This window comes from Streptomyces sp. M41(2017) (assembly GCF_002078175.1).
In the GTDB taxonomy this organism is placed as follows: Bacteria; Actinomycetota; Actinomycetes; order Streptomycetales; family Streptomycetaceae; genus Streptomyces.
The window spans coordinates 1,200,367-1,258,037 of sequence record NZ_MWFK01000001.1; the positions used below are offsets into that span (position 1 = coordinate 1,200,367).

Annotated in this window: 38 protein-coding genes (2 of these 38 only partly in view); 20 read left to right on the forward strand and 18 right to left on the reverse strand. The window is 72.2% G+C overall.

From position 1 onward, the window contains the following. From prfB to B0675_RS05340, 3 genes are all read right to left on the reverse strand, one after another. Nucleotides 1-797, reverse strand: partial view of a peptide chain release factor 2 gene (prfB, locus tag B0675_RS05330; protein WP_081217594.1) — the 5' portion only. The gene continues 310 nt to the left of window position 1, outside the view; 797 of the gene's 1,107 nt are visible here — the first part of the coding sequence; the start codon lies at nucleotides 795-797; the stop codon falls past the left edge of the window. Nucleotides 798-990: 193 nt separating this feature from the next. Further along, nucleotides 991-2,244 carry a serine/threonine-protein kinase gene (locus tag B0675_RS05335; protein WP_081217597.1) on the reverse strand — a complete coding sequence of 418 codons (1,254 nt, stop codon included), beginning with the start codon at nucleotides 2,242-2,244 and terminating at the stop codon, nucleotides 991-993. Between the two features lie 105 nt (nucleotides 2,245-2,349). Then, on the reverse strand, nucleotides 2,350-4,053 hold the full coding sequence (locus B0675_RS05340; RefSeq protein WP_081217599.1) for a serine/threonine-protein kinase: 1,704 nt from the start codon (nucleotides 4,051-4,053) through the stop codon (nucleotides 2,350-2,352). A 465-nt stretch (nucleotides 4,054-4,518) separates the two neighbouring features. Between B0675_RS05340 and B0675_RS05345 the strand changes: the two genes are divergently transcribed. From B0675_RS05345 to B0675_RS05385, 9 genes are all read left to right on the forward strand, one after another. Then, nucleotides 4,519-8,337 (forward strand): FHA domain-containing protein, encoded by a 3,819-nt coding sequence (locus B0675_RS05345; protein WP_081217600.1) that lies wholly within the window; start codon nucleotides 4,519-4,521, stop codon nucleotides 8,335-8,337. A 256-nt stretch (nucleotides 8,338-8,593) separates the two neighbouring features. Beyond that, nucleotides 8,594-10,003, forward strand: a complete 1,410-nt coding sequence (locus B0675_RS05350; protein WP_081217601.1) for an ABC transporter substrate-binding protein — start codon at nucleotides 8,594-8,596, stop codon at nucleotides 10,001-10,003. 7 nt (nucleotides 10,004-10,010) lie between these two features. Next, complete coding sequence (locus B0675_RS05355; protein ID WP_081217602.1) at nucleotides 10,011-11,351, forward strand: sugar ABC transporter permease; 1,341 nt, start codon at nucleotides 10,011-10,013, stop codon at nucleotides 11,349-11,351. Next, nucleotides 11,348-12,259, forward strand: coding sequence for a carbohydrate ABC transporter permease (locus B0675_RS05360; RefSeq protein WP_081217603.1), 912 nt, complete (start codon nucleotides 11,348-11,350; stop codon nucleotides 12,257-12,259). The genes B0675_RS05355 and B0675_RS05360 overlap by 4 nt, the downstream gene beginning before the upstream one ends. A 151-nt stretch (nucleotides 12,260-12,410) precedes the next feature. Next, nucleotides 12,411-14,714, forward strand: a complete 2,304-nt coding sequence (locus B0675_RS05365) for a bifunctional glycosyltransferase family 2 protein/CDP-glycerol:glycerophosphate glycerophosphotransferase (protein WP_081217604.1) — start codon at nucleotides 12,411-12,413, stop codon at nucleotides 14,712-14,714. 123 nt (nucleotides 14,715-14,837) lie between these two features. After that, nucleotides 14,838-16,997 carry a bifunctional glycosyltransferase/CDP-glycerol:glycerophosphate glycerophosphotransferase gene (locus B0675_RS05370; protein ID WP_081217605.1) on the forward strand — a complete coding sequence of 720 codons (2,160 nt, stop codon included), beginning with the start codon at nucleotides 14,838-14,840 and terminating at the stop codon, nucleotides 16,995-16,997. Between the two features lies 1 nt (nucleotide 16,998). Further along, the gene (locus B0675_RS05375) at nucleotides 16,999-19,215 is read left to right on the forward strand and encodes a bifunctional glycosyltransferase/CDP-glycerol:glycerophosphate glycerophosphotransferase (protein ID WP_081217606.1); all 2,217 of its coding nucleotides are present in this window, start codon (nucleotides 16,999-17,001) and stop codon (nucleotides 19,213-19,215) included. A gap of 74 nt (nucleotides 19,216-19,289) precedes the next feature. Next, nucleotides 19,290-20,546, forward strand: a complete 1,257-nt coding sequence (locus tag B0675_RS05380; RefSeq protein WP_107482756.1) for a hypothetical protein — start codon at nucleotides 19,290-19,292, stop codon at nucleotides 20,544-20,546. A gap of 84 nt (nucleotides 20,547-20,630) precedes the next feature. Beyond that, nucleotides 20,631-22,283 (forward strand): hypothetical protein, encoded by a 1,653-nt coding sequence (locus B0675_RS05385; RefSeq protein WP_241539703.1) that lies wholly within the window; start codon nucleotides 20,631-20,633, stop codon nucleotides 22,281-22,283. Between the two features lie 17 nt (nucleotides 22,284-22,300). Here B0675_RS05385 and B0675_RS05390 read toward each other — a convergent pair whose 3' ends face one another. After that, nucleotides 22,301-22,714 (reverse strand): organic hydroperoxide resistance protein, encoded by a 414-nt coding sequence (locus B0675_RS05390; RefSeq protein WP_081221601.1) that lies wholly within the window; start codon nucleotides 22,712-22,714, stop codon nucleotides 22,301-22,303. Nucleotides 22,715-22,837: 123 nt separating this feature from the next. On the opposite strand from B0675_RS05390, the gene B0675_RS05395 reads away from it, so the two are divergent. Further along, a complete protein-coding gene (locus tag B0675_RS05395) occupies nucleotides 22,838-23,335 on the forward strand; it encodes a MarR family transcriptional regulator (RefSeq protein WP_081217607.1) in 498 nt (165 codons plus the stop codon). Here B0675_RS05395 and B0675_RS05400 read toward each other — a convergent pair. Beyond that, nucleotides 23,229-24,758 carry a glycosyltransferase family 39 protein gene (locus B0675_RS05400; protein WP_347108085.1) on the reverse strand — a complete coding sequence of 510 codons (1,530 nt, stop codon included), beginning with the start codon at nucleotides 24,756-24,758 and terminating at the stop codon, nucleotides 23,229-23,231. The two genes, B0675_RS05395 and B0675_RS05400, sit on opposite strands and share 107 nt — an antisense overlap. A 153-nt stretch (nucleotides 24,759-24,911) precedes the next feature. Here B0675_RS05400 and B0675_RS05405 point away from each other — a divergent pair, with 153 nt between their 5' ends. From B0675_RS05405 to B0675_RS05420, 4 genes are all read left to right on the forward strand, one after another. Next, the gene (locus B0675_RS05405; RefSeq protein ID WP_179165251.1) at nucleotides 24,912-26,180 is read left to right on the forward strand and encodes a glycosyltransferase 87 family protein; all 1,269 of its coding nucleotides are present in this window, start codon (nucleotides 24,912-24,914) and stop codon (nucleotides 26,178-26,180) included. Nucleotides 26,181-26,226: 46 nt separating this feature from the next. After that, the gene (locus B0675_RS05410; RefSeq protein WP_081217610.1) at nucleotides 26,227-27,843 is read left to right on the forward strand and encodes a glycosyltransferase family 2 protein; all 1,617 of its coding nucleotides are present in this window, start codon (nucleotides 26,227-26,229) and stop codon (nucleotides 27,841-27,843) included. Nucleotides 27,844-27,909: 66 nt separating this feature from the next. Beyond that, nucleotides 27,910-28,890 (forward strand): UDP-glucose 4-epimerase GalE, encoded by a 981-nt coding sequence (gene galE, locus B0675_RS05415; protein WP_081217611.1) that lies wholly within the window; start codon nucleotides 27,910-27,912, stop codon nucleotides 28,888-28,890. Nucleotides 28,891-29,012: 122 nt separating this feature from the next. Further along, nucleotides 29,013-29,966, forward strand: coding sequence for an ADP-ribosylglycohydrolase family protein (locus B0675_RS05420; RefSeq protein ID WP_081217612.1), 954 nt, complete (start codon nucleotides 29,013-29,015; stop codon nucleotides 29,964-29,966). Here the strand turns inward: B0675_RS05420 and B0675_RS05425 are convergent. Continuing rightward, nucleotides 29,953-30,621: a TetR/AcrR family transcriptional regulator gene (locus tag B0675_RS05425; protein ID WP_081217613.1), complete on the reverse strand. Its 669-nt coding sequence runs from the start codon at nucleotides 30,619-30,621 to the stop codon at nucleotides 29,953-29,955. The two genes, B0675_RS05420 and B0675_RS05425, sit on opposite strands and share 14 nt — an antisense overlap. Before the next feature lie 156 nt (nucleotides 30,622-30,777). On the opposite strand from B0675_RS05425, the gene B0675_RS05430 reads away from it, so the two are divergent. Continuing rightward, entirely contained in the window at nucleotides 30,778-31,698 is a 921-nt protein-coding gene (locus tag B0675_RS05430; protein ID WP_081217614.1) for an ABC transporter permease, read from the forward strand. 22 nt (nucleotides 31,699-31,720) lie between these two features. After that, a complete protein-coding gene (locus B0675_RS05435; RefSeq protein WP_081221602.1) occupies nucleotides 31,721-32,545 on the forward strand; it encodes an ABC transporter ATP-binding protein in 825 nt (274 codons plus the stop codon). 140 nt (nucleotides 32,546-32,685) lie between these two features. Here B0675_RS05435 and B0675_RS05440 read toward each other — a convergent pair whose 3' ends face one another. The 4 genes from B0675_RS05440 to B0675_RS05455 form a co-directional block, all read right to left on the reverse strand. Next, nucleotides 32,686-33,837, reverse strand: coding sequence for a glycosyltransferase (locus tag B0675_RS05440; RefSeq protein WP_081217615.1), 1,152 nt, complete (start codon nucleotides 33,835-33,837; stop codon nucleotides 32,686-32,688). Beyond that, nucleotides 33,834-36,800: a CDP-glycerol glycerophosphotransferase family protein gene (locus B0675_RS05445; RefSeq protein WP_081217616.1), complete on the reverse strand. Its 2,967-nt coding sequence runs from the start codon at nucleotides 36,798-36,800 to the stop codon at nucleotides 33,834-33,836. The genes B0675_RS05440 and B0675_RS05445 overlap by 4 nt, the downstream gene beginning before the upstream one ends. 37 nt (nucleotides 36,801-36,837) lie before the next feature. Next, a complete protein-coding gene (locus B0675_RS05450; protein WP_241539704.1) occupies nucleotides 36,838-37,341 on the reverse strand; it encodes a GtrA family protein in 504 nt (167 codons plus the stop codon). A gap of 284 nt (nucleotides 37,342-37,625) precedes the next feature. Continuing rightward, nucleotides 37,626-42,566 (reverse strand): NAD-glutamate dehydrogenase, encoded by a 4,941-nt coding sequence (locus B0675_RS05455; protein WP_081217618.1) that lies wholly within the window; start codon nucleotides 42,564-42,566, stop codon nucleotides 37,626-37,628. A gap of 668 nt (nucleotides 42,567-43,234) precedes the next feature. On the opposite strand from B0675_RS05455, the gene B0675_RS05460 reads away from it, so the two are divergent. After that, entirely contained in the window at nucleotides 43,235-43,801 is a 567-nt protein-coding gene (locus tag B0675_RS05460) for a DJ-1/PfpI family protein (protein ID WP_081217619.1), read from the forward strand. A 137-nt stretch (nucleotides 43,802-43,938) separates the two neighbouring features. On the opposite strand, the gene B0675_RS05465 is transcribed toward B0675_RS05460, so the two are convergent. Further along, nucleotides 43,939-44,604, reverse strand: coding sequence for an HAD family hydrolase (locus B0675_RS05465; RefSeq protein ID WP_081217620.1), 666 nt, complete (start codon nucleotides 44,602-44,604; stop codon nucleotides 43,939-43,941). 49 nt (nucleotides 44,605-44,653) lie between these two features. Then, complete coding sequence (locus B0675_RS05470; RefSeq protein WP_081217621.1) at nucleotides 44,654-45,169, reverse strand: hypothetical protein; 516 nt, start codon at nucleotides 45,167-45,169, stop codon at nucleotides 44,654-44,656. A 340-nt stretch (nucleotides 45,170-45,509) separates the two neighbouring features. Here B0675_RS05470 and B0675_RS05475 point away from each other — a divergent pair, with 340 nt between their 5' ends. Beyond that, nucleotides 45,510-46,070 (forward strand): Rv3235 family protein, encoded by a 561-nt coding sequence (locus B0675_RS05475; protein ID WP_081217622.1) that lies wholly within the window; start codon nucleotides 45,510-45,512, stop codon nucleotides 46,068-46,070. Between the two features lie 91 nt (nucleotides 46,071-46,161). On the opposite strand, the gene secA is transcribed toward B0675_RS05475, so the two are convergent. Then, the gene (secA, locus tag B0675_RS05480) at nucleotides 46,162-49,005 is read right to left on the reverse strand and encodes a preprotein translocase subunit SecA (protein ID WP_081217623.1); all 2,844 of its coding nucleotides are present in this window, start codon (nucleotides 49,003-49,005) and stop codon (nucleotides 46,162-46,164) included. A 244-nt stretch (nucleotides 49,006-49,249) separates the two neighbouring features. Between secA and B0675_RS05485 the strand changes: the two genes are divergently transcribed. Together B0675_RS05485 and B0675_RS05490 are read left to right on the forward strand one after the other, a co-directional pair. Next, a complete protein-coding gene (locus B0675_RS05485; RefSeq protein WP_081217624.1) occupies nucleotides 49,250-49,816 on the forward strand; it encodes a GNAT family N-acetyltransferase in 567 nt (188 codons plus the stop codon). 156 nt (nucleotides 49,817-49,972) lie between these two features. Continuing rightward, the gene (locus B0675_RS05490; protein WP_081217625.1) at nucleotides 49,973-51,226 is read left to right on the forward strand and encodes a crosslink repair DNA glycosylase YcaQ family protein; all 1,254 of its coding nucleotides are present in this window, start codon (nucleotides 49,973-49,975) and stop codon (nucleotides 51,224-51,226) included. Nucleotides 51,227-51,296: 70 nt separating this feature from the next. Here the strand turns inward: B0675_RS05490 and B0675_RS05495 are convergent, their stop codons facing one another. From B0675_RS05495 to mtrB, 5 genes are all read right to left on the reverse strand, one after another. Beyond that, complete coding sequence (locus tag B0675_RS05495) at nucleotides 51,297-52,043, reverse strand: response regulator transcription factor (protein WP_081217626.1); 747 nt, start codon at nucleotides 52,041-52,043, stop codon at nucleotides 51,297-51,299. Between the two features lie 214 nt (nucleotides 52,044-52,257). After that, nucleotides 52,258-52,983, reverse strand: a complete 726-nt coding sequence (gene raiA / locus B0675_RS05500; protein ID WP_081217627.1) for a ribosome-associated translation inhibitor RaiA — start codon at nucleotides 52,981-52,983, stop codon at nucleotides 52,258-52,260. Between the two features lie 282 nt (nucleotides 52,984-53,265). Beyond that, nucleotides 53,266-54,210 (reverse strand): ComF family protein, encoded by a 945-nt coding sequence (locus B0675_RS05510; RefSeq protein WP_081221603.1) that lies wholly within the window; start codon nucleotides 54,208-54,210, stop codon nucleotides 53,266-53,268. A 238-nt stretch (nucleotides 54,211-54,448) separates the two neighbouring features. After that, on the reverse strand, nucleotides 54,449-56,290 hold the full coding sequence (locus B0675_RS05515) for an LpqB family beta-propeller domain-containing protein (protein ID WP_081217629.1): 1,842 nt from the start codon (nucleotides 56,288-56,290) through the stop codon (nucleotides 54,449-54,451). After that, nucleotides 56,280-57,671: the 3' portion of an MtrAB system histidine kinase MtrB gene (gene mtrB, locus B0675_RS05520; RefSeq protein ID WP_081217630.1), read on the reverse strand. It continues 714 nt past the right edge of the window; only the last 1,392 of its 2,106 coding nucleotides appear in the window; the start codon falls outside the window, past its right edge — the gene reads right to left on this strand; its stop codon occupies nucleotides 56,280-56,282. Before mtrB ends, B0675_RS05515 begins: the two co-directional genes overlap by 11 nt.

The window sequence follows — 57,671 nt, forward strand, 5'->3', positions numbered from 1 at the left end:
GGCAGGTGGGTCAGGCGCACCGCGGAGTCCGTGGTGTTGACGCCCTGGCCGCCCGGACCGGACGAGCGGTACACGTCGATGCGCAGTTCCGACTCGTCGATCTCGATGTGGTCGGTCTGCTCGACGACGGGCAGGATCTCGACACCGGCGAACGAGGTCTGGCGACGCCCCTGGTTGTCGAAGGGGGAGATGCGCACGAGACGGTGCGTGCCCTGCTCCACGGAGAGGGTGCCGTAGGCGTACGGGACGTGGACGGCGAAGGTGGTGGACTTGATGCCCGCCTCTTCCGCGTACGAGGTCTCGTACAGCTCCGTCTTGTAGCCGTGGCGCTCCGCCCAGCGCAGGTACATGCGCTGGAGCTTCTCGGCGAAGTCGGAGGCGTCGACGCCGCCGGCCTCGGCGCGGATGGTGACGACGGCCTCACGGGAGTCGTACTCGCCGGACAGGAGGGTGCGGACCTCCATCTCGTCCAGCGCCTTCTTGACGGCCGTGAGCTCGGTCTCGGCCTCGGCGCGGGTGTCCGGGTCGTCCTCCTCCTCGGCCATCTCGAAGAGCACACTCAGATCGTCGATGCGTCCGCGGAGCGCCTCGGCCTTCCTGACCTCCGCCTGGAGGTGGCTCAGCTTGCTGGTGATCTTCTGCGCCTCGTCGGGGTCGTCCCACAGGGACGGCGCGGCCGCCTGCTCCTCGAGCACGGCGACATCTGCCCTCAGCTTGTCGAGGTCCAGGACGGCCTCGATCGACTCCATGGTCGAGGAGAGGGACTTGAGCTCTTCGGATACATCGACGACTGCCACGCCTCCAGCGTAACGGCTACGACAACCGGGACCGCCCTCGTCCCCCGGGGGTCGGCCCGTCCGGCGATCGAGGACGAGGCCGTCCAGGCCGCGGCGGGGGTCCGGGGGCGCAGCCCTCAGGGACGGGACGGGTGGGGGCGGAGGGGGTGAAAGGCTCCGGCCAGGGGCCTCGCACCGGGGCCCCACCCCGGGGTCACGGGGACGACGGGGCCGAGTTCTTGGTGTCCTGGGGGTTCGCTCCGGCGTCGTCGCCTGAGGTGGCGAGCCAGGTGCCGACCCCCACCGCGGCGACGAGCGCGACCGCCGCGGCCCCCAGGGTGATCCGCCGCCGCCGGGCGGAGGCACGGTGCCGTGCGGACCCGGGCCGGGGGGCACCGGCGGCCCGGGGTGCCCGGGCGGTGCCGCGGGCGCCGCCGGCCAGTTCGTCGGGCGCCGGCACCCGCATCGAGGTGTGGGTGTCGCGGTTCGAGTCGGGCGCGGCCCCCGGAACCAGCGGCACGGCTCCGCGCCGCACCCGCTCCGCGGCGGGCTCCGCCGGTTCCGCGCTCTCGTCGTTCTCCTGGCGCTCCTCGTCGGCCTCCTCGCCCTCCGCGTCCGGCGAGTCCACGTCCAGCGGCGGCATCCCGGCCAGCAGCGGCAGCTGCTCCCGGAGCCGGGCTCCCAGCTCGGAGGCGCGCAGCCGGGAGGCGGGCGCCTTGGCGAGGCACTGCACGATGAGCTGCCACAGCTCGTCCGGGATGCCGGGGAGCGGGACGACGGTCTCCGTGACGTGGCGGCGCAGGACGGCGCCGGGATGGCCGCCGCCGAAGGGCGTGAACCCGGCGAGCAGCTCGTAGAGCACGGTGGCCAGGGCGTAGATGTCGACGGCGGCGCGCGGCGGCAGTCCCTCGATGATCTCCGGGGCCAGGTAGTCCGGGGTGCCGATGATCTTCGTGGCCCGGGTGCGGCGCGGGGAGTCGATGAGCTTGGCCACACCGAAGTCGGTGAGGAGGGCGGGGTGGGATCCGCCCGGGCCGAGCGGACCCTGCATGTCGAGCAGGACGTTCTCGGGCTTCACGTCACGGTGGACGACACCGGCGGCGTGCGCGGCGGCCAGCCCGTCGGCGACGTCGGCGACGATCGCGACGGCCGACTCGGGGGCGAGCCTGCGCTCCCGGTCGAGCCGGGTGCGCAGATCGGTGCCGCGGACGAGGTCCATGACGAGGGCGAGGTCGTTGCCGTCGACGACCAGGTCACGGACCGCCACCACGTGGGGGTGGTCGAGACCGAGCAGGGCGGTGCGCTCCTGCACGAAGCGCCCCACGAGCTCCTGGTCGGACGCGAGGTCCTCGCGCAGCAGCTTGATGGCGACGGGACCCTCGGGTCCCTCGCCCAGCCACACCGTGCCGGCGCTCCCCCGCCCCAGGATCTGGTTCGCGGTGTACCGGCTGCCGATCTTGCGTGCCAAGACTGCTCCTACAGACGCGTGTTGTCGCTAAAAGTACGCGTCCGAGGAGCCAACCTTCACTCCCGAGGCGGAAATCACCCGTCAGATATCGACAAATCCACAGGGTCAGTTGCCCGAGGAGCCGCTTCCGCCGAGGTCGCCGACCCACCCGCTGACCGTGTCGAACCAGTCGCTGAGCTGCGCCCAGTAGCCCTTCGTGCTGCCGATCCAGTCCTGGAGGGGGCTGAACTCCCACACCAGCCAGCCGGCCACGAAGAGGATGACGAGGGTGAACAGACAGCCCTTCAGGCAGCCGAGCCCCGGGATCTTCATGGGGTTGGCGCTGCGCTGACGGGGTTCACGCGCGGGACGCGGCGCGGGCTGCTGCGGCTCGGCGTAACGCTGCGGCCGGGGCTGCTGCTGGGGAGCCGGGGCGTAGCGCTGCTGCTGCTGCTGCTGGTGACGCGGCGCGTACTGCTGCGGGTCCTGCTGCTGCGGGTAGCCGTAACCCTGCTGCTGCTGCTGCTGCCGGCCGCGCTGCGGTCGCTGCTGCTGGGGTTGCTGGGGCTGCTGCTGCGGCCGGGCCACCTGCCGCTGGGGACGGCGGCGCAGCGGGTCCTCGTTCGGGTCGAGGTACTGGACCTGCGTCTGGTCGTTGCGGTCGCGGGCCGCGCGGAGCTGGTTCTGCCAGGGGTGCGGGTCCTCTCCCTGGCCGCCGCCCGGCTGGTTCGGGGGCACGGGCGGCAGGACCGCGGTCGGATCGGCCGCGCCGCGGGTCGGCAGGACGGAGGTGGGGTCGGCGTCGCCGGAGGTGTGCGGCAGCACGCTGGTGGCGCCGTACGGGTCGTAGGAGCCCGCGTTGTGCGGGAGCACCTGGGTGGGGTCGGCGGCGCCCGGCATGTTCGGGACGGTCGCCGGGGACGGGTCGGGCGCGAGGAGGGCGCCCACGCCGTCGGCCGCGGCGATCTGCGCGGGGGTCGCGTGCACGCCGACGCCCGCGGCGACGGCCCGCAGTCCGCGCGCGAGGTTCTCGGCGCTGGGCCGCTCGTCCGGGTTCTTGCGCAGGCAGCGCTCTATGACGGTCCACAGCGGGTCCGGGACGGTCGAGGGGCGGCGCGGTTCGGCGCTGAGGTGCTGGTGCAGCACTTCGAGGGCGGACCCGCCGGAGAACGGCGGGCGGCCGGTGACCAGCTCGTACAGCAGGATGCCCGCGCCGTAGATGTCGACGGCGGACGTCTGCGGGCGTCCTTCGGCGGACTCCGGCGCGACGTACGCGGGCGTGCCGACGAACTCGTGGGTGCGGGTCAGTCCCGGGGAGTCGGCGAGGCGGGCGATGCCGAAGTCGGTGAGCATCGGGTGCATCCCGCCGGCGTCCTGCTTGAGGAGGACGTTCGCCGGCTTCAGGTCGCGGTGCACGACGCCGTCGGCATGGCTGGCGGCGAGCGCGTCGGCGACCTGGGCCGTCAGCAGGGAGGCGGCGACGGGCGAGAACGGCCCGTTCTCGCGGAGGTAGCGGTGCAGGTCGGGTCCGTCGACCAGGTCCATGACGAGCGCGAGCAGGTCGCCCTCGACGACGAGGTCCCGTACGCGCACGATGTTGGGGTGGGTGAGGCGCAGCAGCACCGAACGCTCGCGCAGGAACCGCATCACGATGTCGGCGTCGCTGGCGAGCTCCTCCTTCAGGACCTTGATCGCCACGGTCTCGCCGGGCTGGCCCGCGACGGCGGCCTCGGCGCCCGCGGTCTCCCGCTGGCTGGCGCGCCAGACCGTGCCTGTGGCGCCGCGCCCCAGCGGCTCCTCAAGGAGGTACTTGCTCCCTACCGGCCGCACGTCATGCGCTCCCTGTTGCTTGCTTGCCTGGTCCGTCCACCGTGGTCACCGTGGTACAGGTTTCCGACCCACTGTAGTGCCGCCTTCCCGGGCACCGGGCTGGTCTCGTCGTGTGCTTGCCCATAGGTCCCCCGCGCGCCTGTGGTCTGCATAAGCGCATACGTGCGGCTACCCGTGCATGTTCGATGGAAAGACGCTCGGTCCGGTCGCTTGGTTGCCGGAAGCCGGACGTGACCGATCTCAAGCGGACACCCGCCGGCTACCGGTCAGGCACTTTTACGGGCAGAGCCGACCAATCAAGATCACTTACGGGTGGGGGGCGGGCGTGTTGTCAGTGGCAGGTGCGAGGATGCCTCCAGTACTGGCCGACGTGCCCGTGTGCGGTGGGGGATTTCTGCGGTGGGGGACCGCAGCACAGCCTCGTCCTCGTCGCGGACACCTGCGCGGAAGGGACCCCTGACGGCGATGCAGATCCGGCTGACCGTCGTAGACCCGTTGGGCCCGCCCTCGGAGCCGCGGGGGCGCGCCGCGGCCTGCGATGTGCTGGTGACCGCGCCCGCCGGGACGGCGCTGGCCGCGGTCGCGTCGGGGCTGGCCTCGGCGGTCGGGGGGAGCGGGGGCACCGGCCAGGGCGAGCGGGGCCGAGAGCCCGGGGGCGGCCAGATCGTGCTGTACGCGGGCGCGGAGCGGCTCGACGCCCAGCGCTGCACCCTCGGTGAGCCGCCCCTGACCGACGGCGCCGTGCTCTGTCTGGGCGCGCCCGCCGAACCGGGCCCCGACCTGGACGACGTCTCGGCCCAGCTCCATGTGGTCGCCGGTCCCGACGCGGGCGGGGTCCATCTGCTGCACGGCGGCCAGATCCACGTGGGCCGCTCCGCCCGGGCGGACGTCCCCCTGGACGACCCGGACGTCTCCCGCCTGCACTGCGCCGTCACGGTCACTCCGGACGGCCGGGTCTCGGTCGCCGACACCGGCTCCACGAACGGCACGACACTGGACGGCACCCGCGTGGGCGAGCGTCCCGTCCGCTTCACCGAGGGCGCGCTGCTGCGCGTCGGCGAGTCCGCCCTGCGCCTCGCCCCGCCCGGCGGCCCGGGCGCGTTGGCGACGGCACCGGACGGCGAAGGGCATGTCCGGGTGTCGGCGGGCGCCCCCCGCGACGCCCCGGACGGCGGCTCCGCCGGACCGCTCCCCTCGTCCGCCCCGTCGCCGAGCGCCTCCCCGGACGACCGGCAGCCGCACGGAGCGGTCCCCCACGCGCGCGGGGACAGCGCCTCCCTCTTCCAGGGAGGTTCCCTGCCTCCCGCGGACGCGACCCACCACGCCTACGGCACCTCCGAGTGGGGGGCCTCCGCTGACGGGGTCCCCGGAGCCGGGGAGTACGGGCGGTACGGGGGGTCGGAGCCGCCCGTCGTACCGGAGCAGGGCGGAGCACCGCGGATCGAAGGCGGCCCGCGCGGCGGGGCCTCCACGGGGGCGCGGGGACGCCCCGGTGGGAGCGGCGGTCACACGGGGACCACCGGGGAACGGCCCGGAGGAGAACCCGAGGACACCTTCGGCCCCGGACCGGGCATCCCGGGCGCCCGCAAGGGCACACCGATGCGCGGCACCGACGTTCCGGCGGGGATGCGCAGGCGCGGCGGTCTCGGCGCCTGGGCCCGCCGGCTGACCGGAAGCCGCGGCGGACCGGAAGGCGCGGTGCCCGAGGCGTACGACGACGGAGCGCTCGTGGTGCGGGACCTCCCGACCGCCGTGCACCGCTCGCCCGAGACCTGGCCCGACCCGGCGGCTCTGCTGCTCACCGCCCTGGGGCCGGGCCCCCGGCTCTGGGAGCGCGGCCCCGGTCACCCGGAGGCCCTGACCGTGCGGCTCGGCACGACCGACCGGACGACGCCGGGCGGCTCGGGCGCGCTGCCCGCCGTGCCGGTGACCACGGGACTCCGGGAGGTCGGTTCCCTGGGCCTCGCGGGACCGAGGGCCCGGCTGGCGGGGCTGGCCCGCGCGGTCGTCGCCCAGCTCGCCGCGCTGCACTCCCCCGACGCGCTGGAGATCGTCCTCATCAGCGCCGACCGGGCCCGGTCCGTGCAGGAGCGCAGCGCCGAGTGGTCCTGGCTCGGCTGGCTCCCCCATCTGCGTCCCACCCACGGGCAGGACTGCCGTCTCCTCCTCGCGTACGACCGTGAGCAGGCGGCGGCGCGCACCGACGAACTCCTGCGCCGCCTGGAGGACCACCTCGCGGAGACGGACGGCGGACCGGGCCGGCGGGGCACCCGCCCCGGCGGCGACGACGGCTCCGTCCCGGCCGCCCGGCGCGCGGAGCGGCACGGCAGCGGCGGCCACGACGGACCTGGCACCGGCGACCCCGCGCGCGGTGCGGCACACCGGCCCTCCTGGGCCCGCGACGGGAGCGGACCGGACACCGGCTCCGGGCCGGACGCCGGCTTCGACGGCCCGTACACGGTGGTCGTCGTGGACGGCGACCCCGGTGGCGCGGACGTCCGGGAGGCCGTCCTGCGCCTCACGCACGAGGGCCCGCGGGCCGGTATCCACGTGGTGTGTCTCGCCGAGACGGCGGCCGCGTCACCCGCGTCCCCGGTGACGGAGACGTACGAGGCGGCGTGCGCCGTCGTGCCCGCGTTCCGTGCCTGCGGAGCGGTGGCCCTGCTCAGCGGGGACGTGGCCACGGCACTGCGGCTGCTGCGGGTGGCGCCGGGCGGTACCGGCGGTCCCGTCCCCGACAGGGCTCCCCGGACCGGGGCACCGCACGGCGGCCCGTCCCACGACGGTGGAGCGGAGCGGACCGGGTCGCCGGTGCCGTCACCGCGTTCCGGCCCCGCGCACACCGGGCCGTCGGCCGCCTCGTCGCGCCACGACGGATCGACGCACCTGGGCATCCCGCATCCGGGAGCCGGACGAAAGTCCGGGTCCGGCGCAGAATCGTCCTCGTCGCACCCCGGCTCACCCGGCACCGGGGGCCGGCCGGCGCGCGGCCCGGTCGGTCACGGCACCGTCGCCGGGGTGGACGCCGTGTCGCTCGCCTGGGCCGAGCGGTTCGCGCGGGCGCTCGCACCGCTGCGGACGGACGGCGCACAGGGCGACCGGCACACACGCGTGTCCGCCCCCCTGCCCCAAGCGGCCCGCCTGCTCGACGAGTTGGGCCTCGCCCGCGCCACCCCCGCCTCCCTGATGGCGCGTTGGGCGGACGCCGCGGACGACACGGAGGCGCTCGGCGGACGGGCCCGGGCCGTCCTCGGCGCGGGCCCGCGCGGCCCCGTCGCCGTCGACCTCCACGTCGAGGGCCCGCACCTGCTGATCGAAGGCCCGCCGGGCAGCGGCCGTACGGAGCTGCTGCGCTCGGTCGCCGCGTCCCTCGCCGCCGCCGAGCGGCCCGACCGGCTCGGCATCGTCCTGATGGAGGGCCGGGACGGTACGGGCGGGCACGGGACGACAGCCGCCGGTGAGGGCCTCCAGGTCTGCACCGATCTGCCGCACGTCACCACTCATCTGACGGCCAACGACCCCGTTCGTATGCGGGAGTTCGCGCAGTCCCTGAGCGCGGAGCTGAAGCGGCGTTCGGAGCTGCTCGGCCGGCTCGGCTTCGGCGAGTGGCACACCGGGCAGGCGGTGTCCGGCCGGCTGGTCGCCCAGCGCGCGCCCGGCCCGTCCGCGGGCACCAGGCCGTCGGCCGGCGCCGCCGACCTCGACACGCCGTCCAGCTCGACGCTGCGGCTGCGGCCCGCCGCGGCCCGCCGGCAGACCGAGCCGGGTCCGCCGCTGGCCCGCCTGGTCGTGGTCGTCGACGACCTGGACGCCCTGCTGTCACCGCCGTTGGGGTCCCCGGGACGTCCGGCGGCCGGTTCGGTCGTGCGGGCGCTGGAGGCCGTGGCCCGCGAGGGCGACCGGCTCGGGGTGCACCTCGTGGCGGCGTCCGCGGTGGACGGCCGTACGGCGGGGTCGGAGCTGGCGCGGTCCGCCGCGCTGCACGTCGCCCTGGACACGCCGTCGCCGGGACCGGACGAGCCCTCCCCCGGGCGGGGCCGTCTGCTGCGCCGGGACGGGCGGGAGACGCCCTTCCAGGGCGGCCGGGTCACCGGACGCATCCCCCGCACGGCGACACTGCGCCCCACGGTCGTCCCCCTGGAGTGGCATCGGATGGGCGACCCGCCGGCCCGCCGCCCGGTCCGCGAGCTGGGAAACGGCCCGACGGACCTGGCCCTGCTCGCCAGCGCGCTGGAGCGCGCGGCACGTTCCGTCTCCGCCGCCGAGGTGCCGTCGCTGCTGTAGGGGAGCCGAGGGATCGGTCCGGCCGCGGGCCGATCCTGAGCGACGCCTCCGGAGCGGGAACCCGTCCTCAAGTGCCCTGTTCGCGAGGTCTGTTCGGGCCGCGCGCAGGTGTGCCCCACGTCACGACCCAATCACGATCGCTCACTTGACAGTACCGGCGCTCTTGCCGCCCTCGAGCGACCAGGCGTAGACCGGAGCGCACGGGACAGCTGTTCGGACGTTCAACGAGGAACGCAGAACGGAGAACGGGGCACTGATGCGCAGCACTCTTCGTACACGCAGGTCGACCGATCACACCACGCACCGCTCACGCAGGACCGCGCAGGCCGCCGCTGCCGCGCTCGTCGCGGGGGCGCTCACGCTCACCGCGTGCGGCGGCGACAACGACGGCAAGGACAAGGGAACCGACGGCGGCAAGCCCACCGCGAGCGGTGGCGCCGGCTCCGTGACCCTGCCCAAGCTCGACGGCGACACCCTGGAGGTCGCCGCCGTCTGGACCGGCGCCGAGCAGGCCAACTTCAAGAAGGTGCTGGCGGAGTTCGAGAAGCGGACGGGCGCGAAGGTCACGTTCGTACCCGCGCAGGACCCGATCATCAACTTCCTCGGCTCGAAGATCGCCGGTGGCGCTCCGCCGGACGTCGCGATGCTCCCCCAGGTCGGCGCCATCAAGCAGGCCGTCGACAAGAAGTGGGCCAAGCCCGTCGGACCCGAGGCCCAGGCGCAGTTGGCGAAGAACTACGCGCAGGGGTGGCAGGACCTCGGCAAGGTCGACGGCAAGCAGTACGGCGTCTACTACAAGGCCGCCAACAAGTCGCTGGTCTGGTACAACGCGAAGGTCTTCGAGAACGCGGGCGCCAAGGAGCCGAAGACCTGGAAGGACTTCCTGACCACCGCGCAGACCGTCTACGACTCCGGCGTCACCCCCGTGTCGGTGGGCGGCGCGGACGGCTGGACGCTCACCGACTGGTTCGAGAACATCTACCTCTCCCAGGCGGGCCCGGAGAAGTACGACCAGCTCGCCCAGCACAAGGTCAAGTGGACGGACCCGTCCGTGAAGGACGCGCTGACCACGCTCGCCCAGATCTGGGGCGACAAGAACCTCATCGCGGGCGGCCCGGACGGGGCGCTCCAGACGGAGTTCCCGGCGTCGGTGACGCAGACGTTCACGGGTGGCGACCAGCCGAAGGCGGGCATGGTCTTCGAGGGCGACTTCGTGGCCGTGAACATCGCGGAGACCAAGGCGAAGATCGGCACGGACGCGAAGGTGTTCCCCTTCCCGGCGGTCGGTGCCAAGCCGCCGGTGGTCAGCGGTGGCGACGCCGCGGTCGTCCTGAAGGACTCCAAGGCGGCCCAGGCGCTCGTCACCTTCCTGGCGTCGCCCGACGCGGCGACCATCCAGGCGAAGCTCGGCGGCTATCTGTCGCCGAACAAGAGCGTGGCACTGTCCGCCTACCCCAACGCGGTCCAGCAGAAGATGGCCAAGGCGCTGGTCGCGGCCGGTGACGACTTCCGCTTCGACATGTCCGACCAGGCCCCGCAGTCGTTCGGCGGTACGCCCGGCAAGGGCGAGTGGAAGGACCTCCAGGACTTCCTGAAGAATCCGAAGGACGTCGCGGGCGCCCAGAAGAAGCTCGAAGCCGACGCCGCAGCGGCCTACAAGGGCTGATCCGGCGATGACGTCGGCAACGGCCGGGGGCACCGCACCGGTGCCCCCGGCCCGTAAGCGCAAGAGCGTGACCGGCACCCGCAGGACGGTGGCAGCGCTCTTCCTGCTGCCCGCCCTGGTGCTGCTCGGCGCGCTCGTGGTCTACCCGATCGGGTACTCGGTCGTGCGCAGTTTCTACGACCAGTCGGGCGACGGTTTCGCCGGGATCGACAACTACAAGGCGCTGTTCAGCGACGACGGCATCCGCACCGCGCTGAAGAACAACATCATCTGGGTGGTGTTCGCCCCGACGGTCGCGACCGCGCTGGGCCTGATCTTCGCGGTGCTCACCGAACGGGTGAGCTGGGGAACGGCGTTCAAGCTGGTCGTCTTCATGCCGATGGCGATCTCGATGCTCGCCTCCGGCATCATCTTCCGGCTGGTGTACGACCAGGACCCGGAGAAGGGCATCGCGAACGCGGTGTGGGTGGGGGTGCACGACACCTTCGCCTCGTCGTCGGCGTTCCCGAAGGCCCACCTCGGCCGGGAGTCGCCCCTGAAGGCCGACGGGGGCGGCTTCGTCACCCGGGACGCCGTGCGGGCCGGACAGTCCGTGTCCCTGCCGCTGGTGGGCGTCGCCCCGGACCAGATGCCGGACAGCGCCAAGAAGGCCGTGCGGGCGAGTACGGACCCCGGCAAGGTCACCGGCACCGCCTGGCAGGACTTCACCCGCGGCAAGGGCGTGGGGAAGCTCGGCCAGGTCGACCCGAGCGAACTGGGCTACTCCGGGATGCGGATCGAGGCGGTCAAGGACGGCAAGGTCGTCGACTCGACGAAGGTCGGCGGCGACGGCACGTTCACCCTCTCGGACAAGGCCGACGGGGCCCTGCTGCGACTTCCGGCGGACAACTTCAAGGAGCCGTACAACGGCCTGGACTGGCTCGGCCCGTCACTGGTCACGCCCGCCATCATCGGCTCGTACATCTGGATGTGGGCGGGCTTCGCGATGGTGCTGATCGCTGCGGGGCTCGCGGGCATGCCGCGTGAGCTCCTGGAGGCGGCCCGGGTCGACGGGGCGAACGAGTGGCAGGTGTTCCGCCGGATCACGGTGCCGCTGCTCGCACCGGTCCTCTCGGTGGTCGCCGTGACGCTGATGATCAATGTGCTGAAGGTGTTCGACCTGGTCTTCATCATCGCTCCGGGCTCCTCCCAGGACGACGCGAACGTGCTGGCCCTGGAGCTGTACCGGAAGGGGTTCGCCGAGGGCCAGCCGGGGATCGCGAGCGCCATCGCGGTATTCCTGCTGCTGCTGGTGATCCCGGTGATGCTCTTCAATGTCCGCAGGCTCAGGCGGGAGGTGCGGCGATGACGGCCCATGCCGGAAGTCTCACGAAGACGGCGTCGGCACCCGAGGCGAAGACGGCCCGGCGGTCGCTCGGTTCACGGATCGCGGGCGCCGTCAGCGGCGGCGTCCTGCGCGTCTTCCTGCTCCTGGTCGGTCTGTTCTGGCTGGTGCCCACGCTCGGGCTGCTGCTCTCCTCGCTGCGCAAACCGGAGGACATGAGCGCGACCGGCTGGTGGAAGGTCTTCACCACCCCCTCGCAGCTCACCCTGGACAGCTACCAGAAGCTCCTGGAGAACAGCGACATCACCAACTCGCTGCTCAACACGGTGCTGATCACCGTGCCGGCGACGCTCCTCGTGGTGGTGATCGGCTCGCTGGCGGGCTACGCCTTCGCCTGGATGGAGTTCCCCGGCCGCGACTGGTGGTTCCTCGGCGTGGTCGGCCTGCTGGTGGTGCCGGTGCAGGTGGCGCTGCTCCCGATCGCCGAACTCTTCGGGAAGATCGGCATCTTCGGTTCCATCATCGGCGTGGTCCTCTTCCACGTCGGGTACGGGCTGCCGTTCGCGGTGTTCCTGCTGCGGAACTTCTTCGCGGAGATACCCCGGGAGCTGCTGGAGGCGGCCCGGCTGGACGGCGCGGGTGAACTGCGGCTGTTCGCCCGGGTCGTGATGCCGCTCGGCGGGCCCGCCATCGCCTCGCTGGGGATCTTCCAGTTCCTGTGGGTGTGGAACGACATGCTGGTCGCGCTGGTGTTCTCCGACTCGGGCAGCCAGCCGATCACGGTCGCGCTCCAGACGCAGGTACGCCAGTTCGGCAACAACATCGACGTGCTGGCGCCCGGCGCCTTCATCTCGATGGTGATCCCGCTCGCCGTGTTCTTCGCGTTCCAACGGCAGTTCGTGTCCGGCGTGATGGCCGGCGCGGTCAAATAGGCAGGTTGGCCGAGCACTTGAGGGGCGGGCCGGACACCGGCCCGCCCCTCGCCGTTCACCGGACATCCCCCGTATGCCACATCTGGCGTAACCAAGTCACCCCTTCGGCCGTTCCCGGGCAGGTATGCCCGCGCCGACCCATGGATGTCCCGTGCCCCGGTTCAGTGTCATCGTCCCCGCGTTCAAGGTTCAGGCGTACCTGCACGAGTGCCTCGAATCGGTGCTCGAACAGTCGTATCCGGATCTCGAACTCATCGCGGTGGACGACTGTTCGCCCGACGCGTGCGGGGCGATCATCGACGAGTTCGCGGCCCGCGACGCGCGGGTCCTCGCGGTGCACCTGCCGGAGAACGTGGGACTCGGCCGCGCCCGCAACGCGGGGATCGAACGCGCCACCGGCGACTACCTGCTCTTCCTGGACAGCGACGACACCCTCACCCCGGACGCACTGCACGCGATCGCCGACCGGCTGAAGGAGACCGCCGAACCGGACGTGCTGGTCTACGACTACGCCCGCACCTACTGGTCGGGCGAGGTCCGGCGGAACCAGCTCGCGGCGGAGCTGTCCGAGGAGGGCCCGGCACCCTTCCGGCTCGACGAACGGCCGGGCCTGCTCCGGCTGCTGATGGTGGTCTGGAACAAGGCGTACCGCCGGGAGTTCGTCGAGCGCGAGGGCCTCACCTTCCCGCCCGGGTACTACGAGGACACGCCGTGGACCTATCCGGCGATGATGTCCGCCGAGTCGATCGCCACGCTCGACCGGGTGTGCGTGCACTACCGCCAGCGGCGGCACGGCAGCATCCTCGGCACCAGCAGCCGCAAGCACTTCGACGTCTTCGCCCAGTACGACCGGGTGTTCGCGCACGTCGCCGCGCACCCGGAGCTGGAGCGGTGGCGTCCGCTGCTGTTCCGCCGCATGGTCGACCACTTCTCCACGGTGTTCGTGAAGCGGGACCGGCTGCCGCGCGGCGCGCGTGCCGAGTTCCTGCGCAAGGCCCGCGACCACTACCGGCGTTACCGCGTGCCGGGCTCCCCCGCCGGACTGCGGCTGCCTCTGCGGCACGCCCTGGTCAGGTTCGGCACGCACCGCACCTACCGGCTGCTGTCACTCCTGTCACGGACCCGGAAGAGAGCCGTGCGGCTGGCCGGCGCCCTGCGGCGCTCGGCACGGACCGCGGCGCTCCGGCTCCACTACCGCGTGCAGCTCCGGCTCCCGCTGCGCGCCGACCGCGCGGTGTTCTCCAGCCACGGAGGCCGCGGACACGGCTGCAATCCGGGCGCCCTGGAGTCGGCGTTCCGCACGTACGCGCCGCACGTCCGCACCACCTGGATCGCCGACCTCGAACACCATCACACGATCCCCGCCGCCACCGGCCGGCTGCGCCCCGGGACCGCCGGCTACTGGACGGCGCTCGCCCGCTCCAAGTACCTCGTGAACAACGTCGGCTTCGACCGGAGTCTGGTGAAGCGGCCCGGCCAGGTCGTGATCCAGACGCAGCACGGGACACCGCTCAAGCACATGGGCCTCGACCTCCAGGACCGACCGGCCGCCGCCCGTGGCACGGACTTCGCCGAGCTGCTGCGCGACGCCGACACGTGGGACTACTGCCTGTCGGCCAACCGCCACTCCACGCTGGTCTGGGAGCGTGCCTTCCCCTCCTCGTACGACACGCTGGAGTACGGGATGCCGCGCAACGACGTGTTCCAGCAGGCGACTTCGGCCGACGTGGCCCGGCTGCGCGCGTCGCTCGGCATCCCCGAGGGCGCGGTCGCCGTGCTGTACGCGCCCACGTACCGCGACTACCGGAGCGGCCAGCGCCGCACCCTGGACCTGGAGCGGGTGCTGCGGCAGCTCGGGCCGCGGTTCGTGATCCTCACCCGCGCCCACCACCGCTACGGAGCGCCGCTCACCGACGCCCCGGGCGGCCGGCTCATCGACGTGTCGGACCATCCGAGCGTGGAGTCGCTGTGCCTCGCCTCGGACGCGCTGGTCACCGACTACTCGTCCCTGATGTTCGACTACGCGGGCCTGGACCGGCCGATCGTCGTCCACGCCGACGACTGGGAGGCGTACGAGGCGGCCCGCGGCACCTACTTCGACCTGCGCGCCTTCCCGCCCGGCGCGGTCGCCCGCAGCGAGGACGAGCTGATCGACATCTTCGCGACCGGCCACTGGCGGGGCTCGCGCTCCTCGCAGCTGCGGGCCGCGTTCCGGGAGCGTTTCTGCCCGTACGACGACGGGCGCGCCGGGGAACGGGTGGTGCGGCGGGTGGTGCTCGGGGAGACGGCGGGGCTGCCGCCCTTCATCCCGTTCGCGGAGCGGCACCCGGTCCCCTCGGCCGTCGAGGCGCCTCCTCGCACGGGAGCCTCCGCCCCGCCCGAGGTCGCCGCCGCCGCGCCGCTCGCGGCCGTTCCGGCGCCGGGTGGTGCCCTCCCCCTGACCGAACAGCACTGAACCGGAGTCCGCGTGCCCTCCAGCCCGTCGCGGCCCACGCCCACCCGGCCGACCACGTGGCGGCCGACCGGGCGCCCCGGGCGATGAAACCCCCGTTCGGCGCCCCTTGAGAGAAAGAGCAGAATGCCCCGCTTCAGCGTCATCGTGCCCACCTTCGGAGTCGCCGGGCGCCTGTCCCACGCGCTGGACTCGGTCCTCACCCAGTCCTTCGGCGACGTCGAGCTGATCCCGGTCTGCGACGAGCCGGACTCACCGGCCGCGGCGGTCGCCGCCGGGTACGCCGCCCGCGACCCCCGGGTGGCGCCCGTCCACTCGCCGCCCTCGGGCGGCCTGAGCGGGGCCCGCAACGCCGGGATCGCGGCGGCGACCGGCGCCTACGTCCTCTTCCTCGACGGTGACGACGAGCTGGCCCAGGGTGCGCTCACCGCGTTGGACGCGGCACTGCCGGCCGGTGTGGACGTCCTCTACTTCGGGCACCAGCGGGTGCACTGGTGGGAGGGCGAGCCGAGCACACCGCCGCTCGACAAGGCCCCCGAGGTCCTCGGCGTGCACGTCCCGGCGTGGAGCGCGGCCTACCGTCGCGCCTTCCTCGTCGAGCGCGGACTCACCTTCCCGGAGGGGCATTTCACCGACGCCGGCTGGGGCGGGCTGGTGACGGTGGCCGCCGAGCGGACGGCCGTGCTGCGCACGGTCTGCGTGCGCCACCATCTGCGCCGCCAGGGCAGCCGGCTCAACGCCCCGGGCGAGCACCACTTCGAACTCCTCGACCAGGTCGAGCGGGTGCTGGCCCGGGTGGCCGAGCAGACCGTGCCCGCCGCCCGGTCCAAGGCGCTGTTCGGCCAGCTCTTCACCCTGGTCCTGAAGACGGCCGCGCATCCCACCCGGGTGCCGGCACGCCGCCGCCGGGCCTTCTTCCGCCGGGCGGGGCGGCTCTACCGGCGCCACCGTCCGGCCGGTTACCGCGTGCCGGGAGGCAGCCTCGGCGTGCAGCACCGGCTGCTCGCGACGGGCGCCTACAGCGCGTTCCGCGCCCTGCGCGGTGCCAACCGGGCCGCGGCCGGAGCGGTCCGGCGGGTCCCGCGCCCGAGGATGCTGCGCACCCGGGCCTTCTACGCCGCCCAGCTGCGCCGCCCGCTCGACGAGAACCTCGCCGTGTTCTGCGCGTACTGGGGCCGCGGATACGCCTGCAACCCGGCCGCGATCCATGCCAAGGCCCGTGAACTCGCCCCGCACATCCGCTCGGTGTTCCTGGTGGAGCCGGACGCGGTGGACGCGGTCCCGAAGGACGTGGAGCACGCGGTGATCGGCAGCCGGCGGTCCTGGGAGGTGCTCGCCCGCGCCAAGTACCTGGTGAACAACGCCAACTTCGCGGACGCGGTGGTCAAACGGCCCGGCTCCGTCCACGTCCAGACGCAGCACGGCACCCCGCTGAAGAAGATGGGCGTCGACCAGTCGACGTATCCGGTGGTGGCCGCGGCGACCGGCAGCTTCACCAAGCTGCTGTCCCGGGTGGACCGCTGGGACTACAACCTCTCCTCCAACCGGCACTCCACCCAGATGTGGGAACGGGCCTTCCCCGGCGGCTACGAGGCCCTGGAGTACGGCTATCCCCGCAACGACGTGTACTGCACGGCGACCGCCGAGGACGTGGCCCGGGTCCGTGAGCGCCTCGGGGTGCCCGAGGGGCGGACGGCCCTGCTGTACGCCCCCACCCACCGCGACCACAGCACCGGCTTCGAGTCCCGCCTCGACCTGGAGGCCTTCTGCGACGCGGTCGGGGACCGGTTCGTCGTCCTGCTGCGGGCCCACTACTTCTACGACGAGGGCAGCGGGCGCGGCTCGGGGCGGATCATCGACGTCACCGGGCACCGCTCCTCCGAGGACGTCTGCCTGGCCGCGGACGCGCTCATCACCGACTACTCGTCGATCATGTTCGACTACGCCAACCTGGACCGTCCGGTCGTCGTGTACGCGGACGACTGGGAGGTCTACCGGGAGACGCGGGGCGTCTACTTCGACGTGATGGAGGAGCCGCCGGGCCGGGTCGCGCGCACCCCCGGGGAACTGGCCGCGCTCTTCACCGACGGCTCGTACGCCGACCCGGAGGCGACGGCCCTGCGGGCCCGGTTCCGCGAGCGGTTCTGCCAGTTCGACGACGGAAGGGCCGCCGAGCGGGTCGTCCGCAGGGTGCTGCTGGGCGAACCCCCCGAGGCGATCCCGCCCGTCCTGCCGCTCGCCGAACGCCGCCCGGCTCCCGCCGCGTCCACCCTCGTAAGGAGCTGACGTGCCCCGCTTCAGCATCATCGTCCCCGTCTTCAAGGTGCAGGGCTTTCTGCGCGAGTGTCTCGACTCGGTCCTGGAGCAGTCGTACACGGACCTCGAGGTGATCGCCGTCGACGACTGCTCCCCGGACGGCTGCGGAGCGATCCTCGACGAGTACGCGGACCGCGACCCGCGCGTGCGGGTGCTGCACCTGCCGGAGAACGTGGGACTCGGCCGCGCGCGCAACGCGGGCATGCCCCTGGCCACCGGGGACTACCTGTTCTTCCTCGACAGCGACGACACCCTCACGCGGGGGGCGCTGCGCGCCGTCGCCGACCGGCTGGAGGAGACCGCGGACCCGGACGTGCTGGTCTTCGACTACGCCCGCACCTACTGGTGGGGCGGCACCCGCAGGAACGTGCTCGCCCGGGTGCTCGCGGAGGCCGGCGCCGGGACCTTCTCGGCGTCCGAACACCCGGAGATCCTCGACCTGTTGATGGTGGTGTGGAACAAGGTCTACCGGCGCGGGTTCGTCGAGACGGAGGGCTTCGCCTTCCCGCCCGGCTACTACGAGGACACGCCGTGGACGTTCCCGGTGATGCTCAGCGCCCGGCGGATCGCCGCGCTGGACCGGATCTGCCTCGCCTACCGGCAGCGCCGGCAGGGCAACATCCTGTCCACCACCAGCCGTAAGCACTTCGACATCCACGACCAGTACGAGCGGGTCTTCGCGTTCGTCGACGCCCGGCCCGAGCTGTCGAGCTGGCGCCCCTACCTGCACCACAAGATGGGCGAGCACTGTCTCGACATCCTCTCCAAGCCGGACCGGCTGCCGGAGGGTGACAAGGCCGAGTTCTTCCGGCTGACGGCAGCGCTGTTCCGCAAGCACCGGAGCGGTCCCGTGCCGCCCGAACTGCGGGTGCTGGAGGGCGGGTTCACGCGGTACCGGCTGCGACGGCAGGCGGTGCGGACGGGACGGGAGCTGAGCCGGCGCGGGCAGCAGGTGCGCAGGGCGGCGACCGTGCGGGTCAAGCGCGGCTGGTCCACGCTGCACGAACACCGGCCTCTGGACCCGAACCTCGCGGTGTACTCGGCGTTCTCGCACCGCGGGGTCCTCGGCGACCCGGCGGCCGTGTACACGGCCGCGCGTGAACTCGCGCCGCACATCCGGGGCGTGTGGGTCGTCCGCGACGAGGAACAGGCGGTGCTGCTGCCGCCCGGCACCGAGCACGTCCTGCTCGACTCGCCCCGCTACCGGCGGGTGACCGCGCGGGCCACGTACTTCGTGAACAACGTCAACTGGCCGGGCTCCCTGGTGAAGCGCCCCGGCAGCGTCCACATCCACACGCATCAGGGCACCCCACTGAAGTTCATGGCCGCGGACCTGCTGCACAAGCCCGGTGCCCGCCAGGGCTTCGACGTGCCGCAGATGCTGCGCCGCGCCGACCGGTGGGACTACAGCCTGGTCGCGAACCGGCATTCGGAGCTGGTCTGGGACCGGGCCTATCCCTGCCACTTCGCCTCGCTGCGCACCGGCAGTCCGCGCAACGACGTCCTCGTGCGGGGCCGCTCCGAGGAGGGGGCCGGGGCCGCGGTCCGCGCCCGCCTCGGTATCCCGGCGGAGAACCGGGTGGTGCTGTACGCGCCGACGCGCCGCGACTACGTGCGCGGCGGGCATGCCGACCGGCTCGACCTGGCCCGGTTCGCGGACGATCTCGGGGACGGCCACACCCTGGTCGTACGGCTGCATCCCTCGCTCGCGGACGGTCCGGCGCGCGGGATGGGCCTGGCCGAGCTGCACCGGCGGGGGGTGCTGGTCGACGCGACGGACGAGCCGTCCGTCGAGGACGTGATGCTCGCCTCCGACGCCCTGGTCACCGACTACTCGGCTCTGATGTTCGACTACGCCAACCTCGACCGGCCGATCGTGCTCCTCGCCGACGACTGGGGCGCCTATGCGGCGAGCCGGGGCGTCTATTTCGACGTCACCTCGGACGCGCCGGGCCATGTGGCGGGCACCCAGCGGGAGTTGGCGTGGCTGTTCGCGTCGGGGTCGTGGCGGGACGCGGAGTCGGCGCGGCTGCGGGCGGGATTCCGGGCGCGGTTCTGCGAGTTCGACGACGGGAGGGCCGCGGAGCGGGTGGTGCGGACGCTGATGCTCGGCGAGCGGCCCGATGTCCCTGCCGCGGCCGTCGCGGTTCCCGCGCAGGCGGGACACGACGTCCTCGCGTCCTCGTGAGCGCCCCGACGGCCGCGCGCTCCGCGCGTTCCTGGTCGCGGGCACTGCGCCGGCCGCGGTCCCCGCGCGGCTGGGTGGTGGTGATCGCCGTGGTCTTCGCCGTGCTCCAGCTCGCCAACATCACCGGCCGGGACACCCCCGACACCAAGAACTACCTGTCGTACGCGCTGAGTCTGGGCGGCGACAGCAAGCACGAGGCCGCCGCCCGGACGATCGACTACGCGTGCGCGAGCAGGGCGTCGGTCGCCCGCCGCAACCAGGCCGTCGACGTGGTGCGCTTCCACCGCGCCAGTCCGACGCGCCGGGTGGTCGAGGAGTGCCGTCGTGCCGAGTGGCGGGGGGTGTCCGCGCGGCTCGCGGCCGGCCAGACGGCCGGCCGCACGGTGCCGTTCATGCCGCCCCGCTTCATGCGGATCTTCGAGGTGCGGCCCGGCTATCCGGTGCTGCTGGTGCCGTTCGTCACGGTCCTCGGGGTGACGTGGGGTCTGTGGGTGTCGAGTGTCCTCGTGACGGTGGCCGGGGGCGTTCTCGTGTTCCTCGTGCTGCGGACCCTGCGCACCTCCACCGGCGCGGCCCTGACCGGTCAGGCGCTCTTCTACGTCCTGCCGTGCGGGACGACGGCGATGCGCCCGATGACCGAGGGCCTGATGATGACGGTCACGCTGGCGGCGCTGTGGGGCTGCGCGCTGCTCCTGGAGGGCCGCGCGCGGGCCGGGACCTGGCTGGTGGGCGGGTCGCTGGCCGTCCTCTTCACGGTCAAGCATTCGCAGGCCCTCTTCCTCGGCCTGTGTCTGGCCGCCGTCTGCGCGCTGCACCTGGTGCGCCGGCGCCGCTGGGACGGGCCGTTGCGGACGCTCGGGGTGGTCGCCGGCTGTGCGGCGCTCGGCACCGTGCTGCTCGCGAGGCTGCTCCACTATCCCTCCGAGTCGGAAAGCCTCCAGGATCTCCTGACCGGGCACTTCTCCCGCCCCGACCGGGCCCGTCCGTGGCCGGAGTTCTTCCACCTGGAGAGCGCGTTCTGGATCGAGTGGCTGCGCCGGCAGCTGTGGGAGCCGCTGTTCCTGGCGGCCGTGCTGGCGGCCGGGTGGGGTGCGCTGCGGCGGCACCGCGCCTTCGCGCCCTTCCTGCTGGCGGCGGCGCTCACCGGGGTGCTCAACCAGGCGGGGCACCCGGACATCAACATCTGGGGCGACCGGCTGATCGTGGTGCTGTGGCTGCTCCCGGTGGTCGGTCTGCCGCTGCTCCTGGACGCGGTCGTCCGTCCGGGCGTACGGGCCCCCTCCGGCGCGGTGCCGGGGCCCGCCCGGCGGGACACCGAGGTCGCCCGATGAGGTGATCCTGGGCTAGCGGCCCGGCACCGACGGGCATATACCGCAGATGCCACAAACCGTTGAGCCCGCCTTGCCCGCCGCCCGATGAGCGCCGATGTCCTCGCCCGGCGGGGGGCCGTCCGGGGCGCGACGGCACTGCGCGGCGGCGGCACCTGGCGCCCGACGCCGTACCAGCTGTTCGGCGGCCTGTTCTGGCTGGTGGTGACACTCGCCTACTGGCGGGTCCCGCTGTGCTGCGACGCGGGCCAGCACGCGGCGGTCGTCGAGCGTCTGCGGGCTCATCTGCTCCATCCGCTGCACCCGATGGCGGACCTGCCGGGAGCGGGCAGCCCGTACTACTCGCCGTACGCGGTGGCGCAGGGCGCGTTCGCCCGGCTGACCGGGCTCGGCGGCTGGGCGGTGGTGCGGCTGTCCGGACCGGTGAACCTGCTGGTGCTGCTGACGGGCATCGGCCGTTTCGTGCGGAGCCTGACACCCCGGCCGTGGGCGCCGGTCCTCTGCCTGTGCGCGATGGTGCTGCTCTGGGGCACCGAGCGGGCCTGGTGGAGCGGCTATCTCGGGCTGATGTCGATGACCGGCAACCTCGGCTATCCGTCGACGTTCGCCATCGGACTGACCTTCTGGGCCTGGGCGCTCACGGCCACGCGCGCGGCGGGCACCACCGGCGGCCCGGTCCGCTTCGTCGGCCCGGCGGGTCTCAGCAGCTGGTGGGGGTACGCGGCGCTCGGCGGGCTGTACGGGCTGATCCTGCTCGTCCACCCGATCACCGCGATCGCGGCGGCGCTCGGAGCCGTGGCGTTCGTGGCGGGCTCGCGGCGCGTCCGACGCCCGGCCGTCGTGGGCCGCTGGCTGCTGACGGCCGCGGTGGCCCTCCTCGTCGCGTACGCCTGGCCCTACTTCGACGTCCTCGCGCTGACCGGGGACCGCAGCGTGGACGCCATGCACGAGCGGCTCTACGAGGGGATGCCCGGGCACTTCTGGCTGGCCCTGGCCGGACTGCCGGCCCTGTGGCTGCGGGCCCGGAACGCCCGCAGGCCCGGGGGGCACGGATGGCGCGACCCGCTGGTGCTGCTGTTCGCGCTGGACTGCGCGGTGGTCGCCTACGGCTGGGCGAGCGGGCACTACACGTACGGCAGGATCCTCGGGCTCACGCTCGTGCCGCTCCAGTTCGCACTCGGGGTGGAGCTGGCGGCGCCGCGGCCGTGGAGCCGGGGGCGGCGGCTGCTGGGGTGGGTGGCGGCCTGTGCCGCGCTGACCGGGTTCCTGACCGTGCAGGCCGGGGCGGTGGTGCCGCGCGCGCTGGACCCGGTCGGCTTCGACCAGCCGCCGCACTGGCCGACGTACGACTGGGCGGCCCGGCACATCGGGCCGGGTGAGGCGGTCATCACCGACGGGTACTACGCGGTGCACCTGATCGCGGGTTACGGCCCCGACCTCGCCGCGCCCGCCTGGCCGGACCCCGCCCTCGACGAGGGCGAGCGGCGGCGGCGGGTCGCGGCGGTCCGCGCCTATCTCGACCCGGCCTCGACACGGGCCGCACGCACCGCCGTCGCCCGCCGGTACCACGTCCGCTGGCTGCTGCTGACGCGCTGGCGGCGGGTTCCCGAGGAGGCGACGGTGGTGGCGTGGAGCCGGGAGACCGGGGAGGTACTGGCCCGGGTCGGCACGGGATCCGGGACGGCCGGGGGCGGGGACACCGGCGCGGCGGCCCGCCCCGGGGTGCGCACCGGCCGCTGACCGGCCTCGCCCGCCCGCTACTCGATGACGAGCTCGACCGGGATGTTGCCGCGGGTGGCGTTGGAGTAGGGGCAGACCTGGTGGGCCTGCTCGACCAGCTTGCGGCCGGTGGCCTCGTCCACGGTGTCGGGCAGCTCGACGCGGAGCGTGACGGCCAGGCCGAAGCCCTCGCCCTGCTTGCCGATGCCGACCTCGCCGGTCACGGCGGCCTCGGAGACGTCGACCTTCGCGGCGCGGCCGACGACGCCGAGGGCGCTCGCGAAACAGGCGGCGTAGCCGGCGGCGAAGAGCTGCTCGGGGTTGGTGCCCTGCCCGCTGCCGCCCATCTCCACCGGGATCGCCAGCTGGAGGTCGAGCTTGCCGTCGGAGCTCACCGCACGGCCGTCGCGGCCGTGGGTGGCGGTGGCGACTGCGGTGTAGAGCGTGTCCATGAGGACCATCCCTCTCAAGTCGATTCCTGGGCGGGGCGCCGGTCCGGCGGCCCCACGACCAGAATTAGAGCACGCAATTAAGTTGTGCACAACTTAATGGCTCGCACGAGCTATCCTGAGGACATGACCGCGACACCCGCGCCGATCTCCCCGGCCCCCTCCGACGGGGACTTCCTCCGCCTCGACCAGCAGATCTGCTTCTCGCTGAACGCCGCCTCGCGCGCCTTCGGCGGTGTCTACCGGGTGATCCTCAAGGACCTCGGGCTCACCTACCCGCAGTACCTGGTGATGCTGGTGCTGTGGGAGCACGGCGAGCTGCCCGTGAAGCGGCTCGGCGAGCATCTGCGGCTCGACTCGGGGACGCTCTCGCCGCTGCTGAAGCGACTGGAGGCGGCGGGCCTCGTCCTGCGTGAGCGCAGCACGCGCGACGAGCGGTCCGTGCAGGTGCGGCTCACCGAGGAGGGCGGCGCCCTGCGGGAGCGGGCGGTGTCCGTGCCGCGGCGGATCGCGGCGGCTACCGGGGCGGACCTGGAGGAGATCCGAGAGCTCCGGGACCGGCTCGACCGACTGACGGCCGCTCTCGACCGGGCGGCTCGGTCGGAAACGCCGGACTCCGCATAGGCCTGCGCACGTAGAGACGCATCGTCACCCCGCGGCGGACGACCTGCTCACGGGGCACGAACTGCTCGTCGACCACGGCGAGTTTGACGCGCTCGGTGGGGCTGTCCGGATACCAGGAGGGCACCGTCGCGAACGGCTCGGCGACGAGCCACACCCGGTCGAGGCCCGCCAGCCGGCGGCGCAGGTCGGCGGCGTCCGCCTCCTGGCCGTACAGGGTGCCGGACGCCGGGGCGGGGACGCTCAGCGCGATGTCGCGGATTCCCAGGAACCCCCTCGGGTAGGCCAGGGCCGCGCGCCGGGCGAGCGAGGGCAGGAACAGCACCGGGTCGCCCGGGCGCAGTTCGCGGTGGGCGACGGCGGAGACCGCGGCCAGATTGTCGGGGCGACGGTCGGGGCTGCGGTCCTGACGCAGGATCGGGAGCTGGACCGCGAAGACGAGGGTGATGCCGAGGACGCCGCTGAGGACCGCGTGCGGCACGAGCCGGGGCAGCAGCCCGGTGAGGCGGTCGGCTCCGGCCGCCGCGAGGAGCGGGGCTCCGGCCAGCGCGTACAGGACGTACCGCTCGTCGTACAGGGGCCACCAGCGCGACACGGTCAGCAGCACCAGGGGCGGCACCGCGGCGAGGGGCAGGGCGACGGCCGGGAGGGTGAGCGCGCCGCGGCGGGGCAGGCCGGGCACGAACGCGAGGGCGGCGAGCAGGAGATAGGGCAGGACCACGATCCGCGCCGGGCCGGTGAACGTGTCGAGCAGGCGCTCCGCGCTGCGGAGCCCGGTCCGCGACAGCCAGGCGACCTGCGCGGACTGCCCCCGTGAGACCAGGAGCAGCGGCAGCAGGACGAGGGTCACCCCCGCCGCGGAGGTGAGCCAGCGTCGCCAGATCCGCGCCGGAAGCCGCGCGAGGGCCAGCGTGCAGGCATGCGCGAGCAGCAGGAGCAGGGCCATCTCGTGCAGCAGGCAGGTGACGGCGAGGGTGCTGCCGTACGCCCACCAGGGACCCGGCCGCGGGGACGGCACGGCCCGCACCAGGAGCAGGGTCGCCCCCGCCGCGCCGGCCGCGACGAGCGCGTAGGAGCGGCCCTCCTGAGCGAAGTGGCCGGCCATGGGCGTGACGGCGTAGAGGAGCCCCGCCCACAGGCCGACCCGTGGCCGGCACAGCCGGACGCCGAGGGCGGCGACCAGGCCGGCGGTCGCGGCGGCGCCGCAGACGGAGGGCAGGCGCAGGGCGATCTCGCCGGGGTGCGGGGCGAGGACGGCGTGCATGCCGAGGTAGTACAGGCCGTGCACGGCGTCCACGGTGTGCAGCAGGTGCCAGATCTGGGGCACCGAGCGCCGGGCGACCTGGAAGGTCACCGCCTCGTCGCGCCACATGGCACCGCGGTCGAGTCCCCAGAGCCCGATCGCGAGCATCACGAGCACGGGCACGAGCACAGCCACTGTCTCCGGACGGCCCGCTGCCGACCGCCTGACCCACGCATACACCATGGGCCAAATTTTTTGCTATTAAACAACCTTTGGCCGGTATTGACGGCGTATCGCCCGCAATAGCCCATCCATGCGGCTTACGATCCGGCCTTGATGAGCGCCCTCAGGAACCTCCGCCCGCTTGCCCTCGCCGCCGCCTGGCTCGCCACCCGCGCGCTGATGCTGTGGCTCCTGGCCCACGACGACCTCCGCCTCCTCGGCCGGGGCGGGGTGTCCCGCGAGGTCGGACATCTCTACTTCCGCTGGTACGGCGTCCTCTCCCAGGGCACGTTCCCGGCGGGCGACCGGCTGTGGCAGTACCCGCCCGGCGCGGGTCCCGTCCTGCTGGCGCCCGCCCTGCTGCCGTGGCTGACGTACGTCACGGCGTTCGTGGCGCTCACCCTCGTGGCGGACCTGGTGATCACCGTCGCCCTCACGCGTGCGGGGCGGCGGCCCGGCCGCAGTCTGCGCGGCGCCCTGCTGTGGGTGCTCGGCCTCCCGCTGCTGCTGCACATCCCGCTCGCCCGGTACGACGTGGAGGTCACCGCCTTCGCCGTGCTCTCCCTGCTGGCGCTGTCGCGCTCCCCGCGCGCGGGCGGGGCGCTGGCCGCGCTGGGCGCCCTGGTGAAGGTGTGGCCCGCCCTGGCGCTGATCGGCACGCCCCGGGGCCGGACCACCCGCGAGGCCTGGACGTCGGCCGTGGTCGCGGCCGCCGCGCTGCTCGCCGTCCTCGCCGCCGCGTTCAGCAACCCCTTCGACTTCCTGCGCCAGCAGGGCGGCCGGGGCGTGCAGATCGAGTCGCTCGGCGGCACGGTCCTGGGGTTCGCGCGGCACGCCGGCTGGCCCGGAACGGCCCGCTACCAGTACGGCGCCATGGAGTTCGTGGGCCCCTACGTCAGCTCGGTCGCGGCCGCCTCGCTCGCCCTGACCGTCGCGGCGTTCGGGGTCCTGCTGCTGTGGCGGGTGCGGGCCCGGCACTGGACCGCGGCCACCCCCTACGACGCGGCGCTCGCCGCCGTCCTGCTGTTCACGGTGACGAGCCGGGTGATCAGCCCCCAGTACATGGTGTGGCTGCTGGGCCTGGCCGCCGTCTGCCTGACCTCCCGGCACACCACCCAACGCCCGGTCGCCGCGCTGATCGTGGCGGCGACGGCGGTCAGCACGGTCGTGTACCCGGCGATGTACGGCGAGGTGATCCACAGCACCTGGACGGGCTGCCTGCTGATGCTCGTGCGCAACGGCCTGCTGGCCACCGCGGCGGGGCTGTCACTCGTACGGCTGTGGCGGTCGAGTGCCCGTCGAGCCGCCACCGGCCGGCCCCTGTCGCCCCCCGCGGCACGGAGACCACACCGAATGCCCACCTTGCTCCGAACAAGACAGTAATGACCTCTTCATAGACAATTACCATCAACTCCTACTGTTTCGGCCCATGGATGCCATGAATCCCCTTCACCACGCGAAGGTCGGCGTCGTCGTGATCGGTTACGACGACGCCGCCCATGTGACGGACGCGGTGCGCTCCGCCCTCGCCCAGGGCGACGCCGTGCGCGAGGTGATCGCGGTCGACGACTGCTCGACGGACGGCAGCGCCGCCCTCCTCGACGCGCTCGCCGCCGAGGAGCCGCGCCTGACGGTGATCCACCGGGCCGTCAACAGCGGCGGCTGCGGCAGTCCGCGCAACGACGGCATCGACGCGGTCACCGCCCCGTACGTGATGTTCCTCGACAGCGACGACGTCCTGCCTCCCGGTGCGGTGGACGCCCTGCTCGGCACCGCCGAGGCGCACGGCGTCCCGGTCGCGGCCGGACTCTGCGTGCGCCGCGAGCTGCCGTCGGGCCGGGAAGTCCCCTGGGAGCGCGCGCTCTACGCGGGCCCCGCGGTGCTCCCCAACCCCTCCCGGCGCCCCCGTCTCGCGCACGACACCCTCTGCGTCAACAAGCTGTACCGCACCGACTTCCTGCGCGAGCACGCCATCCGCTTCCCCGAGGGCCGCCACCCCTACGAGGACTACGTCTTCAGCGCGCGCGTACTGGCCGCAGCGCCGCGCGTCGCGCTGATCCCGGACACCGTGTACGTCTGGCACGTGCGGCGCGACGCCGAGCGGCTGTCCATCTCCCTGGACCGCGGGGACATCTCCAACTGGCGCGCGCGCACCGAGGCGAACCGGGCGGCGTACGAGATCCTCCTCGGCGCGGGCGAGAAGCGGCTCGCCCGCGCCGTGCACGCCAAGTTCCTCGACCACGACCTGCGGATGTACACGCGGGAACTGGAGCTGCGCACCGCCGCCTACCGCCGCGACTGGTGGGACCACACCCGCGCCTACCTCTCGACGTTCGACGCGGCCGACCTCACCCTCAACCCGAGCGCCCCCGGCCGCCTCATCGCCCGTGTGCTGCTCGCGTCGCCCGCACCGCGCGACCTTCCCCGTCTGCGCGAACTCGCTGCCCGCCCGGCGCGGCTGCTCCCCCCGTACTCCCGCGCCTCCGACGACACCCCGGTCTGGTCCTCGGACCTCCCGCAGGTCACCCTGGAGCACTTCCTGGAGCGCCCGGCCCACCTGCTGCCCCTCGCCGTCGACGCCGAACTGCACGTCGGCGCGCGGGCGACCCGGCTGCGGCTGCGCCTGCACGAGCTGTACGGGCGGGTGGCGGAGGCGGGTCCGGCCTCGGCGCACGTGGTGTTCACCCGCCGCGAGGACGGCAGGGCGGGCCTGCGCGGCGAGGCCCGCCTGCTGCCCGACCGGTACGGCGACGTGTGGACGGGCGAGACACCGGTGGAGCTGTCGGAGCTGGCACCGGGCACCTGGGACCTGCGCCTGACGCTGCGCTTCGGCGACGGCACGGACCGGGAGGTCACCGCGCACGCGCTGGGCGGCTCCGGCCTGCTGCGCCGCCGCGTCGTCCTGGACGTCCACCACTCCGTGGGCCGGGTCCTCCTCCTGCAGCCGTACCGGACCCACGCGGGCGCGCTCGCCCTGCGCACCGCGTCCGGTTGGCGAGGAATGACCGAAGTGCTGCGCCGCAGGCTCGGCCGCCTGCTTCACTGATACCCGGGGACACACGGAGACGGACGACGGAGCACCACGGGGCTCACCGACGAGGGGACGACCCACATGACCTGGCTGATCACCGGCGGCGCCGGCTACATCGGGGCGCACGTCGTCCGCGCGCTGCGCGAGGCGGGCGAGAGCGCCGTGGTCTACGACGACCTGTCCACGGGGATCGCCGAGCGGGTGCCGTCCGACGTCCCGCTGGTGGTGGGCTCGACCCTGGACGGCGAGCTGGTGGCCCGGACACTCGCGGAACACGCGATCACCGGAGTCGTCCACCTGGCGGCGAAGAAGCAGGTCGGCGAGTCCGTGGAACTCCCCCTGCACTACTACCGGGAGAACGTCGAGGGGCTGCGCGTCCTGCTGGAGGCCGTGACCGCCGCGTCCGTGACCGCCTTCGTCTTCTCGTCCTCGGCCGCGGTGTACGGCATGCCGGACGTGGAGTTGGTGACGGAGGAGACGCCCTGCGTGCCGATGAGCCCGTACGGCGAGACGAAGCTCGCGGGCGAGTGGCTGGTGCGCGCGACGGGCCGCGCCACCGGCCTGTCCACGGCGTCCCTGCGCTACTTCAACGTGGCCGGTGCGGCGACCCCCGAGCTGGCCGACGTGGGTGTCTTCAACCTCGTCCCGATGGTCTTCGAGAAGCTCACGCAGAACGCGCCGCCGCGCATCTTCGGCGACGACTACCCGACCCCCGACGGCACCTGCGTCCGTGACTACATCCACGTGGTCGACCTGGCCGAGGCCCACGTCGCCGCGGCCCGCGCGCTACGGGCCTCCCCCGGCACCGATCTGACCCTCAACATCGGCCGCGGCGAGGGTGTCTCGGTCCGCGAGATGATCGACCGCATCAACGCGATCACCGGCCACGACCGCCCGCCGGTCACCGCCCCCCGCCGCCCCGGCGACCCGTCCCGCGTCGTCGCCTCCGCCGACCGCATCGCCACGGAACTCGCCTGGAAGGCCCGCCACGACGTCGACGACATGATCACCTCGGCCTGGGCCGGCTGGACCCGCAGCCATCCGGAGGCGAAGCGGGACTGAGGGCGACCAGAGCGACGACCCGACGGGTCCGACGCGAGGGCCTGCCCGGAGCGGCGCACCCACGCGGACCGTGCCGGAACCGCGGCCCCGAACCGGCCCGGGCCGCCCCGTACGCTCGCCCCATGACCGCCATCGGCACGATCCTCGGCTCCGCGGTGGGCGACGCGCTGGGCGCTCCCTTCGAGTTCGGGCCGGAAGGGGCGTTCACGCGGCGCTTTCCCGCTCCCGGACGGGGCGGGGAGATGTGCGGAGGCGGCGGCTGGGACCCCGGCGAGGCGACCGACGACACCCAGATGGCGGTCGTCCTCGGCGAGTCACTGGTCCGGCACGGCGGGCTCGAACTCCCGGACGTCTTCGACGGGTTCCGGCAGTGGGCGGCAGCCGAGCCGAAGGACATCGGCCTCCAGACGGAAGCGGTCCTCACCAGCGGCGACCCCTGGGATCTCGCGTCCGCCCTGCACTTCCAGGTCAGTCAACGCGCCGCCGGCAACGGCTCGTTGATGCGGGCCGCGACCTCCGCCGTGTTCTTCGCCCCCTGCGGCCGGGACGTCACGATGTCCGCCGCCCGCCGGATCGCCGCGCTCACCCACGGCGACCGAGCGGCCTGGGAGGGCACGGCGATCCTCCACGAACTGATCCGCACCGCCCTGGTCGGGCACGACCCCCTCACCGCGCTCCCCGACACCCTGGACGCGGTCCACCCGGACCATCGCGCCCGCTACGCGACCGTCCTCGCCGGCGACTGGCACCCGGACCGGGCGACCGAGTTCAACGGCGCGGTCTGGCCCTGCCTCGGCTCGGCGGTGTGGGCGCTGCGGACGACGGACTCCTTCGAGGACGCCCTGCGCGCGGCGGTCGACCTCGGCGGCGACACGGACACGGTCGGCGCCGTCACCGGCGCCCTCGCCGGGGCCGTGTACGGGGACGAAGCCGTCCCGGGCCGCTGGACCGAGGTCCTGCACGTCCCCCTGCCGGGTTCGGGCGGGCGGGTGCTGCGGGCGGACGGCCTCGCGGGGCTCGCCGGCCGGCTGGCCGACGGGCCCCGGACACCCGTCGACGGGATCACAACGCTCTGAGCGCCGCCGCCGTGGTGCGGGCCAGGGTGGCCAGGTAGGGCTTCGGGAGTTTGGGGCCGCGGACCACGACCGCCCGCCAGTACAGGGGGCCGGACATCAGGTCCAGGGCCAGGTCGAGGTCGGCGCCCTCGCGGACCTCGCCCCGGGCGGTGGCCGCGGCGACGATGCCGCTCGCGACACCCTGCTGACCCTCCCGCAGCGCCTTCTGGAGGGCGTCCGCGATCTCGGGGTTGCGGGCGGCCTCGGCCTGGAGGTCGGGGATGATCTGCCCGGCGACCGGATGCCGCAGGGCGCGTGAGGTGACCTCGTAGAGCAGACGGAGGTCGCCCTCCAGGGAGCCGGTGTCGGGGGCGGGCAGACCCTGGACGGCGATCGCCGAGACCAGGTCGAGCACGAGATGGCGCTTGGAGCGCCAGCGCCGGTACACCGCGGTCTTGCCGACCCCGGCCCGGCGGGCGATGCCCTCGATGGACATCCGGGCGTACCCCACCGCCGCGAGCTCCTCGAAGACGGCGGCGCGGATTGCTTCGGTCACATCCTCCCTCAGGACGGCCGCACCGGCGGGAGCCCGGCGACGCGGGGCCTTCCCGTCGGCAGGCGCGGGCGTGGCGGCACTCGCGGCTGTGTCGGCGTTCGTGGTCATACGGACCAGCATAGGCCGTTACGACGAAACGGTTGCGTTCCGACGTAGACCGCCCTACGCTCACGTTGCGACGATACGGTCCCGTCCCGACGTAAGAGAACGGCAAAGAGCAGTCCTCGAAACGGTCAGGACGCCCCGCACCCCACCCCCCGAGCGAAAGCAACGGATGTGAGCCAGGTCCTCCACACCCCGCCCGCGACGGCGGCACCGGCCTCCCCCGCCGACGACGCCGCGGCCTTCGCCGCCCGGTACGGCCTCACCGTCAGCGGCGCCCGCCCGAGCCTGCCGGCGTACGTCCGCCAGCTGTGGGCGCGGCGCCATTTCATCACCGCGTTCGCCACCGCCAAGCTCACCTCGCAGTACAGCCAGGCCAAGCTCGGTCAGGTCTGGCAGGTGATGACCCCGTTGCTGAACGCGGCGGTCTACTACTTCATCTTCGGCATCCTGCTCGGCACCAAGCACGGCGTCCCGGACTACATCCCGTTCCTGGTCACCGGCGTCTTCATCTGGACCTTCACGCAGAGCTCGATCATGGCGGGCACCCGGGCGATCTCCGGCAGCCTGGGCCTGGTCCGCGCCCTGCACTTCCCGCGCGCCGCGCTCCCGGTGTCCTACGCGCTCCAGCAGCTCCAGCAGCTGCTGTTCTCGATGGCCGCGCTCGTCGTGATCCTGCTCTGCTTCGGAGTGCCGGTCAGCGCCTCGTGGCTGCTCGCGGTGCCGGTGCTGGTGCTCCAGTTCACCTTCAACGCCGGTGTCGCTATGGTCATGGCCCGGATGGGCGCCCGCACCCCGGACATCGCCCAGCTCATGCCGTTCCTGCTGCGCACCTGGATGTACGTCTCGGGTGTCATGTGGAGCATCGACAAGGTGCTCAGCAACAACAAGCTGCCGCACTGGGCGATGGTTTTGCTGGAGAGCAACCCGGCGGCCGTCTACATCGACCTGATGCGCTTCGCGCTCATCGACAGCTTCCACGCGCACCAGCTGCCGCACCACGTCTGGGCGCTCGCGGTGGGCTGGGCGCTCGTCGCCGGCGTCGGCGGCTTCATCTACTTCTGGAAGGCTGAGGAGACCTACGGCCGTGGCTGACACCATCACGCAGCAGACGCAGGTGACGACGCAGGACGCCCCGCCGCAGGGCACCGAGACGGCGGCCGGAGCGGGCTCCGAACGCGTCCCCACCGTCATCGCCGAGAGCGTCGACATCGTCTACCGCGTCAACGGCACCGGCGCCGGACGCGGCAGCGCCACCGCCGCCCTGAACCGCATGCTGCGTCGCAAGCAGACCGAGAAGGCCGCGGGCGTCCGCAAGGTCCACGCCGTCAGGTCCGTGTCGTTCACGGCCTACCGGGGCGAGGCCATCGGCCTGATCGGCACCAACGGCTCCGGCAAATCCACGCTGCTCAAGGCCGTCGCGGGCCTGCTCCCCGTGGAGAACGGCAAGATCTACACGGACGGCCAGCCCTCCCTGCTCGGCGTGAACGCGGCCCTGATGAACGACCTCACCGGCGAGCGGAACGTCTACCTCGGCGGTCTCGCGATGGGCATGTCCCGCGAGCAGGTCAAGGAGCGGTACCAGGAGATCGTCGACTTCTCCGGCATCAACGAGAAGGGCGACTTCATCACCCTGCCGATGCGGACCTACTCCTCCGGCATGGCGGCCCGGCTGCGCTTCTCCATCGCGGCGGCCAAGGACCACGACGTCCTGATGATCGACGAGGCGCTCGCCACCGGTGACCGCTCCTTCCAGAAGCGCTCCGAGGCCCGCATCCGCGAACTGCGCAAGAGCGCGGGCACGGTGTTCCTCGTCAGCCACAACAACAAGTCGATCCGCGACACCTGCGACCGCGTGCTGTGGCTGGAGCGCGGCGAACTGCGCATGGACGGACCCACCGAGGACGTCCTCAAGGAGTACGAGAAGTTCACGGGCAAGTAGCGGGACCCGAGCGAGCCCGAACCGGACGGGACGCGGGCTGCCGAAGCCCGCGTCCCGTCCGTCGTCCGGCGACCTGCCCCTCGGCGGCGGCACGGCGTCTGGCGCGGAGCGTTCCGTGTCCGGCGCTCAGCGCTCAGCGCTCAGCGCTCCAGGAACGCGAACAGGTCCTCCCAGCCGCGGACGACCGCGTCGGTGGTGAAGCGCTGGACGTTCGCGCGCGCGGCCTCGCCCATCGTGTCCCGCAGGGCCTTGTCGGACATCAACGTGTCCAGCCGGCGGGCCAGTTCACCGGTGTTGCCGAGGTTCGCGAGGAGGCCGTCCTCGCCGTCCCGGATGATCTCGTGGACGCCGGGCGCGCAGTCGAAGGCGGCACACGGGACACCGGCGGCCATGGCCTCCATGACGGCGAGCGGGAACCCCTCGCCCCGCGAGGAGAGCACGAACACCGAGCCGCCGCGCAGCGCGCCGGGCACGTCGCTCGTCCGGCCCATCCAGTCGACCGAGTCGTCCAGCCCGAGGGCCGTGCACTGCTTCTTGAGGATCTCCTCGTCCTCCCCCGAACCGTAGATCCGCAGCCGCCAGTCCGGGTGCAGCGGTGCCGTCTCCGACCAGGCGTCGAGCAGCATGTCGATGCCCTTCTGGTCGTGCAGGCGGCCGATGCTGACGACGACGTTCTCGGTGCGCGGGGAGGGCACCTCGGGCATGAACGGCAGCGGATTCGGCATGAAGGACGCGTTGTTCAGGCCCTGCCTGATCCACAGGTCGGCGTCCTCGCGGGTGAGCGCGAGCATCCGGTCGACGTCCGCGTAGTGCTTCAGGACCCGCCGGAAGCGCGAGGTCGACCGGGAGTAGGCGAAGGACTCGTGACTCATGCCGACGACGGTCAGGCCGTCGGTGTCGGCGAGCTCCACCCACTCCATGGCCCACACCTGGGTGACGATGACGACGCCGCCGGGCCGCGCCGCCCGCAGCAGCCCGGTCAGCCGGTCCGCCTGTTCCCGCATCCCGGCCGCCCTCTCGGCGCGCCGCCGGTGCTCGACGACGTCGACCCGCCCGCGCAGCCCGCTCGCCGATCGCACCCGCGGCGGCCTGACGTCGTACAACGTCGTGGTCGGATACGGGAGTTCGCCCAGCTCCTGGGGGACGTCGGGGTCGGTGATCCCGATGACGTGCACGCGGTGCCCGCGTTCCGTGAAGAGGCGGGCCATCTGGTGAGACCAGCTGGTCACCCCGCCGAGTTCGTCGACGCTGTTGGAGACGAAGAAGATGTCCCGCTGCGGGTGGTCGGTCATCCACGCCTCCAGTGCGCGAAGAACTGCTCGACGATGTCGCGGGACGCGGTCCCCTGGTCGTACTCGCCGAACTCGGCCACGAACTGCTCGCGTTTCGGGGCGTACTTGACGCTCTGTTCCTCCAGTGAGCCGAGGACGACGTGGAGTTCGTCCTCGGTGCGCACGACGGGTCCGGGAGCGCGCTCCACCAGGTCGAAGTAGGTTCCGCGCCCCTCGTGCACGTATTCCTCGTAGTCGTGGACGAAGAAGAACATCGGCCGGTCGAGGAGGGCGTAGTCGAACATCACCGACGAGTAGTCGGTGATCAGTCCGTCGGCCAGCGCGAGCAGCGGGGTCATGTCGTGCCGCGCGCTCACGTCGATGACGCGCCCGCGCACGGACGGCGGCAGCACGACGTGGTTGAGGTAGTGGGAGCGGACCAGCAGGACGTAGCGGTCGCCGAAGGTGTCGGCGAAGCGTTCCACGTCGAAGGGCAGCTCGAACCGCTTCTGCCCGCCGCCCCGGTTCCGGAACGTCGGGGCGTAGAGCAGAATCTGCTTGTCCTCGGGAATGCCCAACTCCGCTGCCAGCGGACCGCGTTCCCGCGCTCCGCCGGCCTGTTCCGCCGTCCGCGCCCGCACGAGCTCGTCGTTGCGCGGGTAGCCGACCCGCAGCAGGGTCCGTTCCTGGAGCCGGAAGGCCCGCGCGAGGGTGCGTACGTCGTGCTCGGAGCGGATCAGGAACCGGTCGAAGCGGTCCAGGGTGCGCTGCTGCACGTCCTGCGCGGCACGCGACTTGAGCTTCCACTCCGGTTCGTCGAAGCCCATCCGCTTGAGGGCGGAGCCGTGCCAGGTCTGGAGGTAGGTGGTCGCCGGCCGCTTGGTGAGCTTGAGCGGATAGCTCTGGTTGTCGACCCAGAACTCGGCCCGCGCGAGCGCCCGCAGGTAGGGCAGCGACCAGCGGTGCACGAGGGTGGCGTCGTCCGGGAATCCGTCGGGCCGGCCCGCGTAGGACCAGACGGCGTCGAACTCCAGGCCCTGGCGGCGCATCTCCTCGTAGAGGGCGCGGGGGCTGTCGCTGTACTGGCGGCCCAGGTGGCTCTCGAAGACGACGAGGCGGCGGCGGACGGGCAGCCGGCTGAACACCTCGTGGTAGAGACGGATCTTGGCAGGTCCCGAGGTGAGGTCCTTGCGCAGCGAACGCGCCTTGCGGTAGCCCGACTTGGCGAGCGCCCCGGTACGGCCGTGCACACCGCGCTGCACGAGGGCGTTCGCCCTCTTGTCCGGGACCAGCCGGTAGGACAGGTGCCCGCGTGTGGAGACGACCGGCTCGAACCGGTCGGCGACCAGCCGGGTGAGCCGGGGCCGGAGGGGAGACCGGCCGGCGATCAGGCCGGGTTCGGCGGCGGTGAGGCGTGTGGTGGTGCGCACCCCGTCGACGTCGAGGTGCAGCCGTACGTCCCAGACGGTGTCCACGACGCCGAGCGGGCGCACGGCCGTGAGGTCCGCCGAGCCCTCCCAGGCGATGGTGGTGCCGGCGTGCCACACCCGGGCCACGGGAAAGCGGAACGTCCGGAAGCGCACACCGCGCCGCCGGGCGTAGAACTCCAGCTCGGCGGTGAGCCGGGCGTCCGGCGGAACGACCCCGAGCGGGTTGGTCACGCGCCCGGCGAGCCGGACGGTGCCGCCGGGACCCTGCTCGTAGGAGGTCAGTTCGTCGCGCAGGAACATCTTCTCGACGGGCCGGGCGTGGTAACCGAGGTCGGTGACGTCCAGGACGTGGCGGCCGAAGGGGTCGTCGAGGTGCTCGGCGCACCAGTACACGCGGCCGTCGCGTTCGACGAGCGGCGAGGAGATCTTGTCGCGGTTGGCGAGGGTGTCCACGGCGGGCAGCAGGTTGTCCCAGTCGCTGACCTGGAGGAGGTAGGCGCAGACGGCGTGGATGGGTTCGGCCTCGTCGAAGGCGGCGCGGTCGATGGACTCCAGGTACTGCCGGGCGATGGCGGCGAACTCCTCGCGGTAGGCCGCGTCCCGGAAGGGCAGTTCGCGCAGGTGCAGCACGAGGTCGTGCTTGAGGAACTTGACGTCCTTGGCGAACTTCAGCTCCAGCAGGCCCTTGTCGGCGAGGAGCCGGTCGACGCGCCGGTGGATCTCCATGCGGTGCGCGAAGTTGGCGATCTCGTCACGCCGGTTGCTGATGGACTTCGCCGCCGCCTTGTCCGCGACCCGCCAGTCGTACACCCGGTTGGGGATGAGGGTGATGCGGCGGGCCGAGGCGTACGCCTGGGCGGAGAAGAGCAGGTCCTCGTAGTGGATGCCGACGGGGAAGCGCAGTCCCTCGTCGAGCAGGAAGCGCCGGCGGTAGCACTTGTTCGTCGACAGGGTGTCGAAGACCATCAGGTCGGGCAGCTCGGAGATCGACTCCAGCGTGCGGGTGCGCTCGTACAGCCAGGGGTACCACTTGACCTCCTTGCCCGTGCGCGAGTCGACGTGCACGCGCACGCACAGGCCCGAGACGAGGTCGGCGCCGGTGGTCTCGGCGGCCTCCAGCATGTTGCGGCAGGCGTTGCGCTCCAGGACGTCGTCGCTGTCGAGGAAGACCACGAAGTCGCCGCGGGCCTCGGTGATGCCGCGGTTGCGGGGGGCGCCGCAGCCGCCGCTGTTCTCGGGCAGCCGGCAGGCGCGGACCCGGCCGGGATGGGCGGCGGCCAGGCCGCGGGCCACGTCGTAGGAGTCGTCGGTGCTCCGGTCGTCGACGATGACGACCTCGACGGCGCGCAGCGTCTGGTCCAGTACCGAGCGGACCGCCGTGGGCAGCCGGTCGGCGTCGTTGTAGACGATGACGACCACGGAGACGGCCGGTGCGGTCCGCCCGGACGCCGCTCCCTGCCCGGCGGCCGCGGGAAGGGAGGCGTCGGACGCGTCACCGGGTCCGGCCGGCTCGGTCGCGTGCTCGGCGGACGGGTGCTGCTGTTCCACGTTCATCCTATTGATCGTAGGCACCTTTGCGCGTTATGGGTCGTTATCGTCCGCTCTTCGAGTGTTGGAAGACCCAGGTGCGGTAGACGACGAACCGGAACGCCGAGGCCAGCACGATGGACAGCACCTTGGCGATGTTCGACCCGAGCGAGCCGCTCATCCCCAGGCCGTGGTAGCCGAGATAGAACAGCGCGCTCTCCATGAGGACGCCGAGCCCGCTGAACGCGAAGAAGAGGGCGATCTGGCCGCGGGTGCGCGAGGCCCGGTCCCGGTACGCGAAGAAGCGGAAGCCGAGGTAGTTCGTGCCCATGGCGACACAGCTGGCGATCACGGTGGCGGTCATCGGCGCCCAGCCCAGCCCGTGGAGCGCCAGGTTGAAGAAGAGGACGTTGACGGCGACGCCACTGCCGCCGACGACGGAGAAGCGGGCCAGTTCCATGGCCAGCCGGCGGACCCGGGGGGCCTTCGCGACGACCCCGGGACGCCGGGGGCGGATGACGGGCGCGGCCGCGGCGGGGGCCCGCCTCTCGGAGAGGTGCACTGTCACGGGTCCGGGTCCTCCACGCGTCTGTCCGTCGGTCGAGCTGGTGGTCGAGCGGTCGATCGAGCCAACCTTAAGCCAAATGTCTTATTTACCAGGTATAGGTAAATTGCGAGCCGGAGTTTCGCAGGAGAACCACCAGAGACCGGCAAGGGAAAGGCGCGGTGCCCCGGTCCGGGAGGACCGGGGCACCGCGCCCGGGGGCGACGCGCCTCACGACGCGTCCCGCCTCATGCCGACGGGGGCGCCCCGGACCCTGAAGGCCCGGGACGCCCCCGTCGGCGTACCGCCTAGGAGTGCGCGCGCAGCAGCGTCCGCATCGTCCGCATCGCCACCGACAGGTTCGCGAGGTCGAACGAGTCCGAACCCCGGATCTCCTCCAGGGTGGCGCGGGCGCGTCCGAGGATCGGCGCGTTCTTCTCCTGCCAGGCCTCGAAGCGCTGCTCCGGCGTGGAGGTGCCGTCGCCCACCGCGAGCACGTCCGCGGTGAGTGCCGCGTGGGCCGCGTAGAGGTCCTCACGGATCGACGCGCGGGCCATGGACTGCCAGCGGTCGGCGCGCGGCAGCTCGATGATGCGGTCCATGAGCTGCGTGATGCCGAGCCGGTCGGCGAGGTCGTAGTAGACCTCGGCGACGGCCATCGGGTCCTTGCCCGTGCGGTCGGCCACCGAGACGATGTCGAGCGCCGGGAAGGCGGAGGAGAACCCGGCCACCCGCGTGGCGAGTTCGTCCGGCACCCCCGCGTTCGTCAGCTCGTCGCAGATCTGCTGGTACCACTCCAGGTCCGCGCCGCGCAGCAGCTTGGGCAGCTCCGACCACACCTGCTCGACACCCGCGCTGAAGAACGTGATCGTCTCGGCGAGCTGGAGCGGCTGCGGCCGGTTGTTGAGCAGCCAGCGGGTGCCGCGCTCCACGAGCCGGCGCGAGTGCAGCCTGATCCGGGTCTGGACGTCGGCGGCGACGACATTGTCGAGCGCCTCCACCGCGTCCCACACCGCACTGGAGTTGAAGATCGCGCGGGCCGCGGTCTGCGCCCGGACGATCTCCTCCAGCGAGGCACCCGTCTCCTCGCGCAGCCGGTGCAGGAAGCTCGTGCCGCCCGTGTTGACCGTGTCGTTGACCAGGACGGTCGTCACGATCTCGCGGCTCAGCGCGTGGCCCTCGATCTGCTCGCGGAACCGGTCGCGCAGCGCCGTCGGGAAGTACGCGTGCAGCAGGCTCTGCAGGTACGGGTCGTCGGGCAGCGAGGTGGCGAGCAGGTCCGTGGAGACCGTGATCTTCGTGTACGCGAGGAGGACGGCCGTCTCCGGACCGGTCAGACCCTGGCCGGCGGTGAGTCGCTCGCGGATCTGCCGCTCGCTGGGCAGGAACTCCAGGGCCCGGTCGAGGTGCCCCTCGCGGACCAGGTGGCGCATGAAGCGCTGCTGGGCGTGGAGCATGCTCGGGGACTGGGCCAGCGCGTTGGCGATCGCCGTGTTCTGCGCGTAGTTGTTGCGCAGCACCAGGGCGCCGACCTCGTCGGTCATCTCGGCGAGCAGCTTGTTGCGCTGCTTGACGGTCAGATCGCCGTTGGCCACCACCGCGTTGAGCAGGATCTTGATGTTCACCTCGTGGTCCGAGGTGTCCACGCCCGCGCTGTTGTCGATGGCGTCGGTGTTGATCTTGCCGCCGGTCTGCGCGAACTCGATCCGGCCGAGCTGGGTCAGGCCGAGGTTGCCGCCCTCGCCGACCACCTTGACGCGCAGTTCGGCGCCGTCGACGCGGATCGCGTCGTTCGCCTTGTCGCCGACCTCGGCGTTCGACTCGGCGGACGACTTCACGTACGTGCCGATGCCGCCGTTCCACAGCAGGTCGACGGGTGCCTGGAGGATCGCCCGCATCAGGTCGGCCGGCGTCATCTTCGCGACCTTCGACTCGATGCCGAGGGCCTCGCGGATGTGCGCGTTGACCGGGATGGCCTTGGCGCTGCGCGGGAAGACCCCGCCGCCGGCCGAGATGAGGCCGGTGTCGTAGTCCGCCCACGAGGAGCGCGGCAGTTCGAACAGCCGGCGGCGCTCGGCGTACGAGGTCTCCGCGACCGGGTCCGGGTCGATGAAGATGTGCCGGTGGTCGAAGGCGGCGACCAGGCGGATGTGCTCGGAGAGCAGCATGCCGTTGCCGAACACGTCACCGGACATGTCGCCGACACCGACCACGGTGAAGTCCTGCGACTGGGTGTCGACGCCCAGCTCCCGGAAGTGCCGCTTGACGGACTCCCAGGCGCCGCGGGCGGTGATGCCCATCTTCTTGTGGTCGTAGCCGGCGGAGCCGCCGGAGGCGAAGGCGTCGCCGAGCCAGAAGTCGTAGCTCTCGGCGACCTCGTTGGCGATGTCCGAGAACGTCGCCGTGCCCTTGTCGGCCGCGACCACGAGGTACGTGTCGTCCTCGTCGTGCCGCACGACGTCGGCGGGCGGCACGATCTCACCGGCGACCAGGTTGTCGGTGATGTCGAGCAACGCCGAGATGAAGGTCCGGTAGCTGCGGATGCCCTCGGCCAGCCACGCGTCACGGTCGGCGGACGGGTCCGGCAGCTGCTTGGCGACGAAACCGCCCTTGGCGCCGACGGGCACGATGACGGTGTTCTTCACCATCTGCGCCTTGACCAGGCCGAGGATCTCCGTGCGGAAGTCCTCGCGCCGGTCGGACCAGCGCAGACCACCGCGCGCGACCTTGCCGAAGCGCAGGTGCACGCCCTCGACGCGCGGCGAGTACACCCAGATCTCGAACGCCGGGCGCGGCGCCGGGAGGTCCGGGATGGCCGTCGGGTCGAACTTCATGGAGACGTACGCGTGGGGCGTGCCGTCCGCCGTCTTCTGGAAGAAGTTCGTCCGCAGCGTCGCCTTGATCAGGTGCAGGAAGGACCGCAGGATCCGGTCCTCGTCCAGGGAGGCGACCTGGTCGAGCGCCGCGTCGAGCTCCTCCAGCAGCGCGTCGGTCAGCTCGACGCCGGCGCGCTGGCGCTCCGGCGACATCCGCGCCTCGAAGAGCGAGACGAGCAGCCGCGTCGTGTGGACGTTGTTGCGGAGGGTGTCCTCCATGTAGTCCTGGCTGAACGTGGAGCCGGCCTGGCGCAGGTACTTGGCGTACGCCCGCAGCACCATCGACTGGCGCCAGTTGAGGCCGGCGCTCAGCACGAGGGCGTTGAAGCCGTCGTTCTCGGCCTGGCCGGTCCAGGTGGCGGCGAAGGCCTCCTGGAACCGCTCGCGGCCGTCGTCGCCGAGGTGGTCGCCGTTGCCGTTCGGGGACTTCGGCAGCCGGAGCCCGAAGTCGTAGATCCACGCCGTCGTACGGTCCGAGCAGCGCAGTTCGTACGGACGCTCGTCGGTGACCTCGACGCCCATCCGGTTCAGGGCGGGCAGCACCGCCGAGAGGGAGACCTGCTCGCCGGTGCGGTAGATCTTGAACCGGCGCTCGCCGGGGGCCGCGCCGACCGGCTCGTAGAGGCTGAGCGCGAAGTCCTTGCTCTGCTCCTGGCCGAGCGCCTGGAGGTGCACCAGGTCGGCGACCGCGGAACGCGGCGAGTGGTCGGCCTTGTAGCCCTCGGGGAACGCGTTGCCGTAGTGGCGCAGCAGTTCGGCGGCTCGCTCCTCACCGCACTCGGCGGTCAGTGCCTCGCCGAAGCCGTCGGCCCAGGAGCGGGCGGCCTCGACGAGACGCGCCTCGATCCGGTCCTTGTCGGCGTCGGAGAGCTGCGCCAGCTCGGTGCCCGGCTCGACGCGGACCACGAAGTGCAGCCGGGACAGGATCGACTCGGTGTTCCAGGCCGTGAAGTCGACGCTGGTGCCGTTGAGCTCTTCCTTGAGGATGTCGATGATCCGCAGGCGCACGCCGGTGGTGTAGCGGTCGCGCGGCAGGTAGACGAGGGCCGAGTAGTAGCGGCCGTACTCGTCCTGGCGCAGGTACAGCCGCAGCCGGCGGCGCTCCTGGAGGTACAGGACGGAGGTGACGATCGCCCGGAGCTCGTCGGCGGGCGTCTGGAACAGCTCGTCGCGCGGGTACGTCTCCAGGATCTGGAGCAGGTCGCGGCCGTCGTGGCTGTTGGGCGAGAACCCGGCCCCGCGCAGGACTTCCTCGACCTTGCGGCGCACGACGGGCACGCGGCGCACGGACTCGGTGTACGCGGCGGACGAGAAGAGGCCGAGGAAGCGGCGCTCGCCGACGACCTCGCCGTTCTCGTCGAACTTCTTGACCCCGACGTAGTCCAGGTACGACGGCCGGTGCACGGTGGCGCGGCTGTTCGCCTTGGTCAGGACGAGCAGCTTGTGCTCGCGGGCCTTGGCGCGGGCGTCGGCGGGCAGCCGCTCGAAGGACGGGCTGACGGGGTGGCTGTCCTCGTCGCCGTGCTGCGGGTCGGAGCGCAGGATGCCGAGCCCGGTGCCGGGGACGGCCGTCAGCGAGTCGTCGTCGCGCAGCTGGTACTCGCGGTACCCGAGGAAGGTGAAGTGGTCGCCGGACAGCCAGCGCAGCAGCTCGCGGGCCTCCTCGACCTCCTGCTCGCGCAGGTCGTCGGCGGCGGGCTCGGCCGGCAGCTCGTCGGCGATCCGCAGCGCCGCGTCGCGCATCTTCTCCCAGTCCTCGACGGCCTCACGGACGTCGGACAGGACGCGGAGCAGGTCGGCGGTGATCTGCTTCAGATCGGCGCGGTCGGTCTCGCGGTCGATCTCGACGTGGATCCACGACTCGACGTGCGCGTCGTGCGGCAGGTCCTCGACGGAGGGCCGCGTGGGCAGCACCTCGATGAGCTTGCCGGTCAGGTCGCGCCGTACGACGAACTGCGGGTGGATGACGACGTGGATGCCGCGGCCCTGCCGCGACAGCTCGTTGGTCACCGAGTCGACGAGGAACGGCATGTCGTCCGTCACCACCTCGACGACGGAGTGGCTGCAGGTCCAGCCGTTCTCCTCGACGGTGGGGGTGTGCACGCGCACGTTGGCCGTGCCCTGAGGGCGGTTCTCGGCCAGTCGGTAGTGGGAGAAGGCCGCTCCGAAGACGTCGACCGGGTCACGGTCGCTGAGGTCCTCCGGGGCCGTGTGCAGGTAGTAGCGCTGGAGGAACGCGAGCACGGTGTCCCGGTCGGGGGTGCCCTCGTCCGTCGTCCCGGTCGGTAGGTGCCCCCCGACCGGGCTGTTCTCAGCTACCCGGGCGGCCCGTTCGAGCAGCTCGGCCTTGGCTTCGTCCAGCTTGGTCTGCATTGTCCTCTGGCTCCTGTCGCGCGCCGTTGCGTGACGTTGAAGGAAGTACGGTCTCGTCGCTTCCGACGCAACGCCGTGACGCGGGGTGTCCGGTCTGCTTCGACGCTATGCCGCAAGGTGAGATGAGCGGGGGGTTATCGGCCATTCTCGGCGCCCTCGAAGACTGTGACGCTGCTCTCGGCGACGTCCGTCTCGCGGGTGCCCTCGACGTACGGAGTGCGGTGCCGTCGGCGCTGGCGGCTCTCCCGCTCGCGCACACGGCGTTCGCCGTCATCCCGTCCCGCTCACGAAGATCAGCGACTGACGCCCGGTCACGGATGTCGTCCGTGCGCTCCGGGCGCGGGGCAGGGGCGACGATGCCCCCGCGAGATATCGCGCTGATCACGCCACCAGGCTATCCCCCTCCACCCGGGGGTCGTCATGAGCCGTATGTGTACAAAACCAGGGGGGGAACTTTGACAGTATGCACAGGGACGAATAGGGCGAGGACATGCAGTGCGGGCCGACTGCGGGCTACCGTCGTCCTACGGACGGTGTTCCGCGGCGGCCGGACCCCGGGGCGGCGCTCCAGAGGGCCCGCGCCCCCTTGGCAAGTCCCTCCCCCGGAGGCAGGTTGACGGGGACGACCGGACGGAACACCCGAGCACGGCCGACGGGAGCGCAGCACCATGGCAGCGAAGATCCTGATTGTCACCGGCGACGCGGCGGAGTCACTGGAGGTCCTGTACCCCTACCAGCGGCTGCGCGAGGAGGGCTACGAGGTCCACATCGCGGCGCCCGAGCAGAAGAAGCTCCGGTTCGTGGTCCACGACTTCGAGCCGGGCTTCGACACCTACACGGAGAAGCCCGGCTACACCTGGCCGGCCGACCTCGCGTTCGCGGACGTCGACCCGGGGGCGTACGTCGCGCTCGTCATCCCCGGTGGACGCGCACCGGAGTACCTGCGCAACGACCCCGAGCTCCGGAAGATCCTCAAGTCGTTCTTCGACGCGGACAAGCCGGTGGCCCAGATCTGCCACGGTCCCCTGCTGACCGCGGCCGTCGACAGCCTGCGCGGCCGCCGCGTCACGGCGTACCCCGCGCTGGAACTCGACATGCAGGCGGCGGGCGCGACCTTCCAGGACGCGGAGGCCGTCGTCGACGGCACGCTCGTCTCCGCCCGCGCCTGGCCGGACCACTCGGCCTGGATGCGCGAGTTCCTGACCGTGCTGCGAGCGAAGGCGCCGGTCACCTGACCTGCCCGAACCTGCCCTGACGGCCCCGGGCGCGGCGGCTCGCGCCCGGGCATCGCCCACCGGCCGGCCTTCGGGTCCCTCCGCCCCTCGGGCGCCCCGGCCCGTGCGGAGCACCCGTAGGGCCGTCGGCCGCTTACTCAGGCCGCGAGGCGCTGCGCCTCCTCGACGGCTTCCTCCAGGCTGTCCACCACCGGGACGCCGACCAGCTCCAGGCTGGCGCGGCTGTGCGAGCCGCCGGTGTAGAGCACCGCTCCGGCTCCCACGTGCCGGGCGGCGACCGCGTCGTCGGCGGCGTCTCCGATCACGACCACACGGGACGGGTCGACGCCGGTGAGGGCCGTGAGGTGGCGCACCATGTGCTCCGCCTTGCTGCCTCCGGAGGGCCCGGTGCGGCCGTCCACCCGGACGAAGTGCGGCTCGATCCCGAAGCCCCGCACCAGCGGGACCAGTTCCTCGTGCACGTACATGCTCAGCAGCGACTGGCTTCGGCCCGCCGCCCCCCAGCCGGCGAGCAGCGAGGGCACCCCGTCGGTCAGTCCGCAGGCGACGCGGTGCTCCGCGTAGTACCGGTGGAAGGTGTCGTCCATGATCTGCCACTCGGCGTCCGTGGGCAGCCGCCCCATCAGCCGCTCGTAGAACTTCGGCACGGGCACGCAGTACATCGCCCGGTACCGCTCCAGCGTGATCGGCTCGAGCCCCAGCTCGGCGAACGCGGCGTTCGTCGCCCCGATGATCGCGTCATTGTCGTGGAACAGCGTGCCGTTCCAGTCCCAGACGATGTGCGCGTTTTCCGGCTTCCCCATACACAGAAACGTACCCGTCCCCACCGACAACGCCACACCCCGGCGGCGGCTACTCGCCCTGCCCCAGCAGGTTGGGGATCTCCTGCCGGGCGAACCACAGCAGTTCGTGGTCCTCGGCGCCGTCGACGACGAACTGCGCGTCGTCGTCCCCCATGTCCGCGGCCCCGAGAGCCTGAGCGGCCGCGGTGACGTCCTTCTCGGCGTCGGGGGCGTCGACGTGGACGGCCGCGGCCTTGGACAGCGGCACCGCCTGCGCGACGCGCACCTCACCGAGCCCGGCGGGGTCCAGGCCCCGGTCGGGATCGACGGCCGCCGCACGGTCGGGCACGTCCACGGCGACGACGACCCGGCGCCGCACCGCCCCCGGGTCCACGGCCACGAGCCGCAGCGAGGCCAGCGCGGCACGGCTGAGCGCCGCGTACTCCAGCTCCTCGATGTCGTCCGAGAGGTACCACTCGCGCAGCGCGGGGGTGACGGCGTACGCGACGAAGGGTCCCGCCTCCAGCTCTCCCGTCCTGTACGCCTCGGCGAGACCGGAGAGGGTCAGGGGGACGTAGACGCGCATGGTGGCCGCTTTCGTAGTCGGGGCTCCGGGGATTCGCGGTCCGCGAGGTCCGGGGAGGGCGGTTCCGCACCTCCGGGGAGGGCCTTCAGGATACGTGCGGGCGTCCCCTTTCGAGTCCCCGGCCGCCTGCTCGCGGGCGTCCACCCAGGTCCCGCGATTCACCCGGTCCCCCCTTGGCGCGCGGGGGTTCCCGACCGCCCGGCAACCCTGATAGGTGAACTCGCCGAGGGCTCCGGCGCGCGCCCGCCGTCCTTGCGAGGGCCCTCCCCCGCCTCGTACAAGATCCCCAACGGCAGGTTACCGACCGGTATGAACCGGTCCGGAGGAACGGGGACGGCACATGAACAAGGTGATGACCAGGACCAGGCGCCATCCCGGCGGCCGGCCGCCGGGCCGCCAGGACTCTCGCCGTCCCGGAAGCACCCCGCCTCGCACACCGGGCGCCGGAACGCCCGCCGGGCCGCCGGGCGGCAGCCCGCCGCCCGGCCCGGTCCCCTCGGCCCAGCCGTCCGCCGTACGCGCCCCCGAGGCGCCGCACGGCGGGGCCCGGCCCGCGGCGCGGCCCCGGCCCACCGACGTCTTCGCCGAGCGGCTGCTGGCCGTGCTGAGCGGCACGCGTCCGGTCCACTGCATGCTGCGGCACACCGCGGGCCGCGCCTACGACGAACTGGTCTGGCTCGCCGAGCGCGGCGCCCTGCGCACCCGCGGCAGCCGCCCGGTCATCCGGGACATCGGGTACTACGTCGCCCGCCCCGGCGCCGTGGAGGCCTTCGCCCGCATCGGCGCCGGCGACCGGCTCCGCGCCATGGCCTTCCGTCTGGAGCAGGGTCCCGACCTGCGCTGGCGCTGCACGGCGATCGAAGTGGGCGGCCCCCGCATGCCCCACGGCGACGACGGCTGAACGCCAGAAGGGCCGGGCACCTGGGTGCCCGGCCCTTCCGGCCTTCCCTCAGTCACGCGCTCCGGCTGTCACCGGCGTCGCGCGACTGCGCTCACTTCTTGCGGCGACGCGCGCCGCCCTTCTGCTGCTTGCGGCGCTCCGCGCGCGTGAGGCCGTCCGCCTCGGAGCGCACGGGCTCGTCGTCGTGGGTGAAGTCGCCCTCGATGACACCGCCCTCACCATCGACGCTCGGCGCGGAGAAGTGCAGGCGGTCCGGCCGCTGCGGGGCGTCGAGCCCCTTGGCGCGGATCTCGGGCCGCACGGCGCCCGCGGGAACGGCGTCCTGCTTGTCCAGGGACGGAGCCGAGTCCTGGACCTCGACCTCCTCGACCTGCTGCTCGACCTGGACCTCCAGGTTGAACAGGTAGCCGACGGACTCCTCCTTGATGCCGTCCATCATGGCGCTGAACATGTCGAAGCCCTCGCGCTGGTACTCCACGAGCGGGTCCTTCTGGGCCATCGCGCGCAGGCCGATGCCCTCCTGGAGGTAGTCCATCTCGTAGAGGTGCTCGCGCCACTTGCGGTCCAGGACCGACAGGACGACCCGGCGCTCCAGCTCACGCATGATCTCGGAGCCGAGCTGCTCCTCGCGGGCCGCGTACTGGTCGTGGATGTCGTCCTTGATGGACTCGGAGATGAACTCCGCCGTCAGACCGGAGCGGTCACCGGCGGTGTCCTCCAGCTCGTCCACGGTGACCTTCACCGGGTAGAGCTGCCGGAAGGCGCCCCACAGCCGGTCGAGGTCCCACTCCTCGGCGAAGCCGTCGGCGGTCTCGGCCGCGATGTACGCGTCGATCGTGTCGTCCATGAAGTGCTGGATCTGCTCCTGCAGGTCCTCGCCCTCCAGGACGCGACGGCGCTCGCCGTAGATGACCTCGCGCTGCCGGTTGAGCACCTCGTCGTACTTCAGGACGTTCTTGCGCGTCTCGAAGTTCTGCTGCTCGACCTGCGACTGGGCCGACGCGATCGCGCGCGTGACCATCTTGTTCTCGATCGGCACGTCGTCCGGGACGTTCGCCATCGACATGACGCGCTCGACCATCTGCGCCTTGAACAGACGCATCAGGTCGTCGCCCAGGGACAGGTAGAACCGGGACTCGCCCGGGTCGCCCTGACGGCCGGAACGACCGCGCAGCTGGTTGTCGATACGGCGCGACTCGTGGCGCTCGGTGCCGAGGACGTACAGGCCGCCGAGGTCCTTGACCTCTTCGAACTCGGCCTTGACCGCCTGCTCGGCCTTCTCCAGGGCGGCGGGCAGGGCCGCCGCCCACTCCTCGATGTGTTCCTCGGGGTCGAGACCGCGCTGCCGCAGGTCCGCCTCGGCTAGGTCGTCCGGGTTGCCGCCGAGCTTGATGTCCGTACCGCGGCCCGCCATGTTCGTGGCGACGGTGACGGCGCCCTTGCGGCCCGCCTGCGCGATGATCGGCGCCTCACGGTCGTGCTGCTTGGCGTTCAGCACCTCGTGCTGGACACCGCGCTTGGAGAGCTGCTGCGAGAGGTACTCGGACTTCTCGACCGACGTCGTGCCGACGAGGATCGGCTGGCCCTTCTCGTGCTTCTCCACGATGTCGTCGACGACCGCCTCGAACTTCGCGACCTCGGTGCGGTAGATCAGGTCGGACTGGTCCATGCGGACCATCGGCCGGTTGGTCGGGATCGGCACGACGCCCAGCTTGTAGATCTGGTGGAACTCGGCGGCCTCGGTCATCGCCGTACCGGTCATGCCGGAGAGGCCCGGCATTTCCTTGCCCTGCTGGTCGTGGCGCTTGTAGAGGCGGAAGAAGTTCTGCAGGGTGATCGTGGCGAGGGTCTGGTTCTCGTCCTTGATGTCCACCCCTTCCTTCGCCTCGATCGCCTGGTGCATGCCCTCGTTGTAGCGGCGGCCGGCGAGGATACGGCCGGTGTGCTCGTCGACGATCATGACTTCGCCGTCGATGACGACGTAGTCCTTGTCCTTCTTGAACAGTTCCTTGGCCTTGATGGCGTTGTTCAGGTAACCGACGAGGGGGGTGTTCACCGACTCGTAGAGGTTGTCGATACCCAGCCAGTCCTCGACCTTGGCGACACCGGGCTCGTGGATGGCGACGGTGCGCTTCTTCTCGTCGACCTCGTAGTCCCCCGTCTCCTCGATGCCCTTGAGGGGGTTGCCGGGCTCGCCCTTCTTGAGGCGGGTGACCAGCTTGGCGAAGTCGCCGTACCACTTGGTCGCCTGGTCGGCCGGGCCGGAGATGATCAGCGGCGTACGGGCCTCGTCGACGAGGATGGAGTCGACCTCGTCGACGATCGCGAAGTTGTGGCCGCGCTGGACGAGTTCGTCCTGGGCCCACGCCATGTTGTCGCGCAGGTAGTCGAAGCCGAACTCGTTGTTCGTGCCGTACGTGATGTCGCACGCGTACTGCTCACGGCGCTGGGCCGGGGTCATGTTGGCGAGGATGCAGCCGACCTCCAGCCCGAGGAACTTGTGGACGCGGCCCATCATTTCGGAGTCGCGCTCGGCCAGGTAGTCGTTGACCGTGATGAGGTGGACACCCTTGCCGGAAAGGGCGTTCAGATACGCGGGCAGGGTGCCGACGAGCGTCTTGCCCTCACCGGTCTTCATCTCCGCGACATAGCCGAGGTGCAGCGCGGCGCCGCCCATCATCTGCACGTCGTAGTGACGCTGGCCAAGGACGCGCTTGGCCGCCTCACGGACGGTGGCGAACGCCTCGGGCAGCAGGTCGTCGAGGCTTTCGCCGTCGGCGTACCGCTGCTTGTACTCATCGGTGAGGGCCCTCAGCTCGGCGTCGGAGAGGTCGACGAAGTCCTCTTCGATGGAGTTGACCTGGTCCGCGATGCGGTGCAGCTTGCGCAGGATCTTGCCTTCGCCTGCACGCATGATCTTCGAGAGGACGGACACGGGGGTTTGTCTCCTTGCCGGTCGGGCCTGGGACGGTCGGTTTCAATGACAGATTCAAATCACAGCTTGAGCAACGGCCATCGTAAGCGAGGACCACACCGCGTCGGGAGGTCTGCCTGCGACAGCCACTAGGACAACGGACAGGTGCTGCCGAAGGTGCCGCGTTCCCGCAGCGAAAAGTAACGAACCGCTCACTCACCGCAAAGGAATGGCGTCCTTACGGCTCCCCGAGCAGAATCGGCCGATGGACCCCGTCACCCTGACCACCGACCGTCTCGTCCTGCGTGCCGTGGGGGTGGAGGACACCGACGCCGTCTTCGACGCCGTCCAGGACCCCGACATCCAGCGGTGGACCACCATCCCGTCCCCGTATCTGCGCGAGCACGCGGCGGGCTTCACGGACCAGATGGTGCCCGAGGGCTGGGCCGACGGCTCCGCCTTCACCTTCGGGGTCTTCCTGCCCTCCGGGGAGCTGGTGGCCATGGTCGCCATCACCATGCGGTCCCTCGGGGTCGGCGAGATCGGTTTCTGGGCGACCAAGGAGCACCGGGGCAACGGCTATGTCACCGAGGCCTGCGTCGCCGTGTCCCGCTGGGTCTTCACGGACGTGTCCGTCGACCGCGTCGAATGGCGTGCCGAGGTCGGCAACAGCGGCTCCCGCGCGGTCGCCGAGAAGGCCGGCTTCACCATCGAGGGCACCCTCCGGTCCGCGATCAACAACAAAGGTGTCCGCAGGGACTGCTGGGTCGGCTCCCTGCTCCCCTCCGACCTGGGCCTGCCGTCGACAGCCCCGTACCTGCCGGCGCGCTGACGTCCGGGCGGCCCGGACGAGAACCGTCCCCGTCCGCCCACCCGCGCGAGTCCGGCCGCCCGGGTCGGTCCGGCCGGTCGTACGGAGCCGCCGGACCACGGCGGCACGCTCGCCGGAGCGGGGCCGATTGTCAGTGGCACGGCCTACCGTGAGGGCATGACGAGTCTCCCGCGTCCCCTCACCGAACTCTCCGCGGACGAAGCCCGCCGCATCGTGCTGCGGGCCCAGGGCTTTCTGGGCGCCCCGGACCGCAGGGCGGGCGTCCGCGGGGTCCTGCGGCACCTCGGCGCGGTGCAGCTCGACACCATCTCCGTCCTCGCCCGCTCGCACGAACTCGTGCCGTACGCCCGGCTCGGCGCCGTCGGCCGCAAGACCGTCGAGGAGGCGTACTGGTCGTCGTCCGGCTCCGCCGACGCGCCCCCGGCACCGCACGCCTTCGAGTACTGGTCGCACGCGGCCTGCATCCTGCCCGTCGAGGAATGGCCGCACTTCGCCTTCCGCCGCCGCGCCTATCGCGCCCGCCCGCACTGGAACCACGACCTGCCGGACGGCACGTACGACCAGGTGGTCAAGCAGCTCCGCGCCGAAGGCCCCCTGACGGCCACGGACTTGGGCGGCGCGAAGAAGACCAGCGAATGGTGGGACTGGTCGGGCACCAAGGTCGCCGTCGAGCGCGCGCTGATGTACGGCGAGGTGGTGTGCGTGGAGCGGCGCGGCTGGAAGCGGGTGTACGACCTCGCGGAGCGCGCCGTCCCGGCGTCCCTCCTCCATGACGACCTGGACGACACGGAATGCCTGCGCCGTCTCGTCCGGCTGGCGGGCCAGGCGCTCGGCGTCGGCACCCGCGCGGACATCGCCGACTACCACCGCCTCCGGGGCGAGCAGGTCGACGCGGTGATCGCGGGCTCCGGCCTCGTCCCGGTGACGGTCGAGGGCTGGGGCAGACCCGCGGCGGTCAAGGGCGGCGCCAAGGGACTCGGCGCACGGCCTGCCGCGGACGCGTGGGCGGACCCGGTGGCGCTGGCGACGGTCCCGCGCGGCCGCCACCGCACGACGCTGCTGTCGCCCTTCGACTCCCTCATCTGGGAGCGGGCGCGCACGGAGCGCATCTTCGACTTCACGCACCGGCTGGAGGCGTACACGCCCAAGCAGAAGCGGATCCACGGCTACTTCGCCATGCCGGTCCTCGCCGGCGGCCGGCTGGTCGGGCGGGTGGACCCGGCGCGGGAGGGCAGCACCCTGGTCGCCAAACAGGTCACCGTGGACGGCGTCCGGGCGGTGCCCGCGGTGGCCCAGGCGCTGGTGGAGGCGGCGAGCTGGGTGGGCTGCACGGACGTGCGGGTCGAGCGGGTGGACGCGCCGCAGCTCCGCGACGCCCTCGACGCGGAGCTCGCCGGCCTGCTCGGCTGACGCCCGGCGCGGTGCTCCGCCGGCGCTCGACGCGGAGGTCCGGGGCCGACCTGTCCGCCCCGGGCGGGCGTCAGCGAATTTCGAGGATCTTCTCGCGCATCGCGTACACCACGGCCTCCATCCTGGAGTGCAGCTGCAGTTTCTCCAGGATGTTCCGGACGTGGTTCTTCACGGTGTTCTCGGAGATGAACAACTGCTTGGCGATGTCGCGGTTGTTCATTCCCGTGGCCACGAGCTTGAGGACTTCCAGCTCCCGCTCGGTGAGCCGGGGCGCGGGCACCAGTCGGCGCTCGTCGGTCCGCTGGATCATCGACTTGAACTCGGTCAGGAGTTTCGACGCCATGGAAGGGCTGATCTGCGACTGACCGTCCGCCACCGCGCGAATGGCCGTGGCCACCTCGTCCGTGGAGATCTCCTTGAGGAGATATCCGGTCGCGCCCGCCTTGATCGCGTCGTAGAGGTCGGCCTCCTCGTCGCTGATCGTCAGCATGATGATCTTCGCGCTGGGGGCCACCTCCTTGATGGAGGTGCACGCCTCGATACCGCCGCGCTTGGGCATCCGTACGTCCATCAGCACGATGTCGGGCAGCAGGTCGGCGGCCTTGTCGACCGCCTCCGCCCCGTCGCCCGCCTCGCCGACGACCTGGATGTCCTCCTCGGCCGCGAGCACGATCTCCAGACCGCGGCGGAAGAGGGCGTGGTCGTCCACGACGAGGACCCTGATCGGTTCCTTGCGCGGGGAGCCCACGTCCGCGCCCGGGGCGACCACGCCGTGGTCGGCGTCCCGGTCACGCATCGGTCCGAAGCTGTCCGCCATCGTTCCTCCCCCTGAAGGCCGTGGCCTGTGTTTCCGTGCCATCGCCAACCCAAGGCAACGGCCCACCGGTTGGGCCGGTGCGGCCATGATTCCATGCCGGGACGACAATCCGGCGTCGGAGCGGGGCGCGAAGGGGTCGCACACCGATGCCCCTGGGGGCGCACACGCGCTGCCAGGGGCATCGGATCGGCCGATCTGCTGCCATCGGGCGGGGTCAGCCGCCGAGCGCACCGCCCGGCGCGTCCGCTTCGCCCTGGGTGACCATCGGGTCCGTACTGAGGTGGATGACGCCGTAGTCGTAGGCGTGCCGTCGGTAGACGACACTGGGCTCCTTCGTCTCGGAGTCGACGAAGAGGTAGAAGTCGTGCCCGACCAGCTCCATTTCGTAGAGCGCCTGGTCGAGTGTCATCGGGGCGGCCACGTGGGTCTTCTCGCGGACGACACAGGGGCCTTCGCCCATGATCTCGAGGGAACCGATCTTCTTGGTCGGCACGGCGTCCTGGTCCCCTTCGTGGACGACGCTGCCGTTGCCGTTCAGGGTCGCGGCACCCGGGACGTGGTCGGCGACCTCGGCCGCCGGGATCCTGCCGTTGCCACGTCGGGTGTAGCGCTTGTCGTGCTGCTTGCGCAGCCGGGCCTCAAGCTTGTCCGCGGCCAGGTCGAGTGCTGCATACGCGTCGCTCGCCGCTGCCTCCGCCCGGATCACCGGTCCGCGGGAGTGGAGCGTGATCTCCACCCGGTCACAGCGGTCGGCCTGTCGGGGGTTGGGCTCCTTGGACACCTCGACGTCGAGGCTGATCACCTTGCCATCGAGCTTCTGGATCTTCTCCAGCTTCAGCTTCTCGGCCACGTGCTTGCGGAACCGCTCGGGCACCTCGGTCTTGCGGCCCTTGACGACGATGTCCACGCAGAACTCCGTTCCCGGATAGCCCCGCTCCACTGGCGGAGCATCTCCCTTTTGCACCAGGTCCCGGTGAGCACCGGAACCTCGGACTCGGTGACGTTCACCTCCTCCTCCCCCGAGGACAAGATCTCCACCCCACCGATGCGGGTGAATCGCAAAAACCCGCGGCAGTGCATTCGGGTGCGCGAGGCCCGGCCTGCGCCATTGCCTCACAACCGAACATATCTCGCCCGGACGGATGTCGTCACCCTCTACTGCTGCGTACCTCCGTTCAGGTGAATTGACCCGGTCATTACCTGCAACGATGCAAGTTCTCGGTCAGTTCCGGTTTATTTCGAAAGCGTCCGGTGGTGCGGCGACCACGGCCGAACAGACCGTGCCACCGCGCGTCCCTCTGGCCTGCCCTCTACCCACGATTCGCCCGTCCACTTCAGGTAGTTCCGGTCGTGCCGGTCGTTCCGGTCTCTCCCGCGCTGCGCACACACCTTCCGCCGCGGCCTGCGCCTCGCGCACTGCGCGCGCCGCCTCCGTCAACGAGGCACCCGTCGTCATCAGGTCGTCCACCAGCACCACCCGGCCTCCCCCGGCCAGCAGTCGAACCCCGCCGCCCGTCACCTCCAGCGCACCGGACAGATTGTCCGACCGCTGCCGGGAGTTCAGCCCCGACTGGTCGGCCACCGCCCGGCGGTGCCGCAGGACACCGAGCACGCGCGCGGGTGTCCCCGTGCGCCGCAGCTCACCGGCCGCCGCGAGCGCGATCCGCCGCGCCGGATCGTGTCCACGGGCCCGGACCGCCCGCCGTGCCGAGGGCACGGGCACCAGCAGGACGGCCCCGTCTCCCGGCCCCGCGCCGCGGACCCCTGCGCCATCGCGCTCCGGCCACTCCCGCTCGCACCCCGCTTCCCCTCTCCCGTGCCTCAGCCGCCCCTGCGAAGCCACGGGCCGCCCGGCCGGACCAGCACGTCGCGCCGCCTCCAGAGCGGCCCGCACGGCCCCGGCCAGGGCCGCGCCCAGTGGTGCCGCCAGGGCCAGCGCACCGCGCTCCTTGTGAGCGAGCAGCACCGCCCTCACCTCGTCCGTGTAGGGAGCGGCCGCGTGCACCGCCGGCAGCCCGGCCGGTTCAGGCACCGGTCGCACCCGGCTCGGCGCGGCCCCGCTCAGGGCGGCACGGCACTCGGCACAGAGCACCGCACGAGGCCTTCCGCAGCCTCCGCACTCGGCCGGCAGCACCAGATCCGTGAGGTCCCGCCACCACCCCCGCATGGCCACCACTGTGCCAACGCCCGGCCCACTCGGCCACCCCTGTGGACAACTGCCTGTGGACAACTCCGCGGCCAGTGCCTGCGAGGCGACGGCGACGGGAACCGGAGGGATTCGTGGCAGCTCGGCGGACAGACCAGCAAGCGCAGACGGACCGCCACGGAACACCGCCGGACGCCCCCGGAACGACGGTGGGCCCGCCCGGAGTACCGGACGGGCCCACGGCCGAGAACCTTCCCGGCTAGCCGGGATAGACCGGTGCCGTTCCGTCCTGGACGATCTTCTGCCACTGCTCCCCCGCCGACAGCCGCACGATCCCGTCCGTCTCGGACTGCGCCAGCAACGGCAGGGTCTCGTCCTCGGACGCCGCGATCTCCTTGACGTTGGCGAGCGCGGACGGCGCGGTGGCCGGCGGGGTGGAGCCGTCGACCTGGACGTAGCGCATCTGCTGCACACCGCCCTTCTCGCTGCCGACCACCACGAGCCGGCTGTCCCCGGCCCAGGACATGGCCGTGACCTCCTCCAGCCGGGGGGCCACGACGCGCGTGTTGACGACGTCGGCGCCGGCCGGTTCGTCCCCGGTGGACCGGTCGATGCGCCCGATCTGCAGCGAGCTCTTGCCGTCCTTCTCCACGATCAGCGCGATCCGCACCCCGTCGGCGGCCACCCGTACCGCCTCGATGCGCCCGTCGACCAGCGGCGTCTGCACGACCACGGGGTCGCCCGCGCCCTTGCTCAGCAACAGCAGGCGCGGCTTCTTCGGGTCGCGGTCGGCCACCCACAGGTCGCCGCGCGCGTCCCAGCTCGGCGTCGTCAGCCGGTCGGCCGGTGTGCTGCCCTGGCTGCGCAGCACCGGTTCGCCGAGCGAGCCGCCGGACACCAGCGACCCGACGTACAGGTTCCGGCCGTCCGCGGACACTCCGGCCGCGGTGGTCTCGTCCCGTGACACCGCGGCCGCCCGCAGTTTCTTGACGCCCTCGCCGAGCGCCCCGGGCACCGGCTCGGGCTTCTTGTCGCGGTCGCCGCCGTCCATCCGTACAAGCCGCTGCTCGTGGTCGATGAAGTACTGGTCCTCCGACTGCCGGCCCGTACCGTGCGAGGCGACTCCCGCGGCCTGTCCCTTCGTCTGCACGCACAGCTGCGAGCCGTCCGACCTCTGCAGCTCCACCTCGTCGACGCCGGTCGGCGTCAGGTTCGTCAGCGTGAGCAGGACCTGGGCCGCCATCCGTTCGCACACGGCGTTCCCGACGTGGTCGGCCTGGCCGTTCAGCGGCACCGTCACCCTGTTGCGGTCGTCGGTCGACAGGGAGGTGTCGGCGCTCTTCAGGTCCGTGCCCGTGGGGAAGCTCGACGTGACCTCCGGGTCCAGCCACTTCGTGGGCCCCCGCAGCAGCGCCCGCACGATCTGTGTCATCGGGTCCACCTGCGCGCGCACGTAGACGGGGTCGGCGACCGTCGCCAGCGGACGGCCGGCCCCGGAAATACCGTTCGACGCGTAGTAGTACTTGTTGACGGAGACGTAGTTGCGCTGGAAGTCGGACGAGCCCATGACGACGCCCTGCGGCAGGGCGTCGATGCGCCACTGCTTGTTCTTCAGTTTGGTCAGGCGCACCGACTCGTTGTACGTGCCGGCCGCCGGTTCGTAGGCGTGCCGCTCGTCCACGCCGGCGACCTTGCTGCCGTTCAGCCGGAACCTGACGTCGCGCGTGCCGTCCTTCGTGTCCGTCGGCACCGTCACCGGCTCCGGCGCGTCGTCGAGCACGGTGGTGGAGTCGTACGGGTCCCACGTCCTGCGGGCGCCGTCCGTGAGGTACTTGCCGGCCGTCTCGTAGTTCGCGTCGTCACTCGTGAGCGCCTCCAGGAAACCCCGGACGATCTCGTCCGCCGAGGCGCCGGGACGCGGCGGGATCGCGTAGACCCGCACCTGCGAGTCCTGGCGCGGCGTGGACTCCACCTGCCGCAGATCCCCGCTGTCCGGCATCGACGCGCACCCCGCCAGCAGCAGTGCCCCACAGCTCGCGTACGCCATGACGCGCACCGAGCGGCGTCCGCGGACGCCGCTCCCCCCGCGGTCAGCGCCCACGGAATACCTCCCCTTGTCCGAGCTCCTCCGACGTCCCGCCGTCCCGCCGCGGCTCAGGCCCGCCCTGTTCCCGGCTGCCCTGCTCCGAGCCGGTCCGTTCACGGCCTGCCGTCTCCTCCTGACGGCGCACGGACCCGGTGGGCCGGGGCACCACGCGCGAGCCGTTGCCCGGAAGCGCCGTCGGATCGGCCGTCGGCGACCCGGCCGTGCGGGGCGCTATGGGCCCCCGCTGCGGCGTGGTACCGCCCACCGGCTGCTGCACGGGCACCGTGGCCAGTTTGGCTCCGCCGCCGTGCGGCAGGCCCGCGTCGTCGAGTCCGCGGTTGCGCCGCGAGTCCTTGGGCTCCAGCGGTATCGGCGATCCCCGCAGGGGCTCGTCGGCCGTCCGCGGCAGGGTCAGCCGGAACTGCGAACCGCCGCCCGGCTCGCCCCAGGCCTGCAGCCAGCCGCCGTGCAGCCGCGCGTCCTCCAGGGCGATCGACAGCCCGAGGCCGGTGCCGCCGGTGGTCCGCGCGCGGGCCGGGTCGGCCCGCCAGAAGCGGCTGAACACCCGGGTCGCCTCGCCGGGCTTGAGCCCGACGCCGTAGTCACGCACGGCGATCGCCACCGCTCCGCCCGCCGCCGCGAGCTTGACGACCACGTCCTTGCCCTCGCCGTGCTCGACGGCGTTGACGACGAGGTTGCGCAGCACGCGCTCGACGCGCCGGGCGTCCGCCTCCGCTATCAGCGGCTGCTGGTCGCCGACGACCCGTATGTGGGTGCCCTTGCGCTCGGCGAGCGGCTCGGCTCCGCCCACCACCCGTCGTACGACGTCCCTGAGGTCGATCGCGTCGGCCTCCAGGGCCGCCGCGCCCGCGTCGAACCGGCTGATCTCCAGCAGGTCGGCGAGCAGCGTCTCGAAGCGGTCCAGCTGGTCGGCGAGCAGTTCGGCCGACCGCGCGGTCATGGGGTCGAAGTCCTCGCGGGCGTCGTGGATGACGTCGGCCGCCATCCGGACGGTCGTCAGCGGCGTGCGCAACTCGTGCGACACGTCGGAGACGAACCGTCGCTGCATCCGCGACAGGTCCTCCAGCTGCTGGATCTTGAGCTGGAGGTTCTGCGCCATCTTGTTGAAGGCCTCGCCGAGCCGCGCGATGTCGTCCTCGCCGGTGACCTTCATCCGTTCCTGGAGGCGTCCGGCGGAGAGCCGCTCGGCGATACCGGCCGCCATCCGCACCGGTGTGACGACCTGGCGCACCACGAGCCAGGCGATGGCACCGAGAAGCACCACGACGAACAGTCCGGCCGTCGCCAAGGTCCCCTTGACCAGGCTCAGCGACTTCTCCTCCTGCGTCAGCGGGAAGAGGTAGTACAGCTGGTACGCGTCGCCGTTGGGGTCGGT

Bases quoted from the DNA above. Each gene is read 5' to 3' on its own strand.
- B0675_RS05490 (WP_081217625.1), top strand. From the start codon at position 49,973: ATGACGAGTCTCCCGCGTCCCCTCACCGAACTCTCCGCGGACGAAGCC.
- B0675_RS05410 (WP_081217610.1), top strand. From the start codon at position 26,227: ATGGATGCCATGAATCCCCTTCACCACGCGAAGGTCGGCGTCGTCGTG.
- B0675_RS05425 (WP_081217613.1), bottom strand. From the start codon at position 30,621: ATGCTGGTCCGTATGACCACGAACGCCGACACAGCCGCGAGTGCCGCC.
- B0675_RS05445 (WP_081217616.1), bottom strand. From the start codon at position 36,800: ATGAACGTGGAACAGCAGCACCCGTCCGCCGAGCACGCGACCGAGCCG.
- B0675_RS05360 (WP_081217603.1), top strand. From the start codon at position 11,348: ATGACGGCCCATGCCGGAAGTCTCACGAAGACGGCGTCGGCACCCGAG.
- B0675_RS05395 (WP_081217607.1), top strand. From the start codon at position 22,838: ATGACCGCGACACCCGCGCCGATCTCCCCGGCCCCCTCCGACGGGGAC.
- B0675_RS05370 (WP_081217605.1), top strand. From the start codon at position 14,838: ATGCCCCGCTTCAGCGTCATCGTGCCCACCTTCGGAGTCGCCGGGCGC.
- B0675_RS05440 (WP_081217615.1), bottom strand. From the start codon at position 33,837: ATGACCGACCACCCGCAGCGGGACATCTTCTTCGTCTCCAACAGCGTC.
- B0675_RS05355 (WP_081217602.1), top strand. From the start codon at position 10,011: ATGACGTCGGCAACGGCCGGGGGCACCGCACCGGTGCCCCCGGCCCGT.
- B0675_RS05420 (WP_081217612.1), top strand. From the start codon at position 29,013: ATGACCGCCATCGGCACGATCCTCGGCTCCGCGGTGGGCGACGCGCTG.
- B0675_RS05350 (WP_081217601.1), top strand. From the start codon at position 8,594: ATGCGCAGCACTCTTCGTACACGCAGGTCGACCGATCACACCACGCAC.
- B0675_RS05405 (WP_179165251.1), top strand. From the start codon at position 24,912: ATGAGCGCCCTCAGGAACCTCCGCCCGCTTGCCCTCGCCGCCGCCTGG.
- B0675_RS05470 (WP_081217621.1), bottom strand. From the start codon at position 45,169: ATGCGCGTCTACGTCCCCCTGACCCTCTCCGGTCTCGCCGAGGCGTAC.
- B0675_RS05495 (WP_081217626.1), bottom strand. From the start codon at position 52,043: ATGGCGGACAGCTTCGGACCGATGCGTGACCGGGACGCCGACCACGGC.
- B0675_RS05465 (WP_081217620.1), bottom strand. From the start codon at position 44,604: ATGGGGAAGCCGGAAAACGCGCACATCGTCTGGGACTGGAACGGCACG.
- B0675_RS05345 (WP_081217600.1), top strand. From the start codon at position 4,519: ATGCAGATCCGGCTGACCGTCGTAGACCCGTTGGGCCCGCCCTCGGAG.
- B0675_RS05390 (WP_081221601.1), bottom strand. From the start codon at position 22,714: ATGGACACGCTCTACACCGCAGTCGCCACCGCCACCCACGGCCGCGAC.
- B0675_RS05460 (WP_081217619.1), top strand. From the start codon at position 43,235: ATGGCAGCGAAGATCCTGATTGTCACCGGCGACGCGGCGGAGTCACTG.
- B0675_RS05510 (WP_081221603.1), bottom strand. From the start codon at position 54,210: ATGCGGGGGTGGTGGCGGGACCTCACGGATCTGGTGCTGCCGGCCGAG.
- galE (WP_081217611.1), top strand. From the start codon at position 27,910: ATGACCTGGCTGATCACCGGCGGCGCCGGCTACATCGGGGCGCACGTC.
- B0675_RS05385 (WP_241539703.1), top strand. From the start codon at position 20,631: ATGAGCGCCGATGTCCTCGCCCGGCGGGGGGCCGTCCGGGGCGCGACG.
- B0675_RS05475 (WP_081217622.1), top strand. From the start codon at position 45,510: ATGAACAAGGTGATGACCAGGACCAGGCGCCATCCCGGCGGCCGGCCG.
- B0675_RS05455 (WP_081217618.1), bottom strand. From the start codon at position 42,566: ATGCAGACCAAGCTGGACGAAGCCAAGGCCGAGCTGCTCGAACGGGCC.
- B0675_RS05485 (WP_081217624.1), top strand. From the start codon at position 49,250: ATGGACCCCGTCACCCTGACCACCGACCGTCTCGTCCTGCGTGCCGTG.